We start from the raw sequence: 57,671 nt of genomic DNA, 5'->3' as shown, positions 1-57,671 counted from the left end.
TGTGCTCGATCGCGCAGTTCGGCTCCACCCGGTCGATCAACGCGGGGGCCGCCGCGGCCATCGCGATGCATGCCTGGGTACAGCGGTACGCGGACGTTCCTGATCCACGCGGCTGAGAGGGCCCGGTCCCCGACGGGTCATGCCTGGCGGCGGACCTCCAGTACACGGAAGCGGTTGGACACGAACGCCCCGTCGCACAGGGCGGCGTTCGCCGCCGGGTTGCCGCCCGAACCGTGGAAGTCGGAGAAGGCCGCGGTCTGGTTGACGTACACCCCGCCGGTCAGGTTCAGCGAGAGCTGGGCCGATTCGTCGAAGCAGACGTCCTCCACCGCACGCTCCACCTCCGCAGACGTGGTGTAGGCGCCGACCGTCATGGCGCCCTTCTCGCGGACGGTGCGGCGCAGCAGCTCCAGGGCGTCCGCCGTCGAGGCGACCGCCACGGCGAAGGACACCGGGCCGAAGCACTCCGACAGATAGGCCGCGTCGTCGTCGGGCTTGCTTCCGTCGAGCTTGACGATGACCGGCGTACGGACGGTCGCGTCGGGGAAGTCGGGGTTGGCGAGGGTCCGGGAGGACAGGGCCACCTCGCCCAGGTCCGAGGCAGCCTCGACACGGGCTGTGACGTCCGGGTTGACCAGGGCGCCGAGAAGCGCGTTGGCGCGGGCGTCGTCGCCGAGGAGTCCACTGACAGCGGCCGCGACATCGGCGACGACGTCGTCGTAGGACTTGGCTCCGGCGTCCGTCGTGATGCCGTCCCGGGGGATCAGCAGATTCTGCGGGGTGGTGCACATCTGGCCGCTGTACAAGGAGAGCGAGAAGGCCAGGTTGGAGAGCATGCCGCTGTAGTCGTCGGTGGAGTCGACGACGATCGTGTTGACCCCGGCCTTCTCCGTGTAGACCTGGGCCTGCCGGGCGTTGGCCTCCAGCCAGTCGCCGAAGGCGGTGGACCCGGTGTAGTCGATGATCTTGATCTCCGGGCGGACCGCCAGGCTCTTGGCGATGCCCTCGCCGGGCCGCTCGGCGGCCAGCGCGACCAGATTCGGGTCGAAGCCCGCCTCGGTCAGCACCTCGCGAGCCAGCCGCACCGTGAGCGCCAGCGGGAGCACCGCACGCGGGTGCGGCTTGACCAGGACCGGGTTGCCCGTGGCGAGGGAGGCGAAGAGGCCCGGATAGCCGTTCCACGTGGGGAAGGTGTTGCAGCCGATCAGCAGCGAGATGCCGCGCCCCGCCGCGGTGAACGACTTGTGCAGCCGGAGTGGGTCGCGCTTGCCCTGCGGCTTGGCCCAGTCAGCCGTCCGCGGGGTGCGGATCTGCTCCTCGTAGGCGTACGCCACCGCTTCCAGCCCGCGGTCCTGGGCGTGCGGGCCGCCCGCCTGGAACGCCATCATGAACGCCTGCCCGCTCGTGTGCATCACGGCGTGGGCCAGCTCATGGGTGCGGGCGCTGATCCGGGACAGGATCTCCAGACAGACCAGGGCCCTGGTCTCCGGCCCCGCCGCCCGCCAGGCGCCCATGCCCGCCTTCATCGCCGGGAGCAGGACGTCCGGGTCGGCGTGCGGATACTCGACGCCCAGCTCCGGCCCGTACGGCGAGACCTCCCCGCCGGTCCAGCCGTCGGTGCCCGGCTGGCCGAGGTCGAGCCGGGTGTGCAGCAGCGCGTCGAACGCGGCCTTGCCCTCCGCCGCTCCCAGACTGCCGGGGGCGCCGCCCTCGCCGTACGCCTTGGGGTGCTCGGGGTGCGGGGACCAGTAGGCGCGGGTACGGATCGCGTCGAGGGCCTGGTCGAGCGTGGGCCGGTGGGTCTCGGACAGCTGCTGGGGGGTGAGCTCGGCGGCCATGACGGACCAACTCCTCATCGAGCCGGGCAGGGACGTACGGACGGAGTTAGAGTAACCGAACGATCGGTCGGGACAAGGGGCCCCGGCGAACCTGTGGACAACTCATGGGGGAGGATCGCGTTCATGACCACGGCCAAGCGGGACACGTACACCCCGGAGACTCTGCTCACCGTCGCCGTCCGTGTCTTCAACGAGCGCGGCTACGACGGCACGTCCATGGAGCACCTCTCCAAGGCGGCGGGCATCTCCAAATCGTCCATCTACCACCATGTGGCGGGCAAGGAGGAGTTGCTGCGGCGGGCCGTCAGCCGGGCGCTCGACGGGCTCTTCGGGATTCTCGACGAGCCCGGGGCCACCCGGGGGCGCGCGATCGAGCGGGTCGAGTACGTCACGCGCCGCACCGTCGGGGTGCTGATGGCCGAGCTCCCCTACGTCACCCTGTTGCTGCGCGTGCGGGGCAACACCAGGACGGAGCGCTGGGCCCTGGAACGGCGGCGCGAGTTCGACCAGCGGGTGGCCGAGCTGCTCAAGGCGGCGGTGGCCGACGGTGATCTCCGCGCCGACGTCGACATACGGCTGGCGACCCGGCTGCTGTTCGGCATGGTGAACTCCCTGGTCGAGTGGTACCGGCCGCAACCGGGCGGCTTCCCCGGGGAGGACCAGCTCGCGGACACGGTCGTCCAGCTGGCCTTCGAGGGGATGCGGGCGGCCTGAGAACCGGTCGGCCGAGAGTCGGGGCGGGCCGTTGTGGCGGCCGGCCTCCGAGGGTGGGGCCGTCCGCTCCGGGAGGCCGCCGCCGGGCGCCGGGACAGGACAGTTCCGCCGGGCGTCGGATTCAGGACAGTTCCGCCGGGTGACGGGTGACGGGTGACGGGTGACGGGTGACGGGTGACGGGGTGCGCGGGTGCCGGGTCAGGACAGTTCTGCGGGGCGGTCCGGGTGCGGGCCCAGATCCGTTTCCTCGAACACCAGTAGCGTGCGGGTGGAGAGCACTTCGGGGATGGCCTGGATCCGGGTGAGGACCAGTTCGCGCAGGGCGCGGTTGTCCGGGGTGTGCACCAGGAGAAGTACGTCGAAGTCTCCGCTGACCAGAGCGATGTGGGTGGCGCCCGGCAGCGCCTGTAGCTGTTCACGGACCGTGCGCCAGGAGTTCTGGACGATCTTGAGCGTGATGTAGGCGGACGCGCCCTGCCCCGCCCGTTCGTGGTCGATCCGTGCGCCGAAGCCGCGGATCACGCCGTCCTCGATCAGCCGGTTGATCCGCGCGTACGCGTTGGCGCGCGAGACATGCACGCGTTCGGCCACCGAGCGTATCGAGGCACGGCCGTCCGTCCGCAGGATGCGGAGGATGTCGCGGTCGATGGCGTCCAGCGGTCGCGCGGGCGGAACCTGGCCGGGATCGTCGCCCCTGTCGGCCATTTGTTCAGCTGCCATCTGCCCGCGCCTCCCTGTTGTGGACGACCTGTCCCTATCCCAGGCTGTGGAGAACCGTTTGTCCACAGGCTGGCGGCGCCTGTAGCCAAAATGCCCTCACGACCGAACAATCGGTAGGTGAGACACACCACACCCGTGCCTCGCCACCCTTCGACATCTCGACACATTTCGACACCCCTCGATCTCCCCCGATGCCAGGAGGTGCTTCTCATGACGGTCCAAGAGCTGCCCGGCGCAGCCGCCTACCGGCCCACGCCGCCCCCGGCCTGGAAGCCGCTCACCGACCCCGCGCCGCTGCTCCCGGACCCCGAGCCGTACCGGGTGCTGGGTACGGACGCCGCAGCCGACGCGGACCCCGAGCTGCTGCTGCGGCTCTACGCCGAGCTGGTCCGAGGCCGCCGGTACAACGCGCAGGCCACGGCCCTGACCAAGCAGGGCCGGCTCGCCGTCTACCCGTCCAGCACGGGGCAGGAGGCGTGCGAGATCGCGGCCGCGCTGGTGCTGGAGGAGCGGGACTGGCTCTTCCCCAGCTACCGCGACACCCTCGCGGCCGTGGCGCGCGGCCTCGACCCGGTCGAGGCGCTGACCCTGCTGCGCGGCGACCGGCACACCGGTTACGACCCGCGTGAGCACCGCATCGCCCCGCTCTGCACCCCGCTCGCCACCCAATTGCCGCACGCCGTGGGTCTGGCGCACGCGGCGCGGCTCAAGGGGGACGATGTGGTCGCGCTCGCCATGGTGGGTGACGGCGGCACCAGTGAGGGCGATTTCCACGAGGCGTTGAACTTCGCGGCCGTCTGGCGGGCCCCGGTCGTCTTCCTCGTGCAGAACAACGGCTTCGCGATCTCCGTCCCGCTGGCCAAGCAGACCGCGGCCCCCTCCCTCGCCCACAAGGCCGTCGGGTACGGGATGCCGGGCCGGCTCGTCGACGGCAACGACGCGGTCGCCGTGCACCAGGTGCTCGGCGAGGCGGTCGCGCGGGCCAGGCGCGGCGAGGGGCCGACGCTGGTCGAGGCTGTCACCTACCGCATGGACGCCCATACGAACGCCGACGACGCCACCCGCTACCGGGTCGACAGCGAGGTCGAGACCTGGCGGGCGCACGACCCGGTCAAGCTCCTGGAGCGGGAGCTGACCGGGCGCGGGCTGCTCGGCGAGGACGGCATCGAGGAAGCGCGTGAGGCGGCGGAGCGGATGGCGGCCGCGCTGCGGGAGCGGATGAACGCCGACCCGGTGCTCGACCCGATGGACCTGTTCTCCCATGTCTACACGGAGCAGACCGGCCAACTGCGGGAGCAGGCAGCCCGGTTGCGGGCCGAGCTGGAGGCCGAGAGGGACCGGCACGACGATCACGGTGCGGAGGCGGGACGATGACCACCGCGGCGGCGACGACCGGTGCGCGGACGGCGAAGACCAAGCCGGCCACCATGGCGCAGGCCCTCGGACGGGCGCTGCGCGACTCGATGGCCGAGGACCCGGCCGTGCACGTCCTCGGTGAGGACGTCGGCACGCTCGGCGGGGTCTTCCGGATCACCGACGGCCTGGCCAAGGAGTTCGGCGACGACCGTTGCACGGACACTCCGCTGGCCGAGGCGGGCATCCTCGGGGCTGCCGTGGGCATGGCGATGTACGGGCTGCGGCCCGTGGTGGAGATGCAGTTCGACGCCTTCGCCTACCCGGCCTTCGAGCAGTTGATCAGCCATGTCGCCAAGATGCGCAACCGCACCGGGGGCGCCATGCCACTGCCCATCACGGTGCGCGTTCCCTACGGCGGCGGAATCGGCGGGGTCGAGCACCACAGCGACTCCTCGGAGGCGTACTACATGGCCACGCCCGGCCTCCATGTCGTCACACCGGCCACGGTCGACGACGCCTACGGGCTGCTGCGCGCCTCGATCGCCTCCGACGATCCGGTGGTCTTCCTGGAGCCCAAGCGGCTCTACTGGTCCAAGGCGGACTGGTCGCCCGATGCTCCGGCGGACGTCGAACCGATCGGCCGGGCCGTGGTCCGCCGCCCCGGGCGCAGTGCGACGCTGATCACCTACGGGCCTTCCCTGCCGGTCTGTCTGGAGGCCGCGGAAGCGGCTGTGGCCGAGGGCTGGGACCTCGAAGTCGTCGACCTGCGCTCACTGGTGCCGTTCGACGACGAGACGGTGGCCGCCTCGGTTCGGCGGACCGGACGAGCGGTGGTCGTCCACGAGTCCACCGGCTTCGGTGGTCCCGGCGGGGAGATCGCGGCCCGCATCACCGAGCGCTGTTTCCACCATCTGGAAGCTCCGGTACTGAGGGTGGCCGGGTTCGACATTCCGTATCCGCCACCGATGCTGGAACGGCATCACCTGCCGGGCGTGGACCGGGTGCTCGACGCGGTGGCCCGGCTGCAGTGGGAGGCGGAGGGCTGATGCCTCAGGTACTCGAATTCAAGTTGCCGGACCTCGGCGAGGGCCTGACCGAGGCGGAGATCGTGCGCTGGCTGGTGGAGGTCGGCGATGTCGTCGCCATCGATCAGCCGGTCGTCGAGGTCGAGACGGCCAAGGCGATGGTGGAGGTGCCGTGTCCCTACGAGGGTGTGGTGACGGCGCGGTTCGGCGAGGAGGGCACGGAACTTCCGGTCGGGGCTCCGCTGCTGACCGTCGCGGTCGGATCGGCGGGGACGGAGACGGCAGGGGCTGCCGGGGCACCGTCGTCGGTGCGGCCGGCGGATTCCGCCGGGCCCGCTGTGCCGCAGGGAACCGCGGCCGGGGCGGGTTCCGGACAGGGTTCCGGGTCCGGTGCGGCGGAGTCGTCCGGCAATGTGCTGGTGGGGTACGGGACGGGTGCTCCGGCGGCGCGGCGTCGCCGGATCCGGCCCGAGCGGCTGTCGGTCACGGCGTCCGAAGCCGCGCCGGTCGCTGTCGCTGCTGTTCCGGTTGCTGTGTCCGCTGCTGCTGCCGCTGCCGCACCGGTCGCGGCCGATGCGCGGGGCCCGGTGGCGGTGGTCTCGCCCCTGGTACGGAAGCTGGCGCGGCAGCATGATCTCGATCTTCGGGAGCTGACGGGGTCGGGTCCGGACGGGCTGATCCTGCGTGCCGATGTCGAGTCCGCGATCAGGACGGCGGCGACGGCCACTGCCACGGCCGGCGTGGCGACGGCCGGGGTCGCGACGGCGGAGCCGTCCGAGGCCGTGGGGTCCCGGGCGCGGGTCGCGGTGGACCGGGCCGGTGAACGGATTCCCTTGCGCGGGGTCCGGGGTGCGGTCGCCGACAAGCTGTCGCGCAGCCGGAGCGAGATTCCCGACGCCACGTGCTGGGTGGACGCGGATGCCACTGAGCTGATGGCCGCCAGAGCCGCGATGAACGCCGCTGGGGGTCCGTCCGCCGGGCCCAAGGTGTCGGTCCTCGCCCTGCTGGCCCGGATCTGTACGGCGGCTCTGGCCCGGTTCCCCGAGCTCAACTCCACGGTGGATCTTGCGGCGCGGGAGATCGTGCGGCTGCCCGGCGTGCACCTCGGCTTCGCGGCCCAGACGGAGCGCGGCCTCGTCGTCCCGGTCGTCCGGGACGCGCACGCGCGGAACGTGGAGTCGATCGGCGACGAGATCGCCCGGCTGACCGAGGCGGCCCGGACCGGGGCGCTCACCCCGGCTCAGCTGACCGGTGGCACGTTCACGCTGAACAACTACGGCGTGTTCGGGGTCGACGGGTCGACACCGATCATCAACCACCCGGAGGCGGCGATGCTCGGCGTCGGCCGGATCATGGCCAAACCATGGGTGCACAACGGCGAACTGGCCGTGCGCCAGGTCGTCCAGCTCTCGCTCACCTTCGACCACCGGGTCTGTGACGGAGGCACGGCGGGCGGATTCCTGCGGTACGTGGCCGACTGCGTGGAACAACCGGCGGTGCTGTTGCGCACGCTGTAGCCGGAGCCGGAGCCGGAGCCGGAGCCGGAGATGGAGATGGCCTGTCGGCCTGCCGGGGTGTCACGTCGACGCCTGGGCTGGGCTGGGCCGGGTCGGGCCGGGGCCGAACCGGGTTCGGCCGGTCACGGTCCGCCCCGGCGGGATCAGGGGTGGTGGGCGGCGCCCATACTCGACGCATGACCGCGTACGACGTGATCGTTCTCGCCGGAGGGGCCGCCAAGCGGCTCGGCGGCGCCGACAAGCCAGGGGTCCGGGTCGGTGGCCGTGCGCTGCTCGACCGGGTTCTCGCGGCCTGCGCCGGGGCCGCCACCACCGTGGTGGTGGGCAGCCGCAGGCCCACCGGGAGGCCCGTGACCTGGACGCGCGAAGTCCCGGCGGGCGGTGGTCCCCTGGCGGCGCTCGGGGCCGGGGTGCGTCACACGTCGGCGGAGCGCGTTCTCGTACTCTCCGCCGACCTGCCGTTTCTGGGAGCGAGCACCGTCGAAGCCCTGCTGGCAGCAGCGGGGGAGGACGGCAGGGAAGGCGCCCTGTGCACCGACCCGGACGGGCGCGACCAGCCCCTGGTGGCCGCCTATCGCGGCGAGCCGCTGCGCCGCGAGCTGGCGCTCCTGGCCACCGAGCACGGCAGCCTCGCCGGGCTTCCGCTGCGCCTGCTGACGGCCGAGCTGGATCTTGCCCGGGTCGACGCGGGACCTCTCGCCTCGTTCGACTGCGACACTTGGGAAGACGTCGCGGAAGCCAGGGGCCGTATCAGGGAGCATGGGACTGTGCTGGACGAATGGATCACCGCAGTCAAGAACGAACTGGGCATCGACCTCGACGTCGACACCGACGTCCTGCTCGACCTCGCCCGTGACGCCGCACACGGTGTCGCCCGGCCCGCCGCACCACTCACGACCTTCCTGGTCGGGTACGCGGCAGCGAAGGCGAGCGAGGGAGCGGGTCCGCAAGGCGCTCCCGAGGCGGTGGCGGAGGCGGCACGCAAGGCCGCCGCGCTGGCGCTGCGGTGGGAGGACGAGACGGCGGGCGGCGACGGGGCCGGGTCCCCATGACCGCACGTGGCCGCGGGGCCGGTGGCTCCTCCCCCGACGCGCCTTCGGAGGACGAGGAGCGCGCCGTCGAGCAGGCCCTGGCGCTGGTCGCTCACCTACCCCATGACGCGCACCGCCCGCCTGACCCTGTCCCCGAAAGGGCCGGGGGCACCACACCCGGCGCCCCGCCCTCCTCCACCACACCTTTCTCCCCTTCCACATCCCCCACGGTCGCACCCGGCCGCCGCGTCCACGCGCACCGCACCCGCGCCATGCCCTGGGACCGTGCCCGCGACCTTGCCTCTCGTGCGGGGCGGGCCTCGCCCGTCGCCGCCCTCCGGCTCCCCCTCGACCGGGCCCTGGGCCACGTCCTCGCCGAGCCGCTCGGCGCGCTCACCGATCTGCCGTCCTTCGACACCTCGGCCATGGACGGCTGGGCCGTCGCAGGCCCGGGGCCGTGGACCTGCGAGGAGGGCGAGGGCATTCTGGCCGGACGCCGTGCGCACGATCCGCTGCCCGACGGCGGGGCGGTACGGATCGCCACCGGTGCCCGTGTCCCGGCGGACGCCACGGCCGTCATCCGCAGCGAGCACGCCCATGCCGACGAGGCCAAGGGACTGCTGTACGCGCAGCGCGAGGTCGTCCCCGGGCAGGACATCAGGCCCCGGGGCCAGGAGTGCCGCTCCGGCGAGCAACTGCTGCCCGTGGGAACACTGGTGACCCCCGCCGTGCTCGGCCTGGCCGCCGCAGCCGGTTACGACGCCTTGGCCGCCGTGGCCCGGCCTGTTGTCGAGGTCTTCGTACTCGGCGACGAGCTGCTCACCTCAGGACTTCCGCACGACGGGCTGATCCGCGACGCACTCGGCCCCATGCTCGGCCCCTGGCTCCGGGCGATGGGAGCCGAGGTGTCCGGACCCCGCCGGCTGGGGGACGACGCGGAGGCGCTGCGCCACGCCCTCACCACCTCACGGGCCGACCTGATCATCACGACCGGCGGGACCGCGGCGGGGCCGGTCGACCACGTTCACCCGGTCCTCGCCGAGGTCGGCGCGGAGCTGCTGGTCGACGGGGTAGCCGTGCGGCCCGGCCATCCGATGCTGCTGGCCGAACTGCCTTCGGACGGGCCGTATCTGGTCGGCCTTCCCGGCAATCCGCTCGCTGCCGTCTCTGGCCTGCTCACGCTCGCGGAGCCGCTGCTCGGCGGGATCGCGGGACGCCCTTCCCAGGAGCCGTACCAGGCACTCGTCCATGCCGATGTGCACGGGCACCCGCTCGACACCCGGCTCGTCCCCGTGGTCCACCGGGCCGGCCCTGCGGGCGGTCGGGACCACGTCGCACCCCTGCACTACAACGGTCCGGCGATGCTGCGCGGGGTTGCCGCGGCGGACGGGCTGGCCGTTGTGCCGCCGGGCGGGGTACGGTCCGGCACCGAGGTGGAGATCCTCGATCTACCGTGGGCCCCGGCGACGCCGTGGACGGAAGGGTGTTTCACGTGAAACTTCCCGGCCATGACGCGATGGCCAGGCGCGCCGAGGAGCATGTCGTCACCACGCGGGTGATGCTGCCCCGCAGAGTCGTCGACGGACCCGCGCGGCAGGTCGCCAAGCGGCTGATGATGGCGCTGATGGTCCTCGCCGCCACCGTTCTCATCGTCTGGGTCGACCGTGGCGGCTACAACGACAACGCCGACGGCAAGGTCGATCTGCTGGACGCGGTGTATTACGCGACGGTCACCCTCTCCACCACCGGCTACGGCGACATCACCCCGTACGGGGACGGCGCCCGGCTGACCAACGTGGTGCTCGTGACACCGCTGCGCGTGCTCTTCCTCATCATCCTGGTCGGCACCACTCTTGAGGTCCTTACGGAACGGACCCGGGAGGACTTCCGGCTGAAGCGTTGGAGATCCAACTTGCGTGACCACACCGTCGTCGTCGGCTTCGGCACGAAGGGCCGCTCGGCGATCCAGACCCTCTGTACCACCGGCCTGAAGAAGGAGCAGATCGTCATCGTCGACCCGGCGTCGAAGGTGATCGAGGCGGCCAACGCCGAGGGCTTCACGGGGGTGCTCGGGGACGCGACCCGGAGCGATGTGCTGCTGCGGGCCGAACTCCAGAAGGCGCGTCAGATCATCATCGCCACGCAGCGCGACGACACGGCGGTACTGGTCGCGCTGACCGCGCGCCAGCTCAACCGCGGGGCGAAGATCGTGGCTGCGGTGCGCGAGGAGGAGAACGCGCCGTTGCTGCGGCAGTCCGGCGCCGACGCCGTGATCACCAGTGCCAGCGCGGCCGGCCGACTGCTCGGCCTCTCCGTCCTCAGCCCGAGCGCGGGCACCGTGATGGAGGACCTGATCCAGCAGGGCAGTGGTCTCGATCTCGTCGAGCGGCCGGTGATAAAGGCCGAGGTGGGCAAGAGCGTCCGGGAGACCGAGGACCTGGTGGTCAGCGTGCTGCGCGGGCACCGGCTGCTCGGTTACGACGATCCGGCGGCCAGTCCCCTGCAGCTGACGGACCGGCTGATCACGATCGTGCGGGCGAGCCCGTCCCACACTTCGCCGACGAACAATCCGCCTCAGGCGCCGCAGCGCCCGTGACCCGGAGCTGACGGGACCGGCCTCACGGCGCGGACCGGCCTCACGGCGCGGACCGGCCTCACGGCGCGGACCGGCCTCACCGCACGCAACGTACGCAGCGACCGCATCGGACAGACCGACAGCACCGAACGCAGCCGGCTCCACCGCTCGCACCCCCGCACCGGCCCCACGGCGCGGACGGACGGGCGCGCCCGGTTCCGCCTGCCGTCGCGGGTCTCGTGGGCCGCACGGAGTAGCCTCGCGGCCATGCATGCGATCACGATCCCCGAACCCGGTGGCCCCGAGGCGCTCGTGTGGGCCGAGGTGCCCGATCCCGTACCCGGCGAGGGCGAGGTGCTCGTCGAGGTCGTGTCCAGCGCGGTCAACCGCGCCGATGTGCTGCAACGGCAGGGCTTCTACAACCCGCCGCCAGGCGCCTCCCCCTACCCCGGTCTGGAGTGCGCGGGGCGCGTCGCCGCGCTCGGCCCGGGGGTGACCGGATGGTCGGTGGGCGACGAGGTGTGCGGGCTGCTGGCGGGCGGCGGGTACGCGGAGAAGGTCGCCGTACCGGCCGGTCAGCTGCTGCCCGTACCGGACGGTGTGGACCTGGCGATGGCCGCGGCGCTGCCCGAGGTGACCGCGACGGTGTGGTCCAACGTCTTCATGGTGGCCCACCTGCGCCCCGGCGAGACACTGCTCGTCCACGGCGGATCCAGCGGTATCGGCACGATGGCCATCCAGCTCGCCAAGGCGGTCGGCGCGCGTGTCGCGGTGACCGCGGGCGGACCGGAGAAGCTGGCGCGCTGTGCGGAGCTGGGAGCGGACATCCTCATCGACTACCGCGAGCAGGACTTCGTCGAGGAGCTCCGCAAGGCGACCGACGGCGCGGGCGCGGACGTCATCCTGGACATCGTCGGTGCGAAGTATCTGGACCGGAACGTGCAGGCGCTCGCCGTGAACGGCCGGCTGGCGATCATCGGTCTCCAGGGCGGCGTCAAGGGTGAGCTGAATCTGAGCGCCCTGCTGAGCAAGCGGGCCGCCATCACCGCCACGTCCCTGCGGGGCCGTCCGCTCGCCGAGAAGGCCTCGATCGTCGCGGCCGTGCGCGAACATGTGTGGCCGCTGATCGGCGACGGCGTCGTCCGGCCGGTCGTGGACCGCACGGTGCCGATGGAGGACGCCGCTCAGGCGCACCGGGTGCTGGAATCCAGTGCGCACATCGGCAAGGTGCTCCTGCTGGCGCCCGCTTCCGCGTGAGGCGTACCTCCCGCCTCCGTCCGAGGCGTACGGGAGGCGGCGTACCTCCCGCCTCCGCCCGAGGCGTACGGGAGGCGTAGCTCCCGCTTCCGCGTGAGGCCCTACTCGACGGACGCCGCGTAGGGCCTACCCGATGGACGCCCGCGTGATCGGTACGCGACGGGCGTACGCGGCGCCGTCGACGCGGTCGGGCCCGGCACACACCTCGCTGTGTGCCGGGCCCGTTCGGTCCGTCCAGTGCTGTTTGCGGGTTACAGGTAGGGGCCGGAGCGGATCGCTCCGTGCGGGTCACCGCCGCCGTCCTCGTCCTCGTGGCCCGTGCCCGGCGGCAGGGCGCGACGCATCTGTTCCAGTTGGGCGCGGGCCGCCATCTGCTGGGCGAACAGAGCGGTCTGGATGCCGTGGAAGAGGCCCTCCAGCCAGCCCACCAGCTGGGCCTGCGCGATCCTCAGTTCCGCTTCCGAGGGGATGGATTCCTCGGTGAACGGCAGCGAGAGCCGCTCCAGCTCCTCCACCAGCTCCGGGGCCAGCCCGTCCTCCAGCTCCTTCACGGAACTGGCGTGGATCTCCTTGAGCCTGACCCGGCTCGCCTCGTCGAGGGGAGCCGCTCTGACCTCCTCCAGGAGTTGCTTGATCATGCTGCCGATGCGCATGACCTTTGCGGGCTGTTCGACCATTTCCGTCACCGGGACCTCGCGCGACTCGTCGTCACTGGTACCGCCGCCGATAGCCATTCCGTCCTGTCCCACTACGAGGACCTGGGGGTGCTCCTGCGACCGGTCATTCCTCGGCATCTCCATGCGCCCATTCTCTCGCACCCATGCCGTACACGACTGTGGTGCCCCCGGGAACGGATGATCCACCGTCCCGGGGGCACCGGAAGCAGCCGTTCGGCCGTGCCGGACCAGGGCCGAGGGGGTGCGTTCGCCCCTCTTCGCGGTCCTGACCGGCGCTCGCGGGCCCGGTCGGCTCGCGGCCCCGGTCAGCGGGGTGCGCTCACCCCGCCCGCCGGGTCAGCGTCAGGCGTGAGCGGGTGAGGCCGGCGGCCAGCAGTCCGGCCAGCACCGGCACCACCACGGCCAGCAGCCCGATCGTCTCCCAGGGCAGCACGATCGGCGTGTAGGCGGAGTCCATCGGCTGCTCACGCATCGCCCGCATCGCCTCGCGCAGATCGATGAGCCGCAGGGCGACCGCGGGCACGACGCCCGCCACCGTACCGAGCAGCACCCCGGTGAGCGCGACGACCAGGCACTGGAATCCGGAGAGGGAGCGTCGCACGCCCGGCGGCGCGCCCACCGCGCTGAGCGTGGTCAGGTCGGCCTCCGCGTCGGCCTTGGCCAGACCGGTGGTGATGGCGGCCGCGCCCACGGTCACCACGCCCGCGAACAGGGCGAGGATCATCAGGATGGTGTCCTCCCCGCCGGACGGACCGTTGTCCGACGTGATGTAGGCGCCGCCGCCGCCCTGATCGATCGCCGCCGAGGTCGCCTGCTGCTCGGCCTCGGTCGGGGGGTGCGAGAGCGTGTACAGGCTTCCGTGGTCCTGCGTGTGCAGGCCCAACCGGTCCGAGGCCTTCTGCGGCATGAGCAGACGGATACCGGGCGTCGCGGCGTACTTCGCGGGCGCGACGTAGACCTTCAGCCGGTCCGTGGTGGTGCGGGCCTTGCCGGGGTGCAGCTCACGGTTCTTCTTGTCGCGGTCGTTGTACGTGTGGACGGCCTTGAGGGTGACCTCGCCGTTCTTCGCGTAGGCCGGGTTCAGCAGGACGGGAGTGCCCGCCTTCAGTGCTTCGGCCGCCGCGGGGTCGTCGAGTTTCACGTAGGAGGTGAGCAGCGAGGCGTCACCGATGACGATCTTGTTGGTGTCGGTGCCGAAGGACGTCATGCTCATGTACTCGTCCATGCAGGCGGCGGAGTTCGTCAGCCGCTTGTGCTCATCGGCGGAGAGCCGTGCGGCGAGTTCCTCGGCACCCCGGCCCTTCAGCGGGCAGCTGTGCCCCTTGCCGGTGGGCTTGACCAGATCGAGGGAGCCGCAGCCGTTCTCCTCCTCGTAGAAGGTGTAGCAGTCGCTGCCCGCCCAGACGCGTCCGATGTCGGAGCGCCCACCGCTGACGGGCATGTTCCGCTCGACGGCCGCCCGCGCGCCGGGGAGCCGTTCGGGCGTGGAGCCCTCCGAGAGGAGGGCGGCGGTGCCCGCGGTGAGGGCCGGTGTGTAGTCGTAGTCCTGTTCGGCCACGGAGCTGGCGGTGTACGTGGCGACGGCGATGGTGCCGGCCACGGCGGCCATCACCGCGGCGACGGCCGGCGCTGTACGTCCCCGGTTGCGGGCCGCGTCGCGGAGCGCGATGCGTGGGGTGAGCGGCAGCCTGCGGCCGAGCCGGCCGAGGACGCCGACGATGACCGGGATACAGGCGAGCACGCCCAGTTCCGCGACGACCGAGCCACCGGCGACCATGGTCGTGTCACCGTTGATCCCCCCGTAGACGGCGACGGCGGCACCGGCCACCATCGCGATGCACCCGAGGGCGGGCATCACACGGGAGCCGCGGCGGGTGCCGCGGCGGCCGGTGAGCGACTCCAGTACGGACTGGCGGCCCGCCACGACGGCCGGTGCGAGCGCCGCGAGCACGCCGGTGACCAGGCCGAGTACGGCGATCGCCAGCAGTTCCCCGGGGTGAATGACCAGGCTGCCGAAGCGGTGCCCGGCGTAGTTCTCGATCATCGGACGGCACAGCGCGGTCAGGCCGAGTCCGAGCACCACACCGAGGACGGCGCCGATGCCGCCGAGCACCACACCACCGGCGAGCACCACCGCCCGGACCTGGCTCCGGCTGCCGCCGCACGAACCGACGAGGCCGAGCTGCCTGCGTGAGCGGCGCGCGCCGACGGCGAACGCCGGTCCCGCCAGCAGCACGATCTCCAGGACCGCCATGGCCACCACGGTGAGCAGGGCCGCGCTCCGGGGCTCACTGCCGGTGCCGCCCCGGCTCATCCGGGCGGCCATCGGGATCTCGGAGTCCGGCGGCGGGTCGAGGACGGCCTGGCGGGACAGCACCAGTGCGCCCTTCTCATTGGCGGCGAGCACGTCGGGCCAGGTCACTCCGGCACCGGCCGGGCCCTGGACCAGCCATTTCGTCCTGCCCGGGTTGGGCGGGAGGATCTTGCCGTCATGGTCGGCGGCGGCCTTCCAAGGGGCGATGACCGTGCCGGGACCGGCGTAGAGGGACTTCTTCTCCAGATCCTGGGGCAGCTCCACGGTGCCGGTGAGGGTGTACGTCAGCTCGGGGCCGCGCACGGTGATACGGGAGCCGACGTGGAGTCCGGACGACTTCATGAACGCTTCGGTGGCGGCGATCTCACCCGCGCCGTGCGGGAACGCGCCGTCGAGCAGGGTGATCCTGCTGCGGACCAGCCGGTCCGCGGTGCGCAGCTCGGTGATCTCGGTGTTCGTGATGCCGTGGCCGGTCGTGACGGAGGCGGGCACGGACTGTTCGGTCAGGAACCGTGAGCCCTTCGGGAACGTGGCCGGCACGTCGACCGGCTTCCGCTTCTCCTCCGGCACCTGCGCGTCGTCGGGGGTGCCCCAGCCACTCAGGTCGGGCATCTGCTGGATCGGTGCCCGGCCCAGGCCCGCATCGGTGAACTGGGCGTCCGCCGCGCCCATCTTGGCCGTCAGCTCCTTGGCCTCGGTCATGGCGGAGCTGCGGTGCGTCACATCGGCCGCCGTCACCCCGAGGACCGGCAGGGCGATCATCGCGACCACCAGGGCGCTGCGGCCCTTGGCACGCATCGCGTCGCGGCGGGCTATGCGGAAGGTGGCGCGCCACCCCGGGAAGACGTTCACTCGGCGGCCTCGGCGGCGAGCAGGGAGTCGGCCCCGGTGGCCAGTGTCTGGTCGATGATCGAACCGTCCCGCAGGAACACGACCCGGTCGGCCCAGGCGGCGTACCGCGGCTCATGGGTCACCATCACTCCGGCCGCGCCCTGGTCGCAGCGGTTGCGCAACAGGGCGAGAACGGCCTCACCGGTCTCGGAGTCGAGCGCTCCGGTCGGCTCGTCGGCGAGCACCAGGCGCCGGTCCCCCACGAGCGCGCGGGCGATGGCGACGCGTTGCTGCTGGCCGCCGGACATCTCGTCCGGGAAGCGGTCGGCGATCTCGGCCAGGTTCATCTCGGCCAGGGCCGCGAGGGCTTCCCTGCGGGCCTTGCGGACGGAGACGCCGTCGAGTTCGCGGGGCAGGGCGATGTTCTCGGCGGCGGTCAGGGCGGGGATCAGGTTGTAGTCCTGGAAGACGTATCCGACGCTGCGGCGGCGCAGGGCGGCCATGCCCTTGCGGCCGAGGGCGGCGATGTCCTGGCCCTCGATGACGACCTGGCCGCTGGTGGCCGTGTCGAGCCCCCCGGCCAGGGTCAGCAGCGTGGACTTGCCGGAACCGGAAGGACCCATCACGGCGACCAGTTCGCCCGTGCGCACGGAGAGGTCGACGCCCCGCAGGGCGTGTACTTCGGCGATGCCGGATCCATGGGTACGGGTCAGTGACCGCAGTTCGAGAACGGCCTCGCCGAAGGGCGGGCCGGCAGGCGGGGCGGGTACGGGCGAGAACATGGTGGTGGTTCCCCCTGGGAACGGTCGGAGCAGGTCGGAGCAGGTATGGCCGGGAGGGGCGGGGATACGTGGAGGGCGGCGAGGCGCGGACAGGGCAGCGAGCCGCCCGCGTACGGCTGTGGAGCTGCGGGAACGGCGGCGGGGCGGTCGCAGGGGCGGGCCCGGCCACGTGCAGCCCCTCGTAGGCCGCTCGAAACGCCCTTCGAAACGTCCTTCGAAACACCCCTCGAAACGCACCCCTCGAACGCTCCTCGTGCGCAGCTGGGCAGGGCGGCCGGTGCCGGTTGGGCGCCGGGCGCCGGGCGCCGGGTCAGCGCCGGGCGCGCGGGCGGGCGGCGAGGAGGCGGGCGGGACCGCGGGTGGCGGCCGGACCGGGGCCGGCCGTCGGCTCGGTGGCGGCGGCCTCGGCGAGGCGGACGAGCCGGGCCTCGCAGTGATCCAGCCACCGGGCCTCGGCCTCGGCCTGGAAGATCAGCTGTTCCACCACCAGGAGCCAGGCGACCTCGTCACGGTTGGCCGGGACATCGGCGAGAGCCTGGGCCTTCAGCCGGGTGTAGTCCTGCATGGCCTTCAGGGTGTGGTGGCGCTGGGCCTGGATGACGTCGCGGATGTCGACGCCCGGGGCGCCCACCGCCATCGCCAGCTTGATCGCCAGTTCGTCGCGGGGCGGGTTGGCGCGGTCCACGGGCGTCTCGAACCAGTTGCGCAGTTCGGCACGGCCGTCATCGGTGATCGCGTACAGGTCGTGGCCCGCGTCGTCCGCGCCGTCCTGCGCGACCATGCCGTCGCGCTCCAGGCGGCTGAGCGTCGTATAGACCTGGCCGATGTTCAGCGGCCAGGTGGAGCCGGTGCGCGACTCGAATTCGGTGCGGAGCTGGGAGCCGTACCGCGGCCCGCGCTCCAGGAGGGCGAGTAGCCCGTGACGGATCGACATACTGAGTATGTATACCGAGTATGTTGCTCGTGGCAAGTCCCTCAGGACAGCGGGTGGAGGCCCGGACCGGCTCAGTGCCCGCGACGCATACGGAACGCGAGGAAGCCCAGCCCCAGCCCGACCAGTGCGATCCCGGCACCGAGCGAGATCTGCTGCACCTGTCGTACGGCGCGCGCGTCCAGCGCCTGCGCGGACGCCTGCCGGTACTCGGGGAACGCGCTGGGCGGCGGGGTGTGGACGGGCACGTCAGCGGCGTCGGGCTCCGGTACGTCCTCGTCGAGGGGGGCCTCGGCCCGTGCGAGCTCCAGCGGTGAAAGCGACCGCCCGGGACGTGCCCGCCCCTCACCGGCCACCTGGCCGGCCAGCGGTGGCTCCGAAGCGGAAGCGGAAGCGGCCGGGGACGGGGCGGCAGGGGCGGAGGCGCTTGCCGACGGCCCGCCGGGCGGCTTCGAGGGGGCATCGTCCGAGGCGCCCGAGGGGGTAGCCGCCTCCGAGGACGCGAGCGCGCCGCTGCTCGCGGGGCGAAGCGTCGCCGGGCCCGACGGAAGGGCGGAGGGCGGAGCGGAGGGAAGCGCGGACGGCCCGGCGGCGGCCGGCGGGGGCGGGGGCGGGGGCGCGGAAGGAGCGTCGGGAGCGTCCGTCGAGGGGCGGGGTGAGACGGCGCCGACCGGACTGCCGGCCTGCCCTCCCGCGTACGCCTCCCCGCCCACCGTCCCCAGCGCCGCCCCCGCCACCATCACCAGACAGGCCACGCACTTCGACGACCGCGCGGGGAGGAGTCCTGGAGCCATGGGATCAGCGTCACACGTGCCGATATATCCGGCATCCCGGATGACAAGGCGCCACCCGTAGGCGCGACGGCCCGGAATGCGCCACGCGCATCGGTATGCATCAAGCGCATCGGCTCGCGTCACACGTACTGGCTCGCATCACGTGCAACGGTGGGCATCACACGTGTCACAGCCCACCATGAGCAACGCCGCGCACCATGAGCAACGCCGCGCACCATGAGCAACGCCGCGCACCATGAGCAACGCCGCGCACCATGAGCAACGCCGCGCACCACCTACAACGGCGGCACCATGCGTCGCGCGCCGAGGGGCCCGGAGCGCTCCGGGCCGGGGTGCTGACTAGGCCGGGTCGCCGGTGGAGATCCGCAGTTCGAAGTGGGCGCCCCGCTCCGCGACCGCCGTACCGGAGGCGGGGAACTGGTTGACGACCTGGTCCTCGGCGTAGGCGTTGCCCGGCTCCTTGATCTCCTTGATCGTCCAACCCGCCGCCAGGGCACAGGCCTTCGCCGAGTTGATGTCCTTGTAGATGAAGTTCGGCGCCATGACCTTCTGCGGGTCGTTCGAGTCCTCCATCGCCTCCGTGCAGGCCTCGGTCTTCATCGTCCGGTTGCGCTCCGGCGGCTTGTGCTCGCCCGCCACCGTCGAGTCGCCGCCCTTGTCGGATTCGTCTTTGTTCTGGAGGGACAGCGCCGTGATCAGGCCGCCGACCGCGAGCAGTGCGACGACGATCGAGCCGACGATGACCGGCATGTTCCGCTTGGAGCCGCCGCCCGCTCCGCCACCGCCGGTGTTCCGCGGGGAAGCCATGTACGGCGGCGGGGTCCGGTGGGCCAGCGGGCCCGTGGCCTGGTACGCCGGGGCCGCCTGCGGGTAGCCGTAGCCCGGCGCGGGCGTCGGGGCGGACGTCGGCTGGTACGGGCCCGGTTGGTGGGGCTGCGGCTGTGGCTGGTACGGCATCTGGATGCTCTGCGGCGACATGGACGACTGGTCGACGGGCGGGAAGACCGCCGATCCGACGCCGGAGCCGCTGTTGGTGGGAGCCCCACCGCTGACGATCACCGGAGCGCCCGTCATGCCGCCCGAGGCGTTCAGCACGCGCGCGATCTCGTCCCGCATCGCGGCGGCGCTGGGGAAGCGCTCGTTCGGGTTCTTCTTCAGCGCGCGGGCGACGAGTGCGTCCATGGCCGGGGTGATCGCACGGTTGATGCTGGACGGAGCGACGGGCTCCTCCTGCACATGCGCGTACGCGATGGCGAGTGGCGAATCCGCGTCGAACGGGATCCGGCCGGTGAGGAGTTGGAAGAGCATGATGCCGACCGAGTACAGATCGGACCGGGCGTCCACCCCGCGGCCGAGGGCCTGCTCGGGGGAGAGGTACTGCGGCGTGCCGACGACCATGCCGGTCTGCGTCATCGACGTGACGCCCGACTGCATGGCGCGGGCGATGCCGAAGTCCATGACCTTCACGACGCCGCGCTTGGTGATCATCACGTTGCCGGGCTTGATGTCCCGGTGGACCAGACCCATCTCGTGGCTGGTCTCCAGCGCGGCCAGCACATCGGCCGTCACCTTGAGCGCCTTGTCGGCGGGCATCGCGCCGTAACCGCGGATGTCCGCCTGGAGCACGGAGCCGAGCGGCTGCCCCTCGACGTACTCCATGACGATGTACGGCATCAGCGCGCCGCCGAGCTCGTCCTCGCCGGTGTCGAAGACCGACACGATGTTGGTGTGCTGGAGCTTGGCGACGGCCTGTGCCTCGCGCCGGAACCGCTCGCGGAAGGACTGCTCGCGCCCCAGCTCCGTGTGCAGGGTCTTGATCGCGACCTGGCGGTCGAGTGCCGCGTCGTAGGCCAGATATACGGAGGCCATCCCGCCTTCGCCGAGCAGGTCGCGAAGCTGGTACCGGCCGCCCGCGACGGCACCGCCCGCATAGCGACCCTGTGCGCCGTGTGCGCCGTCCTGGCTCATGACTTGCTTCCCCCTCGGCGCGCGACTGACGCGATGATCCCTAGTACGGGCCAAGTCTGCCCGAGGGGTACGACACGTCAAGCCAGGTGCCCGTTCCGTGACCCTAAGCACAGGAAGCGTCTCGGAAGCGTTACAGGATCCGCATGGAATTTGCTTGTGCGGCACGCCAGCCGGTTGGATGACCCGTCCCTCTCGGAACAGGTGTGTCCGACAGAGGCTGTAGCGTGACGTGGCAATGCAGCTAGGCACCGTGAGAACCCGCGGACGCGCGGACAGATACGACGGCGAGGACTGATGGCACCCGATTCCGAAGCAAACGGCGGCGGAGTTTCGGATGGCACCGACTCCTGGGGGATCGGCGGTGTCGTCGGCGACGGACGTTACCGGATGACTCACCGGCTCGGCCGGGGCGGCATGGCCGAGGTCTATGCCGCGGAGGACGTCCGTCTGGGACGTACGGTCGCGGTGAAGCTGCTCCGTTCCGACCTCGCTGAGGACCCGGTCTCCAAGGCCCGTTTCACGCGCGAGGCGCAGTCGGTCGCGGGCCTCAACCACCATGCGATCGTCGCTGTGTACGACTCCGGCGAGGACGTCGTGGGCGGCCAGACCGTCCCGTACATCGTGATGGAGCTGGTCGAGGGCCGCACCATCCGTGATCTGCTCCTCAACGCCGAGGCCCCGCCGCCGGAGCAGGCGCTGATCATCGTCTCGGGGGTGCTGGAAGCCCTCGCGTACTCGCATCAGCACGGCATCGTGCACCGCGACATCAAGCCCGCCAACGTGATCATCACGGACTCCGGCGCGGTGAAGGTGATGGACTTCGGCATCGCCCGCGCGCTGCACGGCGCGCAGTCGACGATGACCCAGACCGGCATGGTCATGGGAACACCCCAGTACCTCTCCCCCGAACAGGCGCTCGGCAAGGCGGTCGACCACCGCTCCGACCTGTACGCCACCGGCTGCCTGCTCTACGAACTTCTCGCACTGCGGCCCCCGTTCACCGGTGAGACCCCGCTCTCCGTGGTGTACCAGCACGTCCAGGACATTCCGGTGCCGCCCTCCGAGGTGTCGGACGTGGTGCCTCCGGAGCTGGACGGGATGGTGATGCGCTCGCTCGCGAAGGACCCGGACGACCGGTTCCAGAGCGCCGAGGAGATGCGCGGCCTGGTCCAGTACAGCCTGCAGATGCTCCAGGTGCAGGGCGGCCACACCGGTACGTGGAACACCGGCCCGGTCGCGATGCACGAGGCCGGCCACACCCCCGCCATGGGCATGACGGGCGGGACGACGGCGATGGGTCACCCGATGCACGGGGAGACCTCGCAGGGGCCGATCCTGCCGCCGATGAACCCGGACGACGGTGCGTACGACGGCGGGCACCGGTCCGGTGGCGGTCGCGGCAAGATGTGGCTGTTCGTCGTGCTCGCGCTGATCGCGATCGGCGCGGGCGTCGCGTTCGCCGTCCAGGCGGCGAACGACAACGGCAAGAAGAAGAATCCGGTCGACCCCCCGCCCTCCGTCTCGCAGTCCGAGAAGGATTCCTCGCCGGATCCGACCGACGAGGAGACCGAGCCCTCCGAGGAGCCGGACAACTCCTCGGGCAATCAGACGCAGCCCAGCGAGCAGCCGTGGACCCCGTCCCATACTCCGAGCAAGCCGTCGTTCACCCCGTCCGGCACCCCGAGCCCGCCGGACTCGGGCGGCAACTCCGACGGCAACACGAACGACGGCAGTACGGGCGAGCCGACCGACGAGCCGACCAACCCGACCACCGATCCGGGATCCCCGGGCGGCAACGGGGACGACGGAGGCTCGGAGGACGGCGGAACGGGGACCACCCTCGGCACATCGGTGGGCCAGACCACCCCGTAGCGCCGGATCACCCCGGAGCACCGGGACCACTCCGTAACGCCGGATCACCGGGACCACCCCGGAGCGCCGGCCCACTCCGTAACGCCGGACCGTCCGCGGCTTCGCCCGGCCCTCACCCCGTGAAGGCCTCGCACACCGCCTCGTACTCGCGCGTCCACCACACCGCCAGGGCCGACACCGCAGGGAACTGCGGGTCGGCCCTGCGGTCGTGCAGGCGGTAGCGCCAGCGCAGTATCCAGAAGTCGTTGAGCCGCTCCCACCACACCCGGTGCACGGCTGCGGCCAGTTCCGCCGCCCCCGCCCCGGCCGCGTGCCGGTACGCGCGGGCGTACGCCCGTACCTTGTCCAGCTCCAGCTCTCCGGCCGGCTGGACGAAGAAGATCGCCGCGGCGCGGACCGCTTCCTCGGCGCGCGGCTGGACCCCCAGCCGGTCCCAGTCGACGATCGCGACCGGGTCCGCCCCCCGGTAGAGCAGGTTGAGGGGATGGAAGTCACCGTGGACCCACCCCGTGGCGGGCCCCTCCGGGGTGGGCGGGCGGCGGTGGGCGTGCCGTTCCAGCAAGGTGCGCCGCTCCACCAGCCGGTGTACGGCGAGTTCGTCGAAGGCGTCCCTGGCGGTGTTCCGGGGATGCTGTCCGCGGGCCGCCGCCAGCAGATCGTCGATCAGCGCGAACGTGTCGGCGGGATCGGGGCTCCCGTATCCGGGCCGGGTCGGCTGCCCGGCGCCCGTACAGCCGTCCGTATCGCTGCTGCCGGGTGCCATGACCTGTTCCAGACCGGTGTGTACGGCTCCGAGGAGCGTCCCGAGCCGCTGTGACTCGGCGCGGGTCAGCTGGGCGCCGACCCGGTGCATGCCGTCCACCCACGGGTGCAGGGCGTAGCAGCGGTCGTCGATGACCGTGACCGTGTCACCCTCTGTGTCCGTGAGCGGTGGGACGACGGGCACGCCGAGCGACTGGAGGCGCTGGGTCGCGCGGTGCTGTCGCACGATCGTCGCGCGTTCGCCGGTGGCGTCGTCCAGATGCTTCTTGTCGAGGTGGTGCTTGAGGAAATAGGAGCCGCGGGTGGTGGATACGCGGTAACCGTGGTTCAGGAGGCCCTTGTTGAGCGGTTCGCAGGCGAGCGGTTCACCGGCGTCCGGGTAGCGGCGCAGCACCTCGCCGACCGGAGGAACAGGCGGGTGGGTTGCATATGAGCGCGGCACTTACCAAATGGTAGATCACGCTGCGTTGCGGATCGCCTGACTTGCGTCGAAGTCCAGAGTGTGCTCTGTGACGAAGTGGGGGGCCAGCCGGAGAAAGGCCGGCTCGAAGGGCTCACCGTTGACCATGACGGGTCCGGCGCCGAACATTTCCCGCTGTTCGGGGCCGGGGTGCACGATCTCGGCGGGACCGGTGAACTGCACCGACCAGAGGTTTTCGCCGCTCTCGGAGGCCGAGGCGTTGAAGTTGTCCGCACCGTAGGCGACGACGCTTCCGTTGCACGCCTCGTGGTAGCCGAAGCCGCTGTGCATCCGTAGGAGGATGCGGTCGCCGACCACGATGTGGCGGGCCACCGCCAGGAAGGGGAGGGCCCGCATGCTCGTCGCCAGCCGGCCGTAGGGGACGCGGCCCAGCAGCTCGATCGCGTGGAGTTCCTCAGAGGACATAGGAACCACTGTCCGATACCGGTAGGACCCCGGTAAGAGTCGGCGGCCCCGGGTGCTTCGGGACCAAAGTCCCAAGATCACCCGGAGTCGCCCGACGACACTTCCCGCGGCTGTCCGCGACTTTCCCCGCGACTTCCCGCGAGTTTCCTGCCGCTGTCCGCGGCTCCTCGTGACTTCCTCAACGGCTCGGTGCGTCTCAGCGCGTCCTGGTGCCGCTCATCGCCGCTCGGCCTGCCTGCGGGCCACATAGGCGGCGGCCTGCGACCGGCGCTCCATGCCCAGCTTGGACAGCAGACTGGAGACGTAATTCTTGATCGTCTTCTCGGCGAGGTGGAGACGCTCGCCGATGACCCGGTTGGTCAGGCCCTCGCCGATCAGGTCCAGGATCTTGCGTTCCTGCTCGGTGAGGTTGTCGAGCTTGTCGTTGCTCTTGCCGTTCTTGCCCTCGCGGAGCCGTTCCAGCACTCGGGCGGTCGCCGCGGGGTCCAGCAGGGACTTCCCGGCCGCCACGTCCCGTACCGCGTTCAGCAGCTCGTTCCCGCGGATCGCCTTCAGGACGTAGCCGGACGCGCCCGCCATGATGGCGTCGAAGAGGGCCTCGTCATCGGCGTACGACGTCAGCATCAGGCATTTGATGTTCTCGTCCCGGGAGCGGACCTCCCGGCACACCTCCACCCCGCTGCCGTCCGGCAGCCGCACGTCGAGCACCGCCACATCGGGACGCGTCGCCGGGATACGCACCAGCGCGTCCGCCGCCGTGCCGGCTTCACCGACGACCTCGATGTCTTCCTCGACGGAGAGAAGCTCATGGACTCCGCGTCGGACGACCTCATGGTCGTCGAGCAGAAATACAGTGATTTTTCCATCGTTCCGCACGAACGCAGTCTCACACACTCGCTTCGGCTCCGCTCCTGTCAGCTCCGGTTCGGCTCCTCGCCGCCCTTCCCTGGCGCCTTTCTCCGGGATAACGTGCCGTTGTTCCGGCGGCCTGCAAGGCTGTTACCAGTGCTGTGACCAGCAAGACTTCGCGATTTTTTCGATTTACTTGGAAATCCAAGCAAAATCGCAGGTCAGATAGGGTTTCGCAGTTATGCGAAGCACTGGGTAACGTGCCTATGACAGGGCGCTCGCCGGGGCACCTGTCACGCCTGATCCCGGCCGAGCTGCACCCACCCCGTGCACGGGTCCGGAAACAGGCGAGCCGCACTGGTTCCCGGCAGACCCCGGGGGCCGGACCGACGGAGGAGCACGCACGTGACCGTGGAGAGCACTGCCGCGCGCAAACCGCGACGCAGCAGCAAGCGGACCAGCGCCGCGAAGACGCCACAGAGTTCCGAGCCCCAGCTCGTACAGCTGCTGACGCCCGAGGGCGAGCGCGTCGAGCACCCGGACTACCAGATCGATCTGACCGCGGACGAGCTGCGTGGTCTGTACCGGGACATGGTTCTGACCCGCCGCTTCGACGCGGAGGCGACAGCCCTTCAGCGCCAGGGCGAGCTGGGCCTGTGGGCCTCGCTGCTGGGCCAGGAGGCCGCGCAGATCGGCTCCGGCCGGGCGCTGCGCGACGACGACTACGTCTTCCCGACCTATCGCGAGCACGGCGTCGCCTGGTGCCGTGGGGTCGACCCGACCAATCTGCTCGGGATGTTCCGCGGCGTGAACCACGGCGGCTGGGACCCGAACACCAACAACTTCCACCTGTACACGATCGTCATCGGCTCGCAGACCCTGCACGCCACGGGCTACGCCATGGGCGTCGCCAAGGACGGCGCGGACTCGGCCGTGATCGCGTACTTCGGTGACGGCGCCTCCAGCCAGGGCGATGTCGCCGAGTCGTTCACGTTCTCCGCGGTCTACAACGCCCCCGTGGTGTTCTTCTGCCAGAACAACCAGTGGGCCATCTCCGAGCCGACCGAGCGGCAGACCCGCGTTCCGCTCTACCAGCGCGCCCAGGGATACGGCTTCCCCGGCGTCCGGGTCGACGGCAACGACGTGCTCGCCTGTCTGGCGGTCACCAGGTCGGCACTGGAGCGGGCCCGCCGGGGCGAGGGGCCGACCCTCGTCGAGGCGTTCACGTACCGGATGGGTGCCCACACCACCTCCGACGACCCGACGAAGTACCGGGCCGACGAGGAGCGGGCGGCCTGGGAGGCCAAGGACCCGATCCTGCGGCTGCGCACGTACCTGGAGAAGCAGAAGCTCGCGGACAGCGCGTTCTTCACCGCGCTGGACGAGGAGAGCGAGACCCTCGGCAAGCGGGTGCGCGAAGCGGTACGGGCCATGCCCGACCCGGACCCGATGGCGATCTTCGAGCACGGCTACGCGGACGGAAGCTCTCTCGTCGACGAGGAGCGCGCCCAGTTCGCCGCCTACCAGGCATCGTTCGCAGACTCTGCCGAGGAGGGCAACTAGCCATGGCCGTGGAAAAGATGTCCATCGCGAAGGCGCTCAACGAGTCGCTGCGCCTCGCCCTCGACACGGACCCCAAGGTCCTCATCATGGGCGAGGACGTCGGCAAGCTCGGCGGCGTCTTCCGCATCACCGACGGACTGCAGAAGGACTTCGGCGAGGGCCGGGTGATCGACACCCCGCTCGCCGAGTCCGGCATCGTCGGTACGGCGATCGGACTGGCCCTGCGCGGCTACCGTCCCATCGTCGAGATCCAGTTCGACGGCTTCGTCTTCCCCGCGTACGACCAGATCGTCACGCAGCTCGCGAAGATGCACGCCCGCGCGCTCGGCAAGATCAAGATGCCGGTCGTCGTCCGGATTCCGTACGGCGGCGGCATCGGCGCCGTCGAGCACCACAGCGAGTCGCCCGAGGCCCTCTTCGCGCACGTCGCGGGCCTGAAGGTGGTCTCGCCGTCCAACGCGAGCGATGCCTACTGGATGATGCAGCAGGCCGTTCAGAGCGACGACCCGATCATCTTCTTCGAGCCGAAGCGCCGTTACTGGGACAAGGGCGAGGTCGACACGGAGTCCATCCCGGGTCCGCTGCACAAGGCGTCCGTGGCCCGTACGGGCTCGGATCTCACCCTCGTCGCCTACGGCCCGATGGTGAAGGTCTGCCTGGAAGCGGCCGCGGCCGCCCAGGAGGAGGGCAAGTCGGTCGAGGTCCTGGACCTTCGGTCGATGTCCCCGATCGACTTCGACACCATCCAGACGTCGGTCGAGAAGACCGGCCGGCTCGTCGTGGTCCATGAGGCGCCCGTGTTCTACGGCTCCGGGGCCGAGATCGCCGCCCGGATCACGGAGCGCTGCTTCTACCATCTGGAAGCACCGGTGCTGCGGGTCGGCGGCTATCACGTCCCCTACCCGCCGGCCCGCCTCGAGGACGAGTACCTGCCGGGGCTCGACCGGGTGCTCGACGCCGTCGACCGCTCGCTGGCGTACTGAGGAGAGGGTTCGTGACGACGATGACCGAAACGTCTGCTCGTTTCCGTGAGTTCAAGATGCCCGATGTGGGCGAGGGACTGACCGAGGCGGAAATCCTCAAGTGGTACGTCCAGCCCGGTGACACGGTCACCGACGGGCAGGTCGTGTGCGAGGTCGAGACGGCCAAGGCGGCCGTGGAGCTGCCGATCCCGTTCGACGGAGTGGTGCACGAACTGCGCTTCCCCGAGGGCACGACCGTCGATGTCGGCCAGGTGATCATCACGGTGGACGTGGCGCCGGGCAGCGGTGACGCCGCTCCGGACGCCGCCGCGGTCCCGGCCCCCGCGCAGGCCCCGACGGCCGCCGAACCGGAGGCGGAGGCGCCGAAGGGCCGTCAGCCGGTCCTGGTCGGCTACGGCGTGGCCGAGTCCTCCACCAAGCGCCGCCCGCGCAAGGGTGCCGCGACGCCGGAGCCCGCGGCCGCCGCCGTGCAGGCCGAGTTCAACGGCCACAACGGCCACGCCGCCGTGACCGTCGTGCCGGAGAGCCGTCCGCTCGCCAAGCCGCCGGTCCGTAAGCTCGCCAAGGACCTGGGCATCGACCTGGCGTCGGTCAGCCCGACCGGCAAGGACGGCATCATCACCCGCGAGGACGTCCACGCGGCGGCCGCGCCCGCCCCGGCCCCCGCGGCCGTGTCCGTCGCCGCGGAGCCCACCGCGGGCACCGAGCCCGAGGCACCGGCCGCGCAGGCTCCGGTGACCGCCCGGGAGACCCGTATCCCGGTCAAGGGTGTCCGCAAGGCCATCGCCCAGGCGATGGTCGGCAGCGCCTTCACGGCGCCGCACGTCACCGAGTTCGTCACGGTCGACGTCACGCGCACGATGAAGCTCGTGGCCGAGCTCAAGGAAGACAAGGACATGGCGGGAGTCCGGGTCAACCCGCTCCTGATCATCGCCAAGGCGCTCCTGGTCGCGATCAAGCGGAACCCGGACGTCAACGCCGCCTGGGACGAGGCCAACCAGGAGATCGTTCAGAAGCACTACGTGAACCTGGGCATCGCGGCCGCCACGCCGCGCGGTCTGATCGTGCCGAACATCAAGGACGCGCACGACAAGACCCTGCCCCAGCTCGCCGCGGCGCTGGGCGAGCTGGTCACCACGGCCCGGGAGGGCAGGACATCGCCCGCGGCCATGGCGGGCGGCACGGTGACGATCACCAACGTCGGTGTCTTCGGCGTCGACACGGGCACGCCGATCCTCAACCCCGGCGAGTCCGCGATCCTCGCGGTCGGCTCCATCAAGCCCCAGCCGTGGGTCCACAAGGGCAAGGTGAAGCCGCGCCAGGTCACCACCCTGGCGCTCTCCTTCGACCACCGTCTGGTCGACGGCGAGCTGGGCTCCAAGGTGCTGGCGGATGTCGCCGCGATCCTGGAACAGCCGAAGCGGCTGATCACCTGGGCCTGACGGCCCGGACACTCCGGAACCGGTGGGCCCGCGCGGCTGAACGCGCGGGCCCACCGGCCTGTTTCACGTGAAACAGGACGAAGTGCGGCGTTCCCCGGCCGAATTGGCGGTCACCGCGGGCTGTCTCCGTCGTACGCGAACGGGGGCGCGGCCACCGTGATGGTGGCCGCGCCCCCGCAGGACTTCCAGGAGACGGGCGCCTCCTGGAAGCGCACGCTTCGAAGCGACGGACGGACTACTTCTTGAAGCCGTAGTCCATGAGCTTCTTCGCGTCCGCGGTGCGGTTCGCCTCGGAGGACGAGGTGAGCACCGTGCCGATGACGGTCTTGCCCTTACGGGTCGCGGCGAAGACCAGGCAGTACTTGGCCGTCGGGCCGGAGCCGGTCTTCACGCCGATCGCGCCGCTGTAGCTGCTGAGCATCTTGTTGGTGTTGCTCCACGACATGTTGCGGTAGCCGCCGCTCTTCGTGGTCACCTTCTGCTTCGTCGACTTCGTCTTGACGATGGAGCGGAACGTGGAGTTCTTCATCGCCTTACTGGCGATCTTCGTCAGGTCGCGGGGGGTCGAGTAGTTCTTCGTACCCCCTATGCCGTCGAACGAGTCGAAGTGGGTGTTCTTGAGCTTGAGGCTCTTCGCCGTGGAGTTCATCTTGCCGATGAAGGACTTCACGCGGGCCGCACGGGTCTTGCCGGAGCCGAACTTGTCGGCCAGCGCGTAGGCGGCGTCGCAGCCGGACGGGAGCATCAGGCCGTAGAGCAACTGGCCCACCGTGACCTTGTCGCCGACGATCAGCCGGGCGGACGAGGCGTTCTTGGAGACGATGTAGTCGCTGTACGCCTTCTGGATCGTGACCTTGGATTTCAGGTTCACGTTCTTCTGCGACAGCACCACGAGCGCCGTCATGATCTTGGTGGTCGAGCCGGTGGAGCGGCGGGTGTCCGCGGACTTGGTGAAGAGGGTCTTGCCGCTGCCGTTGTTCATCACGAAGCCGCCCTTGGCGACGATCTTCGGCGTCGGCGGTGCTGCTGCCTGCGCCTGGGTGGCGAAGGCGCTGCCCGCGAGCACGGCACCCGCGGTGAGGGCCACGGTGGCGGTGGCGGATGCGCGATTGATGCGCTTGATCCCGATTTTCAACTGAACGCTCCAAATGCCCCTGAATTGCGGCCACATAAGGGTGCCGCTCGGTGGTGAGACTCCTGGGACGGGGCAATGGATGTGTCCCCGAGGGGGTGAATCTGTGCCTGCTCGGTCACGTTTTCCTCAAGTCCGGGGAGAGCCGGCCGACGCGCCCGGGGACGTCCAGAATCCGGACCGGATCCCTCATGCGTGCATGTTGTATCTATGCTGTGTCCATGCCTGCCGCGCCCCCCGCCCCCGTACAGCCGCCCAAGACCTCTCTCAAGCGGCCGCCCGCCGCCGAACGCGTCTACACCCATATCAAGGAGGCCGTCCTCGGCCGCCGCTACGAGGGTGGGACGCTCCTCACCGAAGGTGATCTCGCGGAGGCCGTGGGGGTCTCCCGGACGCCCGTGCGCGAGGCGCTGCTGCGGCTGGAGGTGGAAGGGCTGATCAAGCTCTATCCGAAGAAGGGCGCTCTGGTGCTCGCCGTCTCCGCGCAGGAGATCGCGGACGTGGTGGAGACCCGGCTGCTCGTCGAGGAGTTCGCCGCGCGCAAGGCCGTACCCGCTTCGGCGCAGTTCGTCGCCCGGCTCGAACAACTCCTCGATGAGCAGCGGCAGCTGGCGGAGGACGGGGACCTGGCCGCCGTGTCGGTCAAGGACCGCTGCTTCCACGCCGAGATCGTGCGGAACGCCGGGAACGAGATCCTCTCGCGCCTCTACGACCAGCTGCGCGACCGTCAGCTGCGGATGGGGGTCGCCGTGATGGAGGCCCACCCCGGCAGGATCGCCGCCAACATCACCGAGCACGGTGAGCTCCTGGACGCCATCAGGGCGGGTGACGCGGAGGGTGCCGCGCAGGTCGTACGGCGTCATGTCAGCAGGGTCAAGGTGCTGGTCAGGGGTGAGGACCGGTGAGCTCCGCCGCCGCCCCCACGCTGTCCCTGCCCGGTGATCCGCCCGGTGGCCGGCGTGCCGCCCGGATCTGGGGCATCGGGGTCGCCGTCTACTTCGTCGCCATCATCTTCCGTACGAGCCTGGGGGTCGCCGGGCTCGACGCCGCCGACCGGTTCGACGTCAACGCCTCGGCGCTGTCGACGTTCTCCATCCTCCAGCTGCTCGTCTACGCGGGCATGCAGATACCCGTCGGCCTGATGGTCGACCGGCTCGGCACCAAGAAGGTCCTCACCATCGGGGCCGTCCTGTTCACCGTGGGGCAGCTGGGTTTCGCGCTCTCGCCCTCCTACGGCATGGCGCTCGCCTCCCGGGCGCTGCTCGGCTGCGGTGACGCGATGACCTTCATCAGCGTGCTGAGGCTCGGCAGCCGCTGGTTCCCGGCCCGGCGCGGGCCGTTGATCGGCCAGGTCGCGGCGCTCTTCGGGATGGCGGGCAACCTCGTCTCGACGCTCTTCATCGCCCGCGCGCTGCACGGCCTCGGCTGGACCACGACCTTCGCGGGGAGCGCGCTCGCGGGTGTGGTGGTGCTGGTGTTGCTGCTGCTGTTCCTCAAGGACCACCCCGAGGGCCACGAGCCGCCGCCCGCCGAACACGCGGGCGCCGCGTACGTACGCCGGCAGATCGCCGCCGCGTGGCGGGAGCCCGGTACCCGGCTCGGTATGTGGGTGCACTTCACCACGCAGTTCCCCGCCATGGTGTTCCTGCTGCTGTGGGGGATGCCGTTCCTCGTGGAGGCGCAGGGGCTGAGCCGGGGGACCGCCGGTGAACTGCTCACCCTGGTGGTGCTCTCCAACATGGCGGTCGGGCTCGTCTACGGGCAGATCATCGCCCGGCACCATGCGGCGCGCGCCCCGCTCGCCCTGGGCACGGTGGGGGTGACGGCTCTGCTCTGGGCCGCCACGATCCTCCACCCGGGCGACCATGCGCCGATGTGGCTGCTGATCGTCCTGTGCACGGTGCTGGGTGCCTGCGGGCCCGCTTCGATGATCGGCTTCGACTTCGCCCGGCCGGCCAATCCGCCGGAGCGTCAGGGCACCGCGTCGGGAATCGTGAACATGGGCGGTTTCGTCGCCTCGATGACCACGCTGTTCGCGGTCGGCGTGCTGCTGGACGCGACCGGCGACAACTACCGCATCGCGTTCGCCTCGGTCTTCGTCCTGGAAGCGCTCGGGGTCGTGCAGATCCTGCGGCTGCACGCCAGGGCCACGCTCAGGGAACGCGACCACCACGTGGTCAGCCGCGTCGAAGCGGTGCACGTACCCGTGTAGTACGGCGGCGCGCCCGTCTCTCGTCCTCAGGACGGGCGCCGCCGATCGGGGAACTACGGCGTGACGGCGAAGTGGTGCAGGATCGCGGCTGCCAGATCCTGATCGCCCTCGATCTTGACCCGGTCGGCGACCGCCGCCGCCCGGACCCGGCCGCAGGCCAGGCGGTAGTACGTCTCCCAGTCCATCGCCAGCGTCACCGCGGGGCCCAGCGACGGCGCGCCGTCGATCGAACCGCGGCCCTCCGCGTCGACCCGGACCGTCCGCAGGAACTCCAGCGGACCGTGCACATCGAGCACGACCGCCGAATTGGCCGGTGCGCCCGCGTGCTTGGCGACCACCTTGGGCAGCGCTTCGAGCAGCGTGTCCCGGACGATGTGGGCGCCGGGGGAGTCCAGGTTGCCCGGGACGCCCAGCGTGGCGCGCAGGTCCTGTTCGTGCACCCAGACATCGACGACCCGCATGTGCATGGCCAGTTCGAGGGTCTGCTGCGCACCGAGGGGTGCCCGCACCATCGTGTCCGGGGCGCGTGTCTCGTTGCGCAGCTGCCGGGCGCGGCGGATGAGCGTGTACTCCAGCTCGGAGGTCATCTCGGGCGCGGTGTGGTGGCGCCGTACGTCGACCTGCATCTCCATGTAGCGGGCGAAGTCGCTCTGTACGTGGTACAGGTCGCGCGGCAGGGTGTGGATGGGGCGCGGGTCGCCGAGCATCTCGCACTCCATGCCGATGATGTGCGACACGACATCACGCACCGACCAGGCGGGGCAGGGCGTACGGCGGTTCCACTCCCCCTCGACGAGTGGCTTGACCAGCTCGGCTATCGACTCGATGGAGTGGGTCCAGGCGTCGGCGTAGGTCTGGAGGCTGGGATGGACGGTCACGGGACCCCTCGTGCGGTTCTGCGGTGCATGGGCTGGAGAGCAGGGAGTGCTGGCGGGCGGGCTGGCACTGACGGCGCTGTCGGCGAGCTGCGTGGGAGGTTCGTTGGCTAAGTTACGCTGCGAGCAGGCACCCCGGCAGTGCTTTCGTGTGACGATCGTAGGCCCGTGTTGACGGCTCGAATGCCAGGACGGTGGTAGTGTGCGCGCCTCCCTCATCCAGATCGCAGTAGACCAGGACGAATCCGTCAATTCCCGTCGAGAACGGGCCGCTTCGCTGGTCGTGGCTCAGCGCGGTGCGGATCTGGTGGTCCTCCCCGAGCTCTGGCCGGTCGGTGCCTTCGCGTACACGGAGTTCGCCGCGGAGGCCGAACCCCTCCAGGGTCCCACCCATGACGTGATGGCGAGGGCCGCCGCCGATGCCGGGGTCTGGCTGCACGCGGGTTCGTTCGTCGAGCGGGCCGCGGACGGCACCCTCTACAACACCTCGCTCGTCTTCTCGCCCGACGGCGAACGCCGCGCCGCGTACCGCAAGATCCACCGGTTCGGCTTCGACAAGGGGGAGGCGGTCATGATGGGCGCGGGCGAGGAGCTGGTCACGGTCGCTCTCCCGGGGACCACGCTCGGCCTCACCACGTGTTACGACCTCCGCTTCCCGGAGCTGTTCCGCGGCCTCGTCGACGCGGGCGCCGAGACGCTGATCGTGGCGGCGGGCTGGCCGGAGCGCCGCCGCTCCCACTGGACGCTGCTGGCGCAGGCCCGTGCCGTCGAGAACCAGTCGTACGTCCTGGCCGTGGGTACCGCGGGTACGCACGGTGGCATCGAGCAGGCCGGGCACAGCATCGCCGTAGACCCGTGGGGCGAGGTGCTGGCCGAGGCGGGCGCGGGCGAGGAGGTGCTGAGCGTGGAGTTCGACCCGGCGAAGGTCACCACCACGCGGGAGCAGTTCCCCGCACTGAAGGACCGCAGGCTGGGACTGGCGGCGCCGCGCTGACACGCGCCGCACTGACACGCGGGCGACCCGGTCGGTTTCACGTGAAACCGACGTACGGCGAGACGTACCGCGCGAGGCCACGGGCGACGTACCGCGCGAGGCCACGGGCGCGAACGGGCTCAGCGGGGGCTCATCCCTCGCGCTCCTTGTCCGCGAGCACGATCACGCACATCGACACGGCGATGAGCAGCGCGGCATCGGCGTCCTCCCGCACGATGTCGATGCCGTACGTGTCGCGGATCGTCAGCCAACGACGGGAGATCTGCGCGAGCAGTTCGCCGTCGTAGTCGACGGCGAACTCGCGGTCCAGGATCCTGCCGCTGACATCCAGCTCCGTGCCGTCCACCAGCGTCACCCGGTAGTGGTTGCGCAGCAGCGAGAGCCGCTTGCGCCGGACCGTGGCCAGTTCCTCGCCGCCGCGCTCGATGATCATCGTGTCGCGCAGGCTGATCAGCTTCTGCCGCAGTTCGACGACGACCCGCCCGTCCCGGTCCTTCAGCTCGAAGGTGTCGCGCACCCGCATGGCCTTGCCGTCGACGAGGAAGACCTTGTGCCCCTCGGTGTCCTCGATCCAGTAGTCGTCACCGACAGCGAACAGCCGCTCACGTACGAGAAGTCTCATGGGCCACAGGTTCCCCCGAGCCCCGGCGGAATGCGCGCAGGTTGGCGTGATGTTGACTTGTGGCATGGCTACACGTGCACGCGTCCGCGCCCCCGAACTCATCGGCAAGGGCGGCTGGCTCAATACAGGCGACCAGCAGTACACCCTCGCTGATCTGCGAGGACGCATCGTCATCCTGGACTTCTGGACGTTCTGCTGTGTGAACTGTCTGCATGTTCTCGATGAGTTGCGCGAGCTGGAGGAGAAGCATCGCGACACCGTGGTGATCATCGGTGTCCACTCGCCCAAGTTCGTGCACGAGGCCGAGCACCAGGCCGTCGTCGACGCCGTCGAGCGCTACGAGGTCCACCACCCGGTCCTCGACGACCCCGAGCTGGCCACCTGGAAGCAGTACGCCGTACGCGCCTGGCCGACCCTCGTCGTCATCGATCCCGAGGGCTATGTGGTCGCCCAGCACGCGGGCGAGGGGCACGCCCACGCCATCGAGAAGCTCGTCGAGGAGCTGGAGGCCGAGCACGCCGGGAAGGGCACGCTGCGCCGGGGTGACGGCCCGTACGTCGCGCCCGAGCCGGTCGCCACGTACCTGCGTTTCCCCGGCAAGGCGCTGCTGCTCCCGGACGGCGGGTTCCTGGTCTCCGACACCACCCGGCACCGGCTGGTCGAGCTGGACGCGGACGGCGAGAGCGTGCGCCGGTACTTCGGAAGCGGTGACCGGGGTCTGGCGGACGGCGGTCCGGGGGAGGCCCGGTTCAGCGAACCGCAGGGCCTTGCCGTGCTGCCCGACGGGCGGATCGCCGTCGCGGACACCGTCAACCACGCGATCCGCGCCCTCGACCTGACGACCGGGACGACGAGCACCCTCGCCGGCACCGGCCGCCAGTGGTGGCAGTCCATGCCCACCAGCGGCCCGGCGCGCGAGGTGGACCTGTCCTCGCCGTGGGACGTCGCGTGGTTCGCGGACCGGTTGTGGATCGCCATGGCGGGCGTGCACCAGCTGTGGACGTACGACCCGGCGAGCGGGACCGTACGGGTCGCGGCCGGGACGACCAACGAAGGACTGGTGGACGGACCGGCCGCCGAGGCGTGGTTCGCCCAGCCGTCCGGGCTCGCGGCCTCGGCCGACGGGCAGCGGCTGTGGGTGGCCGACTCGGAGACCTCGTCGCTGCGGTACGTCGACCGCGACGAGACGGTGCACACGGCCGTCGGTACCGGCCTCTTCGACTTCGGGCACCGTGACGGAGCGGCGGACCAGGCGCTGTTCCAGCATCCGCTCGGTGTGACCGCGCTGCCCGACGGGTCCGTCGCCGTCTGCGACACGTACAACCACGCCCTGCGGCGTTTCGACCCGCACAGCGGCGAGGTCACCACCCTGGCCACGGATCTGCGCGAGCCGAGCGACGCCGTGCTGGTCGACGGCGACCTCGTCGTCGTCGAGTCCGCCCGCCACCGGCTGACCCGGCTGCGGCTGCCCGAGGAGGCCGTACGTGTCGCGGACCGGGCGCACCGCACACAGCGCGCGGCCACCGAGATCGCGCCCGGCACGCTCCGGCTCGACGTGGTCTTCCAGGCGCCCGCCGGACAGAAGCTGGACACCCGGTACGGGCCCTCGACGCGGCTGCTGGTCTCCGCGACCCCGCCGGAACTCCTGGCGGGCGGCTCCGGAGCCGGTAGCGACCTGGGGCGGGACCTGGTCCTGGCGGACGGGATCACCGAAGGCGTCCTGCATGTCTCGGCGATGGCGGCGTCCTGCGACGACGACCCGGCCAACGAGTACCCGGCCTGCCATGTGCACCAACAGGACTGGGGTGTCCCCGTCCGGGTGACCGCGGAGGGAACGTCCCGGCTGCCGCTGGTCCTGGCGGGGATGGACGACAGGGGCTGACCTCCCGGAAGCCGCGTCGCCGCTGCCTCGCGGGGCGGGTGTTCAGCGGCCGGTCACCTGCCTCGCGGGGCGGGTGTTCAGCGGCCGGTCACCTGCCTCGCGGGGCGGGTGGTCCTCGTGCCCGAGCCGCTTCCACCGGGCCGCCGGTCCTCCGCGGCACGCCGTGTACGGCGGGCGTTCAGACCTCGTCGGCCAGCCGCCGCGACGCCTCGTCGTGCCGCCTGCGGTACTCCGCCTCCGCCGTCACCCGCAGCAGTGCCTCCAGGGCCCGGACCGCGCCCTCGTCGTATCCGGCGGCTTCCGCCTCCGACGCCGCCCGGTCGAGCAGCAGGATTCCGTCCCGCTCCTCGCCGAGCGCCAGCAGTGCCTCGCCGCTGACGGTCAGCAGCAGCACCCGCCGGGCCGCTTCCTCGCCCTCAAGTCCCCGATCGAGCGCGGTGCGGGCCGACGCGAGGGCATCGGCGGGCCGGTTCGCGCGGAGCTGCATCCGGGCGAGATGGTGCAGGGCGAGCGTCTCGGTGTGCCGGTTGTGCTCCTCGCGGGCCAGCTCGACGGCCCGGCCGCACCCCTCCATCGCGAGGTCGAGCCCGCCCTGTTCGGCCTGGACGACGGACAGGTTGATCAACGCGGTCGCCTCGCCGAGCCGGTCACCGGCCTGCCGGGCGAGCCCGGGTGAGCGTTCCAGCAGGGTGACGGCCTCGGCGGTCCTGCCCTCCTCCGTCAGCACCCACCCCAGCAGAGTGATCACCCTGGACTCCGCGTAGGGGTCCTTCCCGGCGCGGGCGGCGTCCAGCGCCAGCTCCAGCATCGGGGTCCAGCTGTCCCGCACCCGCCACACGATCTGCGGCCACTGGAGCAGGATGATCCGCCAGGCCCGGTCGTCGAGTCCGGCGGCGCGGGCCGCCACGGCAGCCAGGGCCAGGTCGTCACGCTCGGCGGCCAGCCAGCGCATCGCCGCCGCCCGGTCGGGGAAGTCCCGCACGGCGGTGGGGCGGTGGTAGGCGTCCGGCAGGACGAAGCAGGGCTCACCGTCCGGCTCGGCCATGTCGGCGGCGGCGAGCGCGGTGGCGATGTAGTGGTCGAGGACGGCGGAGAGGGCGCGGGGCCCGGAGACGGGGTCGAGACCGCGGGCGTAGAGGCGTACCAGATCGTGCAGCACCCACCGTCCCGGTCCCCTCTCGGTGACGAGATGGGCCGCGGCGAGCCGCTCCAGCGCCGCCGCGGCGGTGACCGGGTCCGTCTCCGCGAGCGCGGCGGCCGTGTACGGGTCGAAGTGGCTGCCGGGATGGTGGCCGAGCCGGGCCAGCTGGTGCACGGAGTCCGATGACAGGTGCTGCACGGTCAGCCGCAGGGCGGCCGGGACACCGGTGTCGTCCACGTCGAGATACGTCAGCCTGCTGCGTTCGTCGGCGAGTTCGTCGGCCAGCACGGCGAGCGTCCACTGCGGGCGTCCGGCCAGCCGGGCCGCGGTGACGCGCAGGGCGAGCGGCAGGCCGCCGCAGAGTTCGGCGAGCCGACGGGCCGCGACCGGTTCGGCCAGGACCCGTTCCTCCCCGAGCACCCCGGCGAGCAGCGCCGTGCTGTCCTGGGGTTCGAGCGTGTCGAGCGGGACGGGACGGGCCGCGTCCGAGGCGATGAGGCCCTCCAGCCGATGACGGCTGGTGACCAGCGTGACGCAGTCGGTGCCGCCCGGGAGCAGCGGCCTGACCGTGGCGGAGTCGCGGGCGTTGTCGAGGATCACGAGCAGCCGGCGCCGGTCGGTCAGCGAGCGGAAGAGCGCCGCCGCGGCGGGGACGGTCTCGGGGACGCGGCGCGGTGCGACGCCGAGTGCCAGCAGGAACTCGCGCAGGACATCGATCAGCGCGGGCTCGCTCGAGTCGCTGAATCCGCGCAGATCGGCGAAGAGCCGTCCGTCCGGGAAGGCCGCGGGGCTGCGGTGCGCCCAGTGGAGGGCCAGCGCGGTCTTGCCCACGCCCGCCGGTCCGGTGACCAGACAGACAGGTGCCTCGCCGGCCGCCGCCCGGGTGAGGGCGGCCAGCTCGGCGACCCGGCCGTGGAAGCCGCGGGGTGCGCGGGGCAGCAGATCGGTGGGGTGCGGCTCTCCGGCGGACAGCAGGGGGAGGGGGCGCGGTGGGGCGAGGACGGGGGCGCCGTCGTCGGTCGCCGCGGGGGCGGCGGAGGACGAGGAGGGCGAGGGGGAGGAGGCTCCGGAAACGGTCCGGGCCGGATCGCGCCGTGCCGTTCCCGGTCCGTCGCCCGGCTGCCGCGCCCCGTCCGGGCCCTCGTCGGGTCCGGGGTCGCCGCGCAGGATCAGCGCGTACGCGTCGGCGAGTTCGTGTCCCGGATCGATCCCCAGCTCATCGGCGAGCAGCCGTCTCGTGCGGTGGAACCATTCCAGCGCCTCCGACTGGCGTCCCGCGCGGTACAGCGCCATCATCAGCGCGGCCGCCAGCGACTCCCGCATCGGATGGGCGCCCGCTTCCGTCCCCAGTACGGCCGCGGCGCGGTTGTGCTCCCCCAGCGCCGAGTAGGCCCGCGCCAGCTGCTCCACCGTCGCCAGCCGGGACTCCTCCAGCGTGTGCGCGGCAGCCCGGAGCGGCGGGCCGGTGAAGGCACCGCTGAGCGCCGGGCCCTGCCACAGGGACAGCGCCTCCTTGAGCATCAGTACGGAGTCGGCGGGGCTGCGCTGCTCCCTCGCCAGCATCAGCAGTTCCTCGAACCGCTGGGAGTCCAGCAGGGTCTCCGGCACCCGCAGCACATACCCGTCGCCGAGTGTGACCAGGTCCACCCCGTACGCCTCCGCGTCGGCGCCGATCAGAAGGGCGCGCAGCCGGGACACATGGCCCTGGATGACGCCGCGGGCGTGCAGCGGAGGGGCGTCGTCCCACAAGGAGTCCGTCAGCCGTCCCACGGAGACGGGAGTGTTGGCGGACAGCAGCAGCGCGGCGAGCAGGCTGCGTCGTTTGGCCGGTCCGAGCGGCAGTGGCCCGGCGAGCGTGTCGACGGAGACGGTGCCGAGCAGCCGGAACTCCACGAACGGCTTCCTTCCGGGCTGTACGCACCCGTGGTGGGGCGCGGGACGGGTCTCAGAATATCGGGGGAGCCCGGGGCGTCGGCGAAGGGTCACGCCCGGCCGGTGCGTTCCTCCGGCCGGACGTGCGGGTCACTGGTACCGGCGGTCGTCCTCGGACACGACGGTGGTGGTGGGCGGTACGACCATGCGGCGGCGGCGCGCGATGCTCATGTAGACGAAGACCCCGACGAGGCCGACGAGCATCATGATCCAGCCGACCAGACCGACGTTGACGCTGTCCATCTCCCAGTCGGTCGCGAAGGCGAGTATCGCCCCGGCACCGATGAGAAGAATGCATCCTCCGAGTCCCATGAAAACTGCCCTCCCTGGACGACCCGGTGGTTCCGGGCCGGTAGCGACCGGGTACCCGCCCCGGCAACGACCATGTCCCGGGGAGGCGTTGGGCAGACATGGACAGGCCCCGGGGCGGTGGACGCCCCGGGGCCGTCGAAGGCGTCGGGTCAGCCCGCCAGGAACGCCGCCAGGGCGTTCGCCAGCAGATACGGGTCGTCGGCACCGCACAGCTCGCGGGCGCTGTGCATGGAGAGGATGGCCACACCGACATCGACGGTCTGGATGCCGTGCCGGGCCGCGGTGATCGGACCGATCGTGGTGCCGCACGGCATCGAGTTGTTGGAGACGAACGTCTGCCACGGCACGCCCGCCTTCTCGCAGGCTGCCGCGAACACGGCCCGGCCGCTGCCGTCGGTCGCGTACCGCATATTGACGTTGACCTTGAGGATGGGCCCGCCGTTGGCCACCGGGTGGTGCGTCGGGTCGTGGCGCTCGCCGTAGTTGGGGTGCACGGAGTGGCCGGTGTCGGAGGAGAGGCAGACGGTCCCGGCGAAGGACCTGGCGCGGTCCTCGTACGAACCGCCGCGGGCGAACACGGAGCGCTCCAGGACCGTGCCGAGCAGCGGGCCGTCGGCGCCGGTGTCGGACTGCGAGCCGTTCTCCTCGTGGTCGAAGGCCGCCAGCACCGGGATGTACGGAATCTCCGCGTCCGGCTGCCCGGCGACGGCGGCCAGAGCGGCGGTCGCGGCGTGCACGGAGAGCAGGTTGTCCATCCGCGGCCCGGCCACCAGCTCCCGGTCCCGGCCCAGGTAGGACGGCGGCTCGATGGCGTGCGGCATCAGGTCCCAGCCGGTCACGTCCGCGGCGTCGACGCCCGCCTCCTCGGCGACGAAGCCGATCAGGTCGCCCTCCGCGACATCGCCGAGTCCCCAGATCGGCTGCATGTGCTTCTGGCGGTCGAGCTTGAGGCCCTCGGTGTTCACGGAGCGGTCCAGGTGCACGGCCAGCTGCGGGACCCGCAGCAGCGCCCGGTCGATGTTGACCAGCCGGTGCGTGCCGTCCTTGAGCGAGATCCTTCCCGCGAGGCCCAGGTCGCGGTCCAGCCAGGTGTTGAGCAGCGGGCCCCCGTAGACCTCCACCGCGACCTGCCGCCAGCCGTACGCGCCCGTGTCGGGCAGCGGCTTCACCCGCAGGTTCGGCGAGTCGGTGTGCGCGCCGGCGATCCGGTACGGGGTGTGCGGACCCGCCCCCTCCGGTACGTACCAGGCGACGATCGCCCCGCCGCGCAGGACGTACTTCCCCCCGGTGGAGGCGTCCCAGGCCGCGGTCTCCTCGACCTGGCGGAAGCCGGCCTTCTCCAGCCGGGCCGCCGCGCTCGCCACGGCGTGGTACGGGGACGGACTGGCCGCCAGGAAGGACATCAGGTCGTCGGTGTGCGCACGGTCGAAGCGGAGGGGAGAACTCATGTTCTTCACTGTAACGAGGACCGCCCCGGAGAACCGACGGTTGGCCGACGGCGGCACATGCCGATCGCGCGCCCCGCGTGTGGGGTACGTGCGCCCCGCGTGTGCCTACGGTGAGGGAAGCCCCGCCGAAGGCTTCGCACCGTCCTGCGCCTGCTGCGCGCGCTCGGCGAACATGGTGCTGAACGCCTTGACGTCCCGGTCCGGGGTGACGTCCTCGCCCTCGGTTCCGGTGCTCACCCCGAGCACGGTCGTACCGACGCGGAGCTGCGCGATCGTCGACGGACCGCCCATCGTGCCGGCGTCGGCGCGGTTCGCCTCGCGCCGGTCGCCGAGGCTGCCCAGGTCCACCTCGCGCGCGCCCACGCCCACCCGGTCGCCGCCGTACCACTGAGCCATGGCGTCGTACGCGGTCTCGGCGGCCTTCTCGTCCTTGTACGCGAGGACCCAGAAATTCAGCGCGGTCCTGTCGGACGTCCGCGCGAACGCGGAGACCCCCCAGGCGGTCGCGCCCAGGCAGACCTCGTCCCTCTTCTTCTCGTCGGTGACACGGCACACCGAGGGCGGGAACTCAGGGTCCGGCTTCCGGGCCTCCGGCTTCAGATGGGTGCGCCAGCCCGGTACGGCCCGCGCGTCCGGCAGCAGGGACACGACCTGCTTCCTGTCGAGGGAGGCGGCGTGCGCCCCGTCCCCGTCGCCGCCGCACCCGGTGAGCAGCAGCGCCGCCGCCCCGGCCGCCGCGCCCCGTATGTACCACCGCTGATCCGTCATCGTGTCCCCCCGTAGGACGAGTGATCCGAACGATCCCGGCCGGACGGGCCGGGCTACGAGCCGAGCTTCGCCGACGGCTTCTCGCCGTTCTGCGCCTGCTGCGAACGCTCCGCGAACAGTGCCGCGAGGTCCTTGGCGAGGTCCTTGTCGAACGTGTCCTCGGAGGGCGCGTCCGTGGCCGCCCACAGCACGGTCGTGCCGACCCGCAGCTGTCCGGTGAGGCTGTAGGCGCCGCCGTACCCCTGGGGTCCGGAGCGGGCGTCGCGTTCGTCGCCCAGGGGGCCGAGGTCCGCCTTCTCGCGGCCGTTCGTGCGCGCGGTCTGCTTCCAGAGCACCTCGTACGCGGCGTCGGCGGCCTTCTCGTCCTTGTACGCGACCAGCCAGAAGCGGACCGCGGCGTCCCGGTCCTCGCGTTCGAAGGAGACGGAACCCATGTAGCTGGAGTTCTCGCACCCCGCGTTGCCCTTGACCGGGCAGAGGGTGCGCTTGGCGAGATCGTTCATGGGCGAGGTCGACGCGTTCTCCCTGCGCTTCCAGCCCGGCATCGCGGCCGTGTCCGGCAGCAACGCCGCGACCTGCGCCTTGTCGAGTGCTGTCGCCTCGCTGTCGCTGTCACCGCTGCTGCCGCAGCCGACGAGCAGCGCGACGGCCGCCGCGGCCGCCGCGCACCGTACGGACCACGTGCGCGTGGCCGAACCCATGGAACTCACGACTGACACTCCCCCTCCGGACCCGGATGCCGATCATAGAGACGGTCCGCCCCTCGGGGAGGGGCGGACCGTGGCGATGTTGTGCACAGTGTTCCCGCGGTGCCGGAGCGGCGGACGAGAGCGCGAGCGGCGGACCCGGGCGCGGAGGGGCGGCCGGGAGCGCGGAGGGCGGGCTAGAACGCGGCCTCGTCCAGCTCCATCAGCGAGTTGTCGACGGACTCGGCGAGCGCGCGCTCGGCCGAGACGCCCGGCAGGATGTTCGCGGCGAAGAACTTCGCGGCGGCGATCTTGCCCTGGTAGAAGGCGACGTCCTTGGCGGAGGCGGTCGGCAGCTTCTCGGCCGCCACGGCCGCGCCCTTGAGCAGCAGATAACCGACGACGACATCGCCGGAGGCCAGCAGCAGGCGGGTGGTGTTGAGCCCCACCTTGTAGATGTTCTTGACGTCCTCGCCGGTCGCGGTGAGGTCGGTGATCATCGCGCCGACGATCGCCTCCAGGTCCACGGCGGCCTTGGCGAGGGAGTCCAGCGAGCCGGCCAGTTCCTCGTTGCCCTGGGCGCCCGAGAGGAACTTCTTGATCTCCTCGGAGAGCGCGTTCAGCGAGGCGCCCTGGTCACGGACGATCTTCCGGAAGAAGAAGTCCTGGCCCTGGATCGCCGTCGTGCCCTCGTACAGGGTGTCGATCTTGGCGTCACGGATGTACTGCTCGATCGGGTACTCCTGGAGGTACCCGGAGCCGCCGAACGTCTGGAGCGACTGCGCAAGCTGCTCGTACGACTTCTCGGAGCCGTAGCCCTTCACGATGGGGAGCAGCAGGTCGTTGAGGCCGTGCAGCGCCTTCGCGTCCTCGCCCGCGGCCTCCTTCTCCTGGATCGCGTCCTGGACGGAGGCGGTGTACAGCACGAGGGAGCGCATGCCCTCGGCGTACGCCTTCTGGGTCATGAGCGACCGGCGCACGTCGGGGTGGTGCGTGATGGTGACCTTGGGCGCGCTCTTGTCCATGAACTGCGACAGGTCCGTGCCCTGGACGCGCTCCTTGGCGTACTCCAGCGCGTTCAGGTAGCCCGTGGAGAGGGTCGCGATCGCCTTCGTGCCGACCATCATGCGAGCGAACTCGATGATGCGGAACATCTGGCGGATGCCGTCGTGCTTGTCGCCGATCAGCCAGCCCTTGGCGGGGTGCCTGTCGCCGAACGTCATCTCGCAGGTGTTGGACGCCTTGAGGCCCATCTTGTGCTCGACGTTCGTCGCGTACACACCGTTGCGCTCGCCCAGCTCGCCGGTGGTCCAGTCGAAGTGGAACTTCGGGACCATGAAGAGCGAGAGGCCCTTCGTGCCGGGGCCGGCGCCCTCGGGGCGGGCCAGCACGTAGTGGATGATGTTCTCGGACATGTCGTGCTCGCCCGACGTGATGAAGCGCTTCACCCCGTCGATGTGCCAGGAGCCGTCCTCCTGCTCCACGGCCTTGGTGCGCCCGGCACCGACGTCCGAACCGGCGTCCGGCTCGGTCAGCACCATCGTCGAGCCCCACTGCTTCTCGACGGCGATCTCCGCGATCTTCTTCTGCGCCTCGTTGCCCTCTTCGAAGAGGATGCCGGCGAACGCCGGGCCGGAGGAGTACATCCAGACCGCCGGGTTCGCACCGAGCAGCAGCTCCGCGTAGCCCCAGATCAGGGAGCGCGGGGAGGTGGTGCCGCCGATCTCCTCGGGCAGGCCCAGGCGCCAGTACTCGGAGTCCATGAAGGCCTGGTACGACTTCTTGAAGCTGTCCGGGACCGGTGCGGTGTTGGTCTCCGGGTCGAAGACCGGCGGGTTGCGGTCGGCGTCGGCGAAGGAGTCGGCGAGCTCGTTCTCGGCGAGGCGGTTGACCTCGTCGAGGATGCTCTTCGCGGTCTCGACGTCCATCTCCGCGAACGGGCCGGTGCCGTACAGCTTGTCGCGCCCGAGGACCTCGAAGAGGTTGAACTCGATGTCGCGGAGATTCGACTTGTAGTGCCCCATGGGAAGGCTCCGTAATCAATAGCAGTGGCGCACAGCGCCCCGGGGAGTGATGCGGGTCGGGCGACAGGCCGGCGTGGATATATCAGCTGACCTCTCCGATGATGCTACCCGTCAGTAATAAGGCGCAACCCCTCAAGCCGTAGATGTGTCCGATTACTCTTTGCAGCATGTACGGCTACGACCAGAACCAGGGTGCACAGCAGCAGATGGCCGGCGCCTACGGCGAGCAGCCGCTGTACCCCGAGCCCTCGCCGCCCTCCCTGGCCGATGCGGTACGGGCCTTCACCACCGGCTCGATGTCCGCCGAGGACTTCCAGCAGATCTTCGCCACCTCGAAGGTCTACTGCCCGCGCGGCGACAATCCCGGCTTCCTCGCCCTCCACAACACCCAGCAGCCGGTGATCCCGATGTTCACCACGCTCAAGGAGTTGCGGCTGTACGCGGGCAAGGAGTCCAAGTACTTCGTGATCACCGGCGCCGAGGTGATCGACCTGCTGCCGACGGGCTACGGCTTTGTCCTGGACATGGAGGGCGATCACCGCATGGTCTTCGACGCCAAGGCCGTCGAGCAGATGGTCGACTTCGCGATGCGCCGCATGTACGGCTGAACCCCGGCTTCCACTTTCCGGGAAGGGCCCGCGCCACCGATGGGTGGCACGGGCCCTTTCCGCTGCCCGGGAATGGATGCCGCCTTGCAAGATGTTCACTGTTCAACTAAATTGAACGCAGAACACTCGCCCGGAGGTGGCTCTCATGCCCGCAGTGACCGTCGAAAACCCGCTGACCCTGCCCAAGGTCGCCGCCTCGGGTGACGCCGCGGCCCGTCCCGTGCTCGCCGTCACGACCGCGCCGAGCGGTTTCGAGGGCGAGGGCTTCCCGGTGCGCCGTGCGTTCGCCGGGATCAACTACAAGTACCTCGACCCGTTCATCATGATGGACCAGATGGGTGAGGTGGAGTACGAGGCCGGGGAGCCGAAGGGCACCCCCTGGCACCCGCACCGCGGCTTCGAGACCGTCACGTACCTCATCGACGGCACCTTCGTCCACCAGGACTCCAACGGTGGCGGCGGCACCATCCGCAACGGCGACACCCAGTGGATGACGGCCGGCTCCGGCCTGCTGCACATCGAGGCCCCGCCGGAGTCCCTCGTCATGTCCGGCGGCCTCTTCCACGGCCTCCAGCTGTGGGTGAACCTGCCCAAGGCCGACAAGATGATGGCCCCCCGCTACCAGGACATCCGTGGCGGTGAGGTCCAGCTCCTCACCTCTCCGGACGGTGGCGCGCTGCTCCGTGTCATCGCCGGTGAGCTCGACGGGCACGACGGTCCCGGCATCACCCACACCCCGATCACGATGATCCACGCCACCGTGCGGCCCGGCGCCGAGGTGACCCTGCCGTGGCGTGAGGACTTCAACGGTCTCGCCTACGTGCTGGCCGGACGCGGCACCGCCGGTGCGGAGCGCCGCCCCGTCCACATGGGGCAGACCGCGGTGTTCGGCAGCGGTTCCTCGCTGACCGTCCGCGCGGACGAGCAGCAGGACGCCCACGCCCCGGACCTGGAGGTCGTCCTGCTCGGCGGCCGTCCGATCCGTGAGCCGATGGCGCACTACGGACCGTTCGTGATGAACAGTCAGGCCGAGCTGAAGCAGGCCTTCGAGGACTTCCAGGCCGGCCGCCTCGGCACCGTGCCCGCGGTCCACGGCATGTGACGTCCGCTCACTCGTACGGGGGTGCGGGTGGGACAGCCGCCCCGTGCTGTGATCGGGTGGGAGGGTGCATACCCAAAAACCCCTCCTGCCCGACACCGCGCGGCGCACGGCCGCCTGGTGCGGTGTCGTTCTGCTGGTCACCGGTGTCGTCGCGGTCGCCGTCTGGCTGTGCATCGTCTTCAAGACCGCGGTCACTCCGGTGCTGCTCGCGCTGCTCGGTACCGCGCTGCTCGGCCCCGTGCACCGCTGGCTGACCGCCCATAAGGTAAATCGTTCCCTCGCCGCCGGACTGACCTGCGCCGCGCTCGTCGCGGTGGTCGGCGGTGCCGGGTACATCGTCGTCACCGCGCTCATCGACACCGGCGATCAGATCGTCGCCTCGCTGAAGGACGCCGGGCAGTGGGTGGTCGACCACTTCGGCGTCGCCGACGACACGAATGTGAACGACCTCGCCGACAACGCCAAGAGCCTCGTCGAGAAGTTCGGCGCGAGTGCGGCGGGCGGCCTGCTCAGCGGGATCAGCCTGATCGGCTCGCTGGTGGCGACCAGTGTCCTCGCCCTGCTGCTGACCTTCTTCTTCCTGCGCGACTCCGACCGCGCGGTGAACCTCGCCCACTCCGTCGCCCCGCGCGGCACCGGCGACCTGGTGGAGGCCATGGGGCGGCGGGCCTTCGAGGCCGTCGAGGGCTTCATGCGCGGCACCACGTTCATCGCGCTGATCGACGCCCTGTGCATCACGGTCGGCCTGCTGATCCTGGACGTGCCCGGTGCGGTGGGGCTGGGTGCGCTGGTCTTCGTCGGCGCGTACATCCCGTATCTCGGGGCCTTCATCTCCGGCGCCGTCGCCGTGCTCGTCGCGCTCGCGGACCGGGGCCTCGTGATCGCCCTCTGGGCCCTGGGGGTGGTGCTCGCGGTCCAGGTGCTGGAGGGCCACATCCTCCAGCCGGTGATCCAGAGCCGTACGGTCCAGATGCACCCCGCGATGGTCATGATCGCCCTGACCGCGGGCGCCAGCGTCGCGGGGCTGCTGGGGATGCTGCTGGCGGTACCGCTGTGCGCGGCGGCCTTCGGTGTGATCGGCGAGCTGAGGAAGGGCCACGGCGAGACCTCCCCGGCCACGCCGGCGGACCCGCCCCCCGGCGTCTCCCCGGGCCCGTCGGGCGCCTGAGGACGGCACCGGCCGCCCGAGACCCACGCGGCACCGGCCGCCCGGGAGATCCACGCGGCTCCGGCCGCCCGGTACGCCCGTGCCTGCTGGTACGCCCGCGTCGTCTGTGACATCTTCCGGGGCCGGCGTCGGCGTAGGGGCCGGGGCCGCTCACGCGGCAGGGGGTTCCGCTCCCTCCGCCGGCTCCGGGCCTTCCGCCGCCTCCGTGGAATCCCCCGCCTCCGCGGACTCCTCCGCCTTCATGGATTCCCCCGCCTCCGTCGGCCCGGCCGACTCGTACAGCTCGAACCAGATCGACTTCCCCTCGCCCCGGGGGTCGACCCCCCACGAGTCCGCCAGCATCTCCATCAGCACCAGCCCACGTCCGCTCGACGCCATCTCGCCGGGGCGCCGCTTGTGCGGCAGTTCGTCGCTGCCGTCGGCCACCTCGACCCGCAGCCGCCGCTCGCCCCGCTCACCGGCCGCCTCGGCGACCATCAGCGCGTCCCCGTCCGTGTGGACCAGCACATTGGTGGCCATCTCGGAGATCATCAGCACGGCCGCGTCGACCTGTTCCGCGTCCGCCCAGTCGTGCAGCATCTCGCGCAGCTGCTGCCGGGCGACGGCGATCCGCTCGGGCTCGGCCTGGGCGATCGTCAGCGCGGTGCGGCGCGGCGGTGCCAGTCGCGTCGCGGAACTCCCGCGACGGAGCACCAGCACCGCGATGTCGTCCTCGCGGCGGTCCGCCAGCGGCCCCGTCGTGTAGTGCGAGGTCGGCCCGTGCACGGCCTGCACCAGTGCGTCGGCGAGCTTCTCCAGGTCCTCGACGGGCTGCTCCAGGACCGGCTTGAGCCGGGTCCAGCCGGTGGCCATGTCGTGCCCGCCGGTCTCGATGAGCCCGTCCGTGCACAGCATGATCGTTTCTCCTGGTTCCAGGACCACCCGGGTCGTCGGATAGTCCGAGTCCGCCTCGATGCCCAGGGGCAGCCCGCCCGCGGTCTGCCGGATCACCGCGGTGCCGTCGACGCTGATCACCACCGGGTCCGGATGGCCCGCGCGGGCGATGTCGAGGGTCCCCTCGGCCGGGTCCACCTCCGCGTAGAGACAGGTCGCGAAGCGCGGCGCCGTGGGCTCTTCCCCGTCCCCGTCGCCCAGGTCCTCGTACGCCTCGGTGAGCCCGGAGAGGAAGCGCGAGGCACGGGAGAGCACCGCGTCCGGGCGGTGGCCCTCGGAGGCGTAGGCGCGCAGGGCGATGCGGAGCTGGCCCATCAGGCCGGCCGCCCGCACGTCATGGCCCTGGACGTCGCCGATGACGAGTGCGATACGGCCGGTGGGGAGCGGGATCATGTCGTACCAGTCACCGCCGACCTGGAGGCCGCCGCCGGTCGGGATGTAGCGCGCCGCCACGCTCATGCCGGGGATGTCCGGCCCGAGGGACGGCATCATCGAGCGCTGGAGCCCCAGGGACAGCTCCCGCTCGGTCTCGGCGACCCCGGCACGGGCCAGCGCCTGGGCGAGCATCCGCGCGACCGTCGTGAGCACGGCACGTTCGTCGGGCGAGAACGCCACGGGGTGCCGGAACCCCGCCATCCAGGCCCCCATCGTGCGGCCCGCGGAGACCAGGGGCAGGAAGGCCCAGGACCGGCGCCCGAAGCGGCTGGCGAGCGGCCAGGTGGCCGGGTAGCGGCGCCGGTAGTCGTCGGGGGAAGGGAGATAGATGGCCCGCCCCGTGCGGACGACCTCGGCGGCCGGATAGTCGGTCTCCAGCGGCATGTCGGTGAACGGTTCCTCGTCCCCCGCGTTGTGTCCGTGGTGCCCGATGATGGTCAGCCGTTCCCCGGCGGCGCCGAACACGGCGAGCCCGTCCGGCGAGAACCCGGGCATGGAGAGCGAGGCGGCGACCCGCAGCACCTCCTGGGTGGACCGGGCCTCCGCCAGCGCCCGCCCGGCGTCCAGCAGGAACGCCTCCCGGGACCGCCGCCAGTCCCCGGTGATGGAGGTGTGCGCCGCGGTGGCGCCCGGCTGCGGCTCGGCGACCTCCTGGAGTGTGCCGATCAGCACATAGCTCTCGAACCTGTGGTCGGCCGGGTAGGTCGGCTTGGACCTGCTGCGTACGGTGCGCAGAACCCGGCCCCGCTCGTCCACGATCCGCAGCCGCGCCTCGGCCAGGGTGCCCTCGGCGACGGCCAGATTCACCACCCCGTAGATCTCGTTCCAGTCGACGGGGTGGAAACGGGAGCGCACCGCGGCCTCCCGGTAGACGCCGGGCTCGGTGGGCAGGCCGAGCAACCGGGCCGCCTCCGCATCGAGCGTGACCGTGCCGGCTGCGTTGTCCCAGCGCCACAGACCTGTCGCGATCGCGGCCAGGATTTCCTCGGTGCGCATTGCCCCACTTTAGGAAGATGTCCGCGATCGACGCCACCGAGGGGTCGCCGAGTGCGGGCGTCCGTGCCCGATGCCCGTCGCCGCGGCCCGTCCCCGTACCGACGGGGGCCACGGATGCGAGCCGGGCGCGCCCCGCACCGCCCCTGGATGATCTTGAACTGGCAAAGGCAATGAAGTGGTGCGGGCGTGGGCGGTAGCCTGGGGTGGCTCAATCCACCCCGAACCGCGAAGACTGGATGAACGACGATGCATCGGTACAGGTCCCACACCTGCGGCGAGCTCCGCGCCTCTGACGTCGGTACCGACGTCCGGCTGAGCGGCTGGCTGCACAATCGCCGAGACCTGGGTGGCATCCTCTTCATCGATCTGCGCGACCACTACGGTCTGGTGCAGCTCGTCGCCCGCCCCGGCACCCCCGGCAACGACGCCTTGGCGAAGCTGACCAAGGAGACCGTCGTCCGTATCGACGGCAAGGTCTCCGCCCGCGGCGCCGACAACGTCAACCCGGAACTGCCGACCGGTGACATCGAGATCGAGGTCACCGAGGTCGAGGTACTGGGCGAGGCCGCCCCGCTGCCCTTCACGATCAACGCCGAGGACGGGGTCAACGAGGAGCGGCGCCTGGAGTACCGCTTCCTCGACCTGCGCCGCGAGCGCATGCACCGCAACATCATGCTGCGCACCGCCGTCATCTCCGCGATCCGGCACAAGATGACCGCCCTCGGCTTCAACGAGATGGCGACCCCGATCCTCACCGCGACCTCTCCCGAGGGCGCCCGCGACTTCGTGGTGCCGTCCCGGCTGAACCCCGGCAAGTTCTACGCGCTGCCGCAGGCCCCGCAGCAGTTCAAGCAGCTGCTGATGATCTCGGGCTTCGACCGCTACTTCCAGATCGCGCCGTGCTTCCGCGACGAGGACGCCCGCGCCGACCGTTCGCCGGGCGAGTTCTACCAGCTCGACGTCGAGATGTCCTTCGTCGAGCAGGAGGACATCTTCCGGCCGATCGAGAAGCTGATGACCGAGCTCTTCGAGGAGTTCGGCAACGGCCGTCATGTCACCTCCCCGTTCCCGCGCATTCCGTTCCGTGAGTCGATGCTGAAGTACGGCAACGACAAGCCGGACCTGCGGGCCCAGCTGGAACTCGTCGACATCTCCGACGTCTTCGCGGACTCCGAGTTCAAGGCGTTCGCCGGGAAGCACGTCCGCGCCCTCCCGGTGCCGGACACCGCCGGTCAGTCCCGGAAGTTCTTCGACGGCCTCGGCGCCTACGCGGTCGAGCACGGGGCCAAGGGCCTCGCCTGGGTCCGCGTCGGCGAGGACGGCACCCTGGCCGGTCCGATCGCCAAGTTCCTCACCGAGGCGGACGTCAAGACCCTCACCGAGCGGCTCGCGCTGGTCCCGGGCCACGCGATCTTCTTCGGCGCGGGCGAGTTCGACGAGGTCTCCAAGATCATGTCGGCCGTCCGGGTCGAGGCTGCCAAGCGGTCCGGCCACTTCGAGGAGGGCGTCTTCCGGTTCTGCTGGATCGTCGACTTCCCGATGTACGAGAAGGACGAGGAGACGGGCAAGATCGACTTCTCGCACAACCCCTTCTCGATGCCCCAGGGCGGCCTGGACGACCTGGAGACGAAGGACCCGCTGGACATCCTCGCCTGGCAGTACGACATCGTCTGCAACGGCATCGAGCTGTCCTCGGGCGCCATCCGGAACCACGAGCCCGAGCTGATGCTCAAGGCGTTCGAGATCGCCGGTTACGACCGCGAGACCGTCGAGCACGAGTTCGCGGGCATGCTCCGCGCGTTCCGCCTCGGGGCCCCGCCGCACGGCGGCATCGCTCCGGGCGTCGACCGCATCGTGATGCTGCTCGCCGATGAGCCGAACATCCGCGAGACGATCGCCTTCCCGCTCAACGGCAACGCCCAGGACCTGATGATGGGCGCTCCCACCGAGCTGGACGAGACCCGCCTGCGCGAGCTGAACATCCAGCTGCGCAAGCCGGTCGCCTCGGCGAAGGACAAGACCGAGAAGTAGGGCCGCGAAGCAGGCCCGAGGCAGAAGCCGGCCCCGAGAAGCAGGCCCTGCGCCTGTTTCACGTGAAACAGTCCCCGATCACCTGATCGGGGACTGTTTCGCTGTGTGGGGCCCTTGGTGTGACGAAGCGCGTCGACCCGACCCACCATGAGCCGTACCTGCGGGGCACTCAACTCACCGGCGGGTACGGGTACGTGGAGTGGGACTCGTTCCCGCCCCGGCCACCGGTACAGCCGGATGGCCCCGGTCCGGATTCGCGCGGGCCGCGGTCGGCAAAGACTGGCACCTGAGACCACCGTGCCGTCTCGTGCCGACAGCCGGAATCACCGAGGAGCCTGCCACCGTGCCCGTCCCCCGTCGCCCGTACGTTCTCTTCGCCGCCCCGTTCGTCCTTCTGGCCCTGCTCCTCACCGGCTGCTCCAGGGAAGCCGCGGACTCCACGGCCGCCGCGCTCGCCGGACCCCCGGGCGGTGCGGCGGGGCCGGAGTCCGCCGCCATGGCCGGGCGGGCCACTCCGACGCAGCCTGCCCGCCCCCAGGAGATCCCGTACCTGGGTCCGGGGACGAGGGGGCTGATCCCGTCCACCGCCCGGCAGGCGCTCGTCGTGACCGGCGAGGCCGCAGACTCCAACCGGTCCACCGCCGTGCTCTACACCCGCGACGGCCCGACGAAGAGCTGGAGACCGGCGGCCGGCCCGTGGCCCGCCCACAACGGGATGCGAGGGTGGACGGACCTCCATATGGCGGACGACCTCAAGTCCCCCAACGGCGTCTACACCCTCACCGACGCGGGCGGCAGGCTGCCCGACCCCGGCTCCCTGCTGCCGTACGACGAGCAGCCGCACTTCGCGGTGAGCGGTGACGGGTTCTTCGGCGAACCCCTGGAAGGCTCCTTCGACTATGTCGTCGCGATCAACTACAACCGCACGCCGGGCGTCACCCCGCTCGACCGCACCCGCCCGCTCGGCATGGAGCGGGGCGGCGGCATCTGGATCCACGTGGACCACGGCGGCCCGACGCAGGGCTGCGTCTCGCTCCCGGAGGAGCGGATGGAGGAACTCCTGCGCACCCTGGACCCGGCGAAGAACCCGGTGATCGTGATGGGTGACGCCGCCGCCCTGGAACGTTGAACCGGCGACCGCGTACATCTCCCGCGACCGCGTACGTGCTCCGCGACCGCCTGGATGCCTCTGTCCCGAAGGCCCACGCACGAGGGCCCGGAACCGCGCGTGGCGGTTCCGGGCCCTTCGCCGGCGGTCTGTGTACCCGGCTGCCGACCGCTACGCGGTCGGCTTCTCCTCCAGGCGCGGGAACAGCACCGCACCCTTGGTGACGGTCGATCCCACGGGCAGCAGGCCCCAGGTGCCCGCGTCCTGGACCCGCTGGTCGGCCAGGGCGCCCAGGGACTCCTCGGCACCCAGGGACTCCCACAGCTTCTGCGAGGTGTCCGGCATCACGGAGTTCAGCAGGACGGCGACCCCGCGCAGCGCCTCGGCGGCGGTGTACAGGATCGTCGCGAGGCGGGCCTGGCCCTCCGGCGAGGTGTCCTTGGCCACCTTCCACGGCTCCTGCTCCGTGATGTAGCCGTTGACCTGCTTCACGAAGTCGAAGATCGCCAGGATGCCGGCCTGGAAGTCCAGCTCCTCGCCGATCTTCCGGTCGGCCGTCGCGACGGCCTGCGCGAGGCCCTCCCGTACGGCCTGCTCGGCGTCACCGGCGGCCGTGGCCTCCGGCAGCGCGCCGCCGAAGTACTTTCCGACCATGGCGGCCACGCGCGAGGCGAGGTTGCCGTAGTCGTTGGCGAGCTCGGAGGTGTAGCGGGCGGAGAAGTCCTCCCAGGAGAACGAACCGTCGCTGCCGAAAGCGATGGCGCGCAGGAAGTACCAGCGGTAGGCGTCCACGCCGAAGTGCGCGGTCAGCTGCTGCGGCTTGATACCGGTCAGGTTCGACTTCGACATCTTCTCGCCGCCGACCATCAGCCAGCCGTTGGCCGCGACGCGGCCCGGCAGCGGCAGCCCCTGAGCCATCAGCATCGCGGGCCAGATCACCGCGTGGAAGCGGAGGATGTCCTTACCGACCAGATGGACGTCGGCCGGGAACGTCGCGTCGAACTTCTCCTGGTTGGCGCCGTAGCCGACCGCCGTCGCGTAGTTGAGCAGCGCGTCGACCCACACGTAGATGACGTGCTTCTCGTCCCACGGCACCGGGACGCCCCAGTCGAAGGTCGAGCGGGAGATCGACAGGTCCTGAAGCCCCTGCTTGACGAAGTTCACGACCTCGTTGCGGGCGGACTCGGGCTGGATGAAGCCGGGGTTGGCCGCGTAGAACTCCAGCAGCTTCGGGCCGTACTCGCTCAGCTTGAAGAAGTAGTTCTCCTCCTTGAGGATCTCCACCGGCTTCTTGTGGACCGCGCACAGCTTGGTGCCGTCCGCGTCCTCGATCAGATCGCCGGGGAGCTTGTACTCCTCGCAGCCCACGCAGTACGGGCCTTCGTACCCGCCCTTGTAGATCTCGTCCTTGTTGTACAGGTCCTGCACGAACTCCTGCACACGGTCGGTGTGCCGCTTCTCCGTCGTCCGGATGAAGTCGTCGTTCGCGATGTTCAGATGCTCCCAGAGGGGCTTCCACGCCTCCTCGACCAGCTTGTCGCACCAAGCCTGCGGGGTGACGTTGTTCGCCTCGGCCGTGCGCATGATCTTCTGACCGTGCTCGTCCGTGCCGGTGAGGTACCACACCTTCTCGCCCCGCTGGCGGTGCCAGCGGGTGAGCACGTCGCCTGCGACGGTCGTGTAGGCGTGGCCCAGGTGAGGAGCGTCGTTGACGTAGTAAATGGGGGTCGATACGTAGAAGGACTTCACGTCTTCGCCCCCTGCTTCTCGGGATCCAGTGGCCGCCATGGTCGAAATCCTAACGGTCCGTGGGAGATCCCCTCACCTCGATAAACGCGGCCCGCGCAGCCCAGAGCCCCTGCGGAGCGCCGGCAGAGCCCTTGCGGAGCCCGAGCGGAGCCCACGGAGAGCTTTGCGAAACATGCCTTCCGGTAGTTAAGACGCATCCTGGGAGGGAGTGGACACGCATGCACGAGGCAGGGGACATCACGATGCGGGTACTTGTCGCCGAGGACGAGGAGATCCTGGCGGAGCTGGTCGCCACCGGGCTGCGCCGGGCCGGGTTCGCGGTCGACACGGTGTACAGCGGTGACGCGGCGCTCGCCTATCTCGGACTGCACGACTACGACGTGGTCGTCCTCGACCGCGACCTGCCCCGTGTGCACGGCGACGACGTGGCCCGCAAGCTGGTCGCCTCCGGCTCGCGGACCAGGATCCTGATGCTCACCGCCTCCGGAACGATGGAGGACCGTGTCGCCGGGCTCGATCTCGGAGCCGACGACTATGTGGCCAAGCCGTTCGAGTTCCCCGAGCTGGTGTCGCGGGTACGCGCGCTGCGGCGGCGCAGCGCCAGGCCCGTGCCGCCGCAGCTGGAGCGGTACGGCATCCGGCTCGACACCGTGCGGCGGGCCGCGTCCCGGGACGGCCGGGACCTGGATCTGTCGCCGAAGGAGTTCACGGTGCTTCAGCTGCTTCTGGAGGCCGACGGCGGGACCGTCAGCGCGGAGGAGCTGCTGGAACGGGCCTGGGACGCCAACGCCGACCCGTTCACCGGGGCCGTGCGCGTGTGCATGAGCAAGCTGCGCGGCAAGCTCGGCGAGCCCGGCCTGATCCGTACCGTGCAGGGCGTCGGGTACGCCCTGTGAAGCGGCGGACCCGGCTCCTGCGCGTGGTGGGCGCGGCGAACGTGCCGCACTCCACGATCCGGACCCGCATCGCTCTTGTGTACGGCGGGGTGTTCCTGGTCCTCGGGACCGCCCTGCTCGCCACCGTCAACCTGGCGTCCCGCGCCGGTACGGACTCCGAGGCGCGCGCCATCGCCTCGTCGGCCGCTGTCGTGCAGCCCGGCTACGCGGTGAACGGCCCGTTGATCAGCCGCAGCCGTCTCGGGCCGCCCACCGTCTACGACCTCACCGACCATGTCAGCGACGCGGCGGGCCGGCAGCTCATGTACTGGTCGATCGCCGCGCTGCTCGTCATGACGGCGTGCGCGGTCGCGGTGGGGTGGTGGACCGCCGGGCGGGTACTGCGCCCGGTCCACGCGATGACCGCGAAGGCCCGTCGGCTCTCCGAGCACACCCTGCACGAACGGATAGCGTCCAGCGGTCCCGACGACGAGCTGAGGGAACTGGGCGAGACGCTCGACGCGCTGCTGGCGCGGCTGGAGAAGGCGTTCGACAGCCAGCGGCGTTTCATCGCGAACGCCTCGCACGAGCTGCGGACCCCGCTGGCCACGCAGCGGGCCGCGATCCAGGTGGGTCTCGACGACCCGACGCCGGAGGACCTCGTCCGGACCCGGCAGACGCTTCTGGACGCCAACCGGCGCAGCGAGCGGCTCATCGAGGGGCTGCTGGTGCTGGCACGGAGCGAGCGGGGGCTGGCGACGAGCGAGCGGGAGAAGGTCGGCTTCGCCCGGGTGGTGGAGGAGGAGGCGGCCCGGCAGCAGGCCCGGCAGCGCGCGGCGCGCGGCGTCCCCGGCGGGCCGGAGGTGCCGGTGACGAACCTGAGGACCGTGGTGAGCGGGCCCTGCACCGTACGTGGAAACCGGCTGCTGCTCGCCCAGCTGGTGGCGAACCTGCTGGCCAACGCCGTGACGTACAACGTGCCCGGCGGGTCCGTGGAGGTGTCGCTCACGGCGGCGGGGGTTCTGGTGGTGCGCAACACCGGTCCGGTGGTGGCCGACGCGGACATCGCGGGGTTCTTCGAGCCGTTCCGGCGGGGCGAGGGCCGTGACCGGATGGGGCCGGGGTCGGGGCTCGGGCTTTCGATCGTACGTTCTATTGCAGTGGCTCACGGCGGTACGGTCACGGCGGTGCCCGGTCCCGAGGGCGGTCTCGCCGTGACCGTACAGCTGCCCGTGGATCAGCCTTCGGTGACCGTCTCGCGGGCCGCGATCCAGGCCGGCAGCCCGGCCAGGATCTCCCGGTAGAGCTCGGCGTCGGTGATCTCGCGCGGGGCCGGGCCCGCGTGGAAGAAGGCGGCGTTGTCGACGTCCAGCTTCCGCAGGAAGTCGAAGCCCTTCGCGTCCTGCTCGCCGAACGCGACGAACTGGAAGAACAGCGGCAGCCGTGCCGCGTCGGCCAGTGCCTGCTTGGCGGCCTGCTTGGCGTCCGGCGGTCCGTCCGTCTGGAAGATCACCAGGGCGGGGCCGGTGGCCTCCGACTTCTCGTAGTGGGCGACGACCTCCTCGACGGCGCGGTGGTAGTTGGTACGGCCCAGGCGGCCGAGGCCCGCGTGCAGTTCGTCGATCCGGCCCTCGTGTGCGGTGAGCTCGATCGCCCCGGTGCCGTCGATGTCGGTCGAGAAGAAGACGACGGGCACGGTGGCGCTCTCGTCGAGGTGTGCGGCGAGAGCCAGCGCACGGTCGCCCAGGTGCTGGGCGCTGCCGTCCTTGTAGAACGGCCGCATGGAGCCCGACCGGTCCAGGACCAGATAGACGGAGGCGCGGAGCCCCGTCAGACCGTGAGCTTTGAGTCCGGCCTGCGCCGCCTTGTACGGGGCGACGAGCTGGGGCGCGCGCGACTTGACCCGGGCGGCGGTCACGGCGGGCTTGCCGGGAGCGGCGGCGGACCCGGT

The 57,671-nt window shown here is 71.0% G+C and carries 47 protein-coding genes (2 of these 47 running past the window's edge); 24 read left to right on the top strand and 23 right to left on the bottom strand.

Translation table 11 applies throughout. The features are described from left to right. A protein-coding gene (locus OG251_RS19385) for a TrmH family RNA methyltransferase (protein ID WP_326678381.1) crosses the window boundary here: on the top strand, positions 1–116 show its 3' end. 598 nt of this gene lie to the left of the window's left edge; only the last 116 of its 714 coding nucleotides appear in the window; its start codon lies off the left edge, out of view; its stop codon occupies positions 114–116. Between the two features lie 21 nt (positions 117–137). Here the strand turns inward: OG251_RS19385 and paaN are convergent, their stop codons facing one another. After that, a complete protein-coding gene (gene paaN, locus OG251_RS19380) occupies positions 138–1,838 on the bottom strand; it encodes a phenylacetic acid degradation protein PaaN (RefSeq protein ID WP_326678380.1) in 1,701 nt (566 codons plus the stop codon). Positions 1,839–1,961: 123 nt separating this feature from the next. On the opposite strand from paaN, the gene OG251_RS19375 reads away from it, so the two are divergent. Beyond that, positions 1,962–2,552 carry a TetR/AcrR family transcriptional regulator gene (locus OG251_RS19375; RefSeq protein ID WP_326678379.1) on the top strand — a complete coding sequence of 197 codons (591 nt, stop codon included), beginning with the start codon at positions 1,962–1,964 and terminating at the stop codon, positions 2,550–2,552. A 198-nt stretch (positions 2,553–2,750) separates the two neighbouring features. Here OG251_RS19375 and OG251_RS19370 read toward each other — a convergent pair whose 3' ends face one another. Further along, on the bottom strand, positions 2,751–3,272 hold the full coding sequence (locus OG251_RS19370) for an Lrp/AsnC family transcriptional regulator (protein ID WP_326678378.1): 522 nt from the start codon (positions 3,270–3,272) through the stop codon (positions 2,751–2,753). Between the two features lie 210 nt (positions 3,273–3,482). Here OG251_RS19370 and pdhA (OG251_RS19365) point away from each other — a divergent pair, with 210 nt between their 5' ends. The 7 genes from pdhA (OG251_RS19365) (at position 3,483) to OG251_RS19335 (ending at position 12,033) form a co-directional block, all read left to right on the top strand. Beyond that, a complete protein-coding gene (gene pdhA / locus OG251_RS19365) occupies positions 3,483–4,646 on the top strand; it encodes a pyruvate dehydrogenase (acetyl-transferring) E1 component subunit alpha (protein ID WP_326678377.1) in 1,164 nt (387 codons plus the stop codon). Beyond that, the gene (locus tag OG251_RS19360; protein WP_326678376.1) at positions 4,643–5,674 is read left to right on the top strand and encodes an alpha-ketoacid dehydrogenase subunit beta; all 1,032 of its coding nucleotides are present in this window, start codon (positions 4,643–4,645) and stop codon (positions 5,672–5,674) included. Before pdhA (OG251_RS19365) ends, OG251_RS19360 begins: the two co-directional genes overlap by 4 nt. Beyond that, on the top strand, positions 5,674–7,170 hold the full coding sequence (locus tag OG251_RS19355) for a dihydrolipoamide acetyltransferase family protein (protein WP_326678375.1): 1,497 nt from the start codon (positions 5,674–5,676) through the stop codon (positions 7,168–7,170). The genes OG251_RS19360 and OG251_RS19355 overlap by 1 nt, the downstream gene beginning before the upstream one ends. Positions 7,171–7,346: 176 nt before the next feature. Further along, positions 7,347–8,222 (top strand): NTP transferase domain-containing protein, encoded by an 876-nt coding sequence (locus OG251_RS19350; protein ID WP_326678374.1) that lies wholly within the window; start codon positions 7,347–7,349, stop codon positions 8,220–8,222. Beyond that, positions 8,219–9,697, top strand: a complete 1,479-nt coding sequence (locus tag OG251_RS19345; RefSeq protein ID WP_326678373.1) for a molybdopterin molybdotransferase MoeA — start codon at positions 8,219–8,221, stop codon at positions 9,695–9,697. The genes OG251_RS19350 and OG251_RS19345 overlap by 4 nt, the downstream gene beginning before the upstream one ends. Further along, a complete protein-coding gene (locus OG251_RS19340; RefSeq protein ID WP_326678372.1) occupies positions 9,655–10,797 on the top strand; it encodes a potassium channel family protein in 1,143 nt (380 codons plus the stop codon). The genes OG251_RS19345 and OG251_RS19340 overlap by 43 nt, the downstream gene beginning before the upstream one ends. A gap of 246 nt (positions 10,798–11,043) precedes the next feature. Next, on the top strand, positions 11,044–12,033 hold the full coding sequence (locus OG251_RS19335; protein WP_326678371.1) for an NAD(P)H-quinone oxidoreductase: 990 nt from the start codon (positions 11,044–11,046) through the stop codon (positions 12,031–12,033). Positions 12,034–12,284: 251 nt separating this feature from the next. Here OG251_RS19335 and OG251_RS19330 read toward each other — a convergent pair whose 3' ends face one another. The 6 genes from OG251_RS19330 to OG251_RS19305 form a co-directional block, all read right to left on the bottom strand. After that, positions 12,285–12,833, bottom strand: coding sequence for a bacterial proteasome activator family protein (locus OG251_RS19330; RefSeq protein ID WP_073727855.1), 549 nt, complete (start codon positions 12,831–12,833; stop codon positions 12,285–12,287). A 196-nt stretch (positions 12,834–13,029) separates the two neighbouring features. After that, a complete protein-coding gene (locus OG251_RS19325; protein WP_326678370.1) occupies positions 13,030–15,876 on the bottom strand; it encodes an FtsX-like permease family protein in 2,847 nt (948 codons plus the stop codon). Beyond that, a complete protein-coding gene (locus OG251_RS19320) occupies positions 15,873–16,637 on the bottom strand; it encodes an ABC transporter ATP-binding protein (protein WP_326678369.1) in 765 nt (254 codons plus the stop codon). Before OG251_RS19320 ends, OG251_RS19325 begins: the two co-directional genes overlap by 4 nt. A 310-nt stretch (positions 16,638–16,947) precedes the next feature. Then, a complete protein-coding gene (locus OG251_RS19315; RefSeq protein ID WP_326678368.1) occupies positions 16,948–17,571 on the bottom strand; it encodes a PadR family transcriptional regulator in 624 nt (207 codons plus the stop codon). A gap of 71 nt (positions 17,572–17,642) precedes the next feature. Next, positions 17,643–18,362, bottom strand: coding sequence for a hypothetical protein (locus OG251_RS19310; RefSeq protein ID WP_326678367.1), 720 nt, complete (start codon positions 18,360–18,362; stop codon positions 17,643–17,645). A gap of 339 nt (positions 18,363–18,701) precedes the next feature. Then, positions 18,702–20,330, bottom strand: a complete 1,629-nt coding sequence (locus OG251_RS19305; RefSeq protein ID WP_326678366.1) for a protein kinase domain-containing protein — start codon at positions 20,328–20,330, stop codon at positions 18,702–18,704. A gap of 294 nt (positions 20,331–20,624) precedes the next feature. Between OG251_RS19305 and OG251_RS19300 the strand changes: the two genes are divergently transcribed. Beyond that, on the top strand, positions 20,625–22,202 hold the full coding sequence (locus OG251_RS19300) for a protein kinase domain-containing protein (protein WP_326678365.1): 1,578 nt from the start codon (positions 20,625–20,627) through the stop codon (positions 22,200–22,202). Positions 22,203–22,314: 112 nt separating this feature from the next. On the opposite strand, the gene OG251_RS19295 is transcribed toward OG251_RS19300, so the two are convergent. The 3 genes from OG251_RS19295 to OG251_RS19285 all read right to left on the bottom strand — a co-directional run bounded on the left by OG251_RS19295 (position 22,315) and on the right by OG251_RS19285 (position 24,726). Continuing rightward, positions 22,315–23,358: a phosphotransferase enzyme family protein gene (locus tag OG251_RS19295; RefSeq protein WP_326681319.1), complete on the bottom strand. Its 1,044-nt coding sequence runs from the start codon at positions 23,356–23,358 to the stop codon at positions 22,315–22,317. Between the two features lie 63 nt (positions 23,359–23,421). Beyond that, the gene (locus OG251_RS19290) at positions 23,422–23,850 is read right to left on the bottom strand and encodes a pyridoxamine 5'-phosphate oxidase family protein (RefSeq protein WP_326678364.1); all 429 of its coding nucleotides are present in this window, start codon (positions 23,848–23,850) and stop codon (positions 23,422–23,424) included. A gap of 216 nt (positions 23,851–24,066) precedes the next feature. Then, a complete protein-coding gene (locus OG251_RS19285) occupies positions 24,067–24,726 on the bottom strand; it encodes a response regulator (protein WP_073727873.1) in 660 nt (219 codons plus the stop codon). 378 nt (positions 24,727–25,104) lie between these two features. Between OG251_RS19285 and pdhA (OG251_RS19280) the strand changes: the two genes are divergently transcribed. Genes pdhA (OG251_RS19280) through OG251_RS19270 form a run of 3 tightly spaced genes read left to right on the top strand, consistent with a single transcriptional unit; the run spans position 25,105 to position 28,687 of the window. Continuing rightward, complete coding sequence (gene pdhA, locus OG251_RS19280) at positions 25,105–26,262, top strand: pyruvate dehydrogenase (acetyl-transferring) E1 component subunit alpha (RefSeq protein ID WP_326678363.1); 1,158 nt, start codon at positions 25,105–25,107, stop codon at positions 26,260–26,262. A gap of 2 nt (positions 26,263–26,264) precedes the next feature. Then, positions 26,265–27,245, top strand: coding sequence for an alpha-ketoacid dehydrogenase subunit beta (locus OG251_RS19275; RefSeq protein WP_073727877.1), 981 nt, complete (start codon positions 26,265–26,267; stop codon positions 27,243–27,245). Between the two features lie 11 nt (positions 27,246–27,256). Then, on the top strand, positions 27,257–28,687 hold the full coding sequence (locus OG251_RS19270) for a dihydrolipoamide acetyltransferase family protein (RefSeq protein WP_326678362.1): 1,431 nt from the start codon (positions 27,257–27,259) through the stop codon (positions 28,685–28,687). Between the two features lie 235 nt (positions 28,688–28,922). On the opposite strand, the gene OG251_RS19265 is transcribed toward OG251_RS19270, so the two are convergent. Further along, positions 28,923–29,822, bottom strand: coding sequence for a D-alanyl-D-alanine carboxypeptidase family protein (locus tag OG251_RS19265; protein WP_326678361.1), 900 nt, complete (start codon positions 29,820–29,822; stop codon positions 28,923–28,925). A gap of 218 nt (positions 29,823–30,040) precedes the next feature. On the opposite strand from OG251_RS19265, the gene OG251_RS19260 reads away from it, so the two are divergent. Further along, a complete protein-coding gene (locus tag OG251_RS19260) occupies positions 30,041–30,724 on the top strand; it encodes a GntR family transcriptional regulator (RefSeq protein ID WP_326678360.1) in 684 nt (227 codons plus the stop codon). Continuing rightward, on the top strand, positions 30,721–32,031 hold the full coding sequence (locus tag OG251_RS19255) for an MFS transporter (RefSeq protein ID WP_326678359.1): 1,311 nt from the start codon (positions 30,721–30,723) through the stop codon (positions 32,029–32,031). The genes OG251_RS19260 and OG251_RS19255 overlap by 4 nt, the downstream gene beginning before the upstream one ends. Before the next feature lie 53 nt (positions 32,032–32,084). On the opposite strand, the gene OG251_RS19250 is transcribed toward OG251_RS19255, so the two are convergent. Further along, complete coding sequence (locus OG251_RS19250) at positions 32,085–32,909, bottom strand: maleylpyruvate isomerase family mycothiol-dependent enzyme (RefSeq protein ID WP_326678358.1); 825 nt, start codon at positions 32,907–32,909, stop codon at positions 32,085–32,087. A 199-nt stretch (positions 32,910–33,108) separates the two neighbouring features. On the opposite strand from OG251_RS19250, the gene OG251_RS19245 reads away from it, so the two are divergent. After that, positions 33,109–33,900 carry a carbon-nitrogen family hydrolase gene (locus tag OG251_RS19245; RefSeq protein ID WP_326678357.1) on the top strand — a complete coding sequence of 264 codons (792 nt, stop codon included), beginning with the start codon at positions 33,109–33,111 and terminating at the stop codon, positions 33,898–33,900. Positions 33,901–34,030: 130 nt separating this feature from the next. On the opposite strand, the gene OG251_RS19240 is transcribed toward OG251_RS19245, so the two are convergent. Beyond that, positions 34,031–34,522, bottom strand: a complete 492-nt coding sequence (locus OG251_RS19240; protein ID WP_073727889.1) for an LURP-one-related/scramblase family protein — start codon at positions 34,520–34,522, stop codon at positions 34,031–34,033. A gap of 64 nt (positions 34,523–34,586) precedes the next feature. Between OG251_RS19240 and OG251_RS19235 the strand changes: the two genes are divergently transcribed. Beyond that, a complete protein-coding gene (locus OG251_RS19235) occupies positions 34,587–36,404 on the top strand; it encodes an NHL domain-containing thioredoxin family protein (RefSeq protein ID WP_326678356.1) in 1,818 nt (605 codons plus the stop codon). A 178-nt stretch (positions 36,405–36,582) separates the two neighbouring features. Here OG251_RS19235 and OG251_RS19230 read toward each other — a convergent pair whose 3' ends face one another. The 6 genes from OG251_RS19230 to OG251_RS19205 all read right to left on the bottom strand — a co-directional run bounded on the left by OG251_RS19230 (position 36,583) and on the right by OG251_RS19205 (position 44,715). Then, positions 36,583–39,438, bottom strand: a complete 2,856-nt coding sequence (locus OG251_RS19230) for an AfsR/SARP family transcriptional regulator (protein ID WP_326678355.1) — start codon at positions 39,436–39,438, stop codon at positions 36,583–36,585. 129 nt (positions 39,439–39,567) lie between these two features. Next, positions 39,568–39,789 (bottom strand): DUF6458 family protein, encoded by a 222-nt coding sequence (locus OG251_RS19225; protein ID WP_326678354.1) that lies wholly within the window; start codon positions 39,787–39,789, stop codon positions 39,568–39,570. Between the two features lie 149 nt (positions 39,790–39,938). Continuing rightward, positions 39,939–41,237 (bottom strand): M18 family aminopeptidase, encoded by a 1,299-nt coding sequence (locus tag OG251_RS19220; protein WP_326678353.1) that lies wholly within the window; start codon positions 41,235–41,237, stop codon positions 39,939–39,941. A 105-nt stretch (positions 41,238–41,342) separates the two neighbouring features. Then, positions 41,343–42,005 carry a hypothetical protein gene (locus OG251_RS19215; protein WP_326678352.1) on the bottom strand — a complete coding sequence of 221 codons (663 nt, stop codon included), beginning with the start codon at positions 42,003–42,005 and terminating at the stop codon, positions 41,343–41,345. 53 nt (positions 42,006–42,058) lie between these two features. Next, positions 42,059–42,715: a hypothetical protein gene (locus OG251_RS19210; protein ID WP_326678351.1), complete on the bottom strand. Its 657-nt coding sequence runs from the start codon at positions 42,713–42,715 to the stop codon at positions 42,059–42,061. A 173-nt stretch (positions 42,716–42,888) separates the two neighbouring features. Continuing rightward, complete coding sequence (locus OG251_RS19205; RefSeq protein ID WP_326678350.1) at positions 42,889–44,715, bottom strand: acyl-CoA dehydrogenase; 1,827 nt, start codon at positions 44,713–44,715, stop codon at positions 42,889–42,891. Positions 44,716–44,882: 167 nt separating this feature from the next. Between OG251_RS19205 and OG251_RS19200 the strand changes: the two genes are divergently transcribed. The 3 genes from OG251_RS19200 to OG251_RS19190 all read left to right on the top strand — a co-directional run bounded on the left by OG251_RS19200 (position 44,883) and on the right by OG251_RS19190 (position 47,593). Then, positions 44,883–45,323 carry an SseB family protein gene (locus OG251_RS19200; protein ID WP_073727905.1) on the top strand — a complete coding sequence of 147 codons (441 nt, stop codon included), beginning with the start codon at positions 44,883–44,885 and terminating at the stop codon, positions 45,321–45,323. Positions 45,324–45,468: 145 nt separating this feature from the next. After that, positions 45,469–46,425, top strand: a complete 957-nt coding sequence (locus tag OG251_RS19195; protein WP_266804789.1) for a pirin family protein — start codon at positions 45,469–45,471, stop codon at positions 46,423–46,425. Positions 46,426–46,489: 64 nt separating this feature from the next. After that, the gene (locus tag OG251_RS19190) at positions 46,490–47,593 is read left to right on the top strand and encodes an AI-2E family transporter (RefSeq protein WP_326678349.1); all 1,104 of its coding nucleotides are present in this window, start codon (positions 46,490–46,492) and stop codon (positions 47,591–47,593) included. Between the two features lie 150 nt (positions 47,594–47,743). On the opposite strand, the gene OG251_RS19185 is transcribed toward OG251_RS19190, so the two are convergent. Then, on the bottom strand, positions 47,744–49,957 hold the full coding sequence (locus OG251_RS19185) for an ATP-binding SpoIIE family protein phosphatase (RefSeq protein WP_326678348.1): 2,214 nt from the start codon (positions 49,955–49,957) through the stop codon (positions 47,744–47,746). 246 nt (positions 49,958–50,203) lie between these two features. On the opposite strand from OG251_RS19185, the gene aspS reads away from it, so the two are divergent. Both aspS and OG251_RS19175 read left to right on the top strand, forming a co-directional pair. Then, a complete protein-coding gene (gene aspS, locus OG251_RS19180) occupies positions 50,204–51,988 on the top strand; it encodes an aspartate--tRNA ligase (protein WP_326678347.1) in 1,785 nt (594 codons plus the stop codon). A 343-nt stretch (positions 51,989–52,331) separates the two neighbouring features. Then, positions 52,332–53,117 carry a L,D-transpeptidase family protein gene (locus OG251_RS19175; RefSeq protein WP_326678346.1) on the top strand — a complete coding sequence of 262 codons (786 nt, stop codon included), beginning with the start codon at positions 52,332–52,334 and terminating at the stop codon, positions 53,115–53,117. A gap of 150 nt (positions 53,118–53,267) precedes the next feature. Here OG251_RS19175 and metG read toward each other — a convergent pair whose 3' ends face one another. Beyond that, positions 53,268–54,884 (bottom strand): methionine--tRNA ligase, encoded by a 1,617-nt coding sequence (metG, locus tag OG251_RS19170; RefSeq protein ID WP_326678345.1) that lies wholly within the window; start codon positions 54,882–54,884, stop codon positions 53,268–53,270. A gap of 203 nt (positions 54,885–55,087) precedes the next feature. Between metG and OG251_RS19165 the strand changes: the two genes are divergently transcribed. After that, complete coding sequence (locus OG251_RS19165) at positions 55,088–55,741, top strand: response regulator transcription factor (RefSeq protein ID WP_198953557.1); 654 nt, start codon at positions 55,088–55,090, stop codon at positions 55,739–55,741. Then, positions 55,738–57,024, top strand: coding sequence for a sensor histidine kinase (locus OG251_RS19160; RefSeq protein WP_326678344.1), 1,287 nt, complete (start codon positions 55,738–55,740; stop codon positions 57,022–57,024). The genes OG251_RS19165 and OG251_RS19160 overlap by 4 nt, the downstream gene beginning before the upstream one ends. Here the strand turns inward: OG251_RS19160 and OG251_RS19155 are convergent. After that, on the bottom strand, positions 56,958–57,671 hold the final stretch of the coding sequence (locus tag OG251_RS19155; protein WP_326678343.1) for a VWA domain-containing protein. 897 nt of this gene lie beyond the right edge of the window; the window shows 714 of its 1,611 coding nt (coding positions 898–1,611); its start codon lies beyond the right edge, outside the window; its stop codon occupies positions 56,958–56,960. The genes OG251_RS19160 and OG251_RS19155 overlap by 67 nt on opposite strands.

The sequence above is a fragment of the Streptomyces sp. NBC_01237 genome, from assembly GCF_035917275.1.
Classification (GTDB): domain Bacteria; phylum Actinomycetota; class Actinomycetes; order Streptomycetales; family Streptomycetaceae; genus Streptomyces.
This window is presented reverse-complemented; position numbering and strand designations above follow the sequence as displayed.

Coding starts and splice junctions, on each gene's coding strand:
- paaN (WP_326678380.1), bottom strand. CDS start 1,838: ATGGCCGCCGAGCTCACCCCCCAGCAGCTGTCCGAGACCCACCGGCCC.
- OG251_RS19375 (WP_326678379.1), top strand. CDS start 1,962: ATGACCACGGCCAAGCGGGACACGTACACCCCGGAGACTCTGCTCACC.
- OG251_RS19370 (WP_326678378.1), bottom strand. CDS start 3,272: ATGGCAGCTGAACAAATGGCCGACAGGGGCGACGATCCCGGCCAGGTT.
- pdhA (WP_326678377.1), top strand. CDS start 3,483: ATGACGGTCCAAGAGCTGCCCGGCGCAGCCGCCTACCGGCCCACGCCG.
- OG251_RS19360 (WP_326678376.1), top strand. CDS start 4,643: ATGACCACCGCGGCGGCGACGACCGGTGCGCGGACGGCGAAGACCAAG.
- OG251_RS19355 (WP_326678375.1), top strand. CDS start 5,674: ATGCCTCAGGTACTCGAATTCAAGTTGCCGGACCTCGGCGAGGGCCTG.
- OG251_RS19350 (WP_326678374.1), top strand. CDS start 7,347: ATGACCGCGTACGACGTGATCGTTCTCGCCGGAGGGGCCGCCAAGCGG.
- OG251_RS19345 (WP_326678373.1), top strand. CDS start 8,219: ATGACCGCACGTGGCCGCGGGGCCGGTGGCTCCTCCCCCGACGCGCCT.
- OG251_RS19335 (WP_326678371.1), top strand. CDS start 11,044: ATGCATGCGATCACGATCCCCGAACCCGGTGGCCCCGAGGCGCTCGTG.
- OG251_RS19330 (WP_073727855.1), bottom strand. CDS start 12,833: ATGGAGATGCCGAGGAATGACCGGTCGCAGGAGCACCCCCAGGTCCTC.
- OG251_RS19320 (WP_326678369.1), bottom strand. CDS start 16,637: ATGTTCTCGCCCGTACCCGCCCCGCCTGCCGGCCCGCCCTTCGGCGAG.
- OG251_RS19315 (WP_326678368.1), bottom strand. CDS start 17,571: ATGTCGATCCGTCACGGGCTACTCGCCCTCCTGGAGCGCGGGCCGCGG.
- OG251_RS19310 (WP_326678367.1), bottom strand. CDS start 18,362: ATGGCTCCAGGACTCCTCCCCGCGCGGTCGTCGAAGTGCGTGGCCTGT.
- OG251_RS19305 (WP_326678366.1), bottom strand. CDS start 20,330: ATGAGCCAGGACGGCGCACACGGCGCACAGGGTCGCTATGCGGGCGGT.
- OG251_RS19300 (WP_326678365.1), top strand. CDS start 20,625: ATGGCACCCGATTCCGAAGCAAACGGCGGCGGAGTTTCGGATGGCACC.
- OG251_RS19290 (WP_326678364.1), bottom strand. CDS start 23,850: ATGTCCTCTGAGGAACTCCACGCGATCGAGCTGCTGGGCCGCGTCCCC.
- OG251_RS19275 (WP_073727877.1), top strand. CDS start 26,265: ATGGCCGTGGAAAAGATGTCCATCGCGAAGGCGCTCAACGAGTCGCTG.
- OG251_RS19260 (WP_326678360.1), top strand. CDS start 30,041: ATGCCTGCCGCGCCCCCCGCCCCCGTACAGCCGCCCAAGACCTCTCTC.
- OG251_RS19240 (WP_073727889.1), bottom strand. CDS start 34,522: ATGAGACTTCTCGTACGTGAGCGGCTGTTCGCTGTCGGTGACGACTAC.
- OG251_RS19235 (WP_326678356.1), top strand. CDS start 34,587: ATGGCTACACGTGCACGCGTCCGCGCCCCCGAACTCATCGGCAAGGGC.
- OG251_RS19225 (WP_326678354.1), bottom strand. CDS start 39,789: ATGGGACTCGGAGGATGCATTCTTCTCATCGGTGCCGGGGCGATACTC.
- OG251_RS19220 (WP_326678353.1), bottom strand. CDS start 41,237: ATGAGTTCTCCCCTCCGCTTCGACCGTGCGCACACCGACGACCTGATG.
- OG251_RS19215 (WP_326678352.1), bottom strand. CDS start 42,005: ATGACGGATCAGCGGTGGTACATACGGGGCGCGGCGGCCGGGGCGGCG.
- OG251_RS19205 (WP_326678350.1), bottom strand. CDS start 44,715: ATGGGGCACTACAAGTCGAATCTCCGCGACATCGAGTTCAACCTCTTC.
- OG251_RS19200 (WP_073727905.1), top strand. CDS start 44,883: ATGTACGGCTACGACCAGAACCAGGGTGCACAGCAGCAGATGGCCGGC.
- OG251_RS19195 (WP_266804789.1), top strand. CDS start 45,469: ATGCCCGCAGTGACCGTCGAAAACCCGCTGACCCTGCCCAAGGTCGCC.
- OG251_RS19185 (WP_326678348.1), bottom strand. CDS start 49,957: ATGCGCACCGAGGAAATCCTGGCCGCGATCGCGACAGGTCTGTGGCGC.
- aspS (WP_326678347.1), top strand. CDS start 50,204: ATGCATCGGTACAGGTCCCACACCTGCGGCGAGCTCCGCGCCTCTGAC.
- metG (WP_326678345.1), bottom strand. CDS start 54,884: ATGGCGGCCACTGGATCCCGAGAAGCAGGGGGCGAAGACGTGAAGTCC.
- OG251_RS19165 (WP_198953557.1), top strand. CDS start 55,088: ATGCGGGTACTTGTCGCCGAGGACGAGGAGATCCTGGCGGAGCTGGTC.